The organism is Actinomyces qiguomingii, assembly GCF_004102025.1.
In the GTDB taxonomy this organism is placed as follows: domain Bacteria; phylum Actinomycetota; class Actinomycetes; order Actinomycetales; family Actinomycetaceae; genus Actinomyces; species Actinomyces qiguomingii.
In genome coordinates this window covers 3,112,624-3,170,294 of record NZ_CP025228.1, presented here as the reverse complement: position 1 = coordinate 3,170,294, position 57,671 = coordinate 3,112,624, and the positions used below count along the sequence as shown (strand labels likewise).

The following is a 57,671-nucleotide window of genomic DNA, read 5'->3' as shown; positions in this document are numbered from 1 at the left end:
GCAGGTAGGCATCTCCCTGCCGCGTACCTCCTACGCCCAGGGCGCCTCTGGGACGATCGTCTCGGCGGCCGACGCCCAGCCGGGTGACATCGTCTACTACGGCGGCCACGTCGGTATCTACGCCGGAGGCGGCATGATGGTGGATGCCGGTACCCCGAGCACCGGCGTGTCCTATCGCGCCGTCTACGGCTCCCCGCAGTACGTGCGCGTGAGCTGAGCAGGTTTCACCTCATCCGCTTTCCTGACGTGGGGGCGGCCGGCCCGGGTGCCGGCCGCCCCCACGTGCTATCTTCAAAACGTGTTTTGGAACACGCCCGTCCGCGGAGCACAATGATCCTGGCCGAGTTGCGGATGCTCGAAGAAAGGGGCATAACCCATGGCTGAAGACAAGGTCGTCCTCGTAGGAGTCGACGGCTCACCAGAGTCCTTAGAGGCGGTCGACTGGGCAGTCGACCGCGCCGCCTGCAACGGTTGGCGCGTTCACATCCTGTGCGCCTACTCCCTGCCCTCTTTCACCACTGCCTCGCTTGACGGCGGCTACGCGGCGTTGGACGACTCGGCCGTGCGCTCCGGGGCCGAGGCTGTTGTCAACGAGGCGGTCACTCGCGCCCAAGGACGGGGCGTGACGGTGACCAGCTCCCTGGAAACCGGCGACCCCGCTGGCGTGCTGGTGGACCTGTCTGCTGACTCCGTGCTCGCCGTGGTGGGTACGCGTGGCGGCGGCGGCTTCGCCGATCGGTTACTCGGCACCGTCTCCTCGGCGCTGCCGGCGCACAGTCACTGCCCGGCCGTTGTGGTGCCGCGTCATACGGAGGGCTCCGCCTTCACTCCCGTGCGACGCATCGTCGTCGGCGTAGACGGCTCGGATTCGGCTCGCAAGGCCCTGCGGTGGGCGGTGCGAGAGGCCGATGCCTGGGGGGCCGAGCTGACCGCCATCGCCGCCGTTCCTATGGCATCCGGTGCCGGCGCGCTCGCCTGGCTGCCCGCCGCCGTCGACCGTGAACAGGTCCTCACCGACGTCCGTTCGGGCCTGGATCGGGCCATCTCCGAGGCGACTGAGGGGTATCCCGATGTTGAAGTGCGACGTCATGCGCTGGACGGCAACGCGGCCGAACTCATGTCCGAGTTCTCCACCGCAGTGGACCTGGTGGTCGTGGGCTCACGCGGTCGTGGTGGGTTCTCCGGGCTGCTGCTCGGCTCCGTGAGTCAGGGAGTCCTGTCCCACGCTTCCTGCCCGGTCATGGTGGTACCTGCTCGCAGCCGAGATGAGGACGTGCGCGTGGGGCGTACGCAGACCACGCCCTGGTCTCGCGCCTGACCGGCGTCGGCGGCGGGGACGACAATCGGGTCACGGCTGCTGCCGACTGCCCGCTCGTCGCCGTACGAGGACCGCTCGGTATCGGGTAGTATCGCAGCCGTCCTCAGCTGGCCCTCGTAGCTCAGGGGATAGAGCACCGCTCTCCTAAAGCGGGTGTCGCGCGTTCGAATCGCGCCGGGGGCACCACCCGCCTTCCCGCACAACCACGCGGAAAGGCGGCTTTTGTTTGACCGGCTGCCCTCTTGGTGGCCGGCTGCCCTGTGTGTAGCAGGCACGTCCTTCTTACCAGCCTGCGTCGAGTTCGGTCGATATAACCATCGAGTTCGGTCGATATGACCATCGAGTTCGGCTGTTATGACCGCTGAATTCGGTCGGTGGCGCCGGCGGGCCGTGGGAGATGTCCAGAATCGGCATGAACGATGTTCCTCAGCCCGGAGCCGCCTACCAGGTCCGCATAGTTCCAACGAACCTTAGGGGTACTGCCGGCCCGGGCGGCGTGGTTGTGCCGAATCTGGACACGTTGGCCCTCAGGCCTGACTCGTGCCATTTTTGGTGACATCGTGTCGGGATCTGGGTTTTTCGTTGGTATGACGTTGTGGGGGTGGCGGGTTTGGCACACTAAACGGTGCACGTAGGCTTGAGGACGTGAGCCCGTATATCCGCAAGGTGCGCACCGCTTGTGGTGCTACGGCGGTGCAGATCGCCGTGAAGGAGGGCCGGCGGGAGGAGGTCATAGAGCACCTGGGGTCCGCTCACGACGAGGCGGGGCTGGCGGTGCTGGTGGAAGCTGCCCGGGCCCGCCTGCACCCCGGGCAGCTGGCCCTGGACCTTGATGAGCCAGCACCACGCACCGGCGCGGTGGTTGACTCCAAGCGGTCGGCTCTGCTGTGGGACGTGCTGACCGGCGCGTATGAGGCCCTGGGGCCCGATGAAGCGGTGGGTGGGGATGAGGGCTTTAAGCAGATGGTGCTGGCCCGGCTGATCGAGCCCACCAGCAAGGAGCAGGTACCCCAGGTGATCAGCGAGCTGGGTGTCCAGCCGGCCTCCAGGAGGACACTGTTCCGCTCGCTGGCCCGCTGCGCGGGCCGCCAGTGGCGAGAACGGATCGCGGACGCCTGCCTGCGGCACGTGAGTGCCGGCGGGGACCTGTCCCTGTGCCTGTAGACGTGACGACCCTGTACTTCGAGGTCGAGAAGGAAGACGACCTACGGCGGGTGGGCTACTCCAAGGAGCGCAGGGTCGACCCGCAGGTGATCGTGGGGCTGGTGGTGGACCGGGCCGGCTTCCCCCTACGCATAGGCTGCTGGGAGGGCAGCAAGGCCGAGACCAGCACGCTGATCCCCATGGTCGAGGGGTTCGGGGAGGCGTCGGGGATTGAGCACCTGGTCGTGGTCGCCGACGCCGGCATGCTCTCCGCGGCCAACCTCGAAGCACTCGATCAGGCCGGCTTGGGATTCATCGTGGGCTCGCCCATGACCAAGGCGCCGGCGGACCTGGCCGCCCACTTCGCCTGGCACGGGGATGCCTTGGCCGATGGGCAGGTGATCGACACGATCACCCCACGCCGCGGCACGCGCTGGACCGAGAGGAACGACAAGACGCGTGATGAGCCCGTCTGGAGTGCTCAGGCGTATCCGGGCTCGTGGCGCGCGGTCTGGGCGTATTCCGCCAGGCGGTTCGCCCGGCACCAGCAAGACCCTCACCGCGCAGGAAAACCGGGCCAGGGCGGTCGTTGCTGGGGACCGGCGCCCCAAGGCCACCAGATTCGTCACCGTCAGTAAGGGTGACCAGGTCCTGGACGAGAAGGCTCTGGCCCGAGCACGCCGCTTGGCGGGGCTCAAGGGCTACGTGAGCAACATCCCCGCCACCGTGATGCCCGCCAGCCAGGTGATCGCCTCGTACCACGAGTTGTGGCACGTGGAGCAGTCCCTTGCGCATGAGCAAGCATGACCTACGGGCCAGGCCCGTCTTCCACCACACCCACGACGCCATCCAGGCCCACCTCACCGTCGTCATGGCCGCCCTCGCGATAGCCCGCCACCTACAAGCCGCGACCGGCATCAGCATCAAACACCTCGTACGCGAACTCAGACCCCTCCAAGAAGTGACCATCACCATCAACGGTCATCAAATAACCGCACAACCTACCATAACCCAACAAGCACAACAGATCATCAACGACCTAAAACCGCTGGCACACTAAACTGGCACGACTCAGGTCAGGCGCCAACCAATGGCCGTTACGTGGAGAGCAAACTAGTGCATCTGGTCGCCGACCCACCCCCGGCCCGACCGGCGTGGACGTCTTCGCCGATGAACCGGGCCCGCATCCTAGCCGGGCCTGCATCCTAGCCGGGCCCGCATCCAAACCAGGATGGTATTCCAGCCAGGCGGGTCCCCGACCGCGGCAGCGCCCTCTACAGCACCTCAACCGTCGACCACAGGCGCACCTGCACCATCCGCCACCACCGACAACCACATCAAACCAGACAACCGCACCAACCCAAACAACACCCCACACCCCAAACCGGAAAAGGTCGGGAGGGCTCACAAACGCGACGATTTGGTAAAGCAGCGCGCATACTATGAAAGTCCGTGGTCGAGGGCGGGGTCATGGCTTCCACATTCAATGTGGAAGAACCTGGACTGTTCATCCGCCTCCACGCGAAATAGAATCATTGCACGAACAACTCGGTCGACACTGCGGTCGACGTTGCGGGAACACCATAACGCACGAGCAGACGGAGGCTAAGGAGGAGCGCCGTGTTCGAAAGGGAGCTCATCGTCTTCAGTGACGTTAAGTACGCTGCTAAGGACGCCGTTATCGAGGCCATGGCGGAACTCGTGGCCGACAAGGTCGAGAGCGTGGCGGGGTACGCCGAGGCGGTAAAGACGCGCGAGGCGGCGTTGTGCACGTATATCGACCATGGTGTGGCCATACCCCATGGCAAGACAGACATCGTCAGGACGCCGTTCGTAATCTACCAGCGCCTTGAAATGGGTGTCGTCTGGGGCGAGGAGGGCGAGATCGCCACCCACATCTTCATGATCGGCGTGCCGGAGGCAGCGGCAGAGAACCTGCATCTGAGGATACTTGCGGAACTGAGTAAGGGGCTGGTCCGCGAGTCGTTCCGCAACAGACTACTGGGAACCGAGTCAAAGGAAGAGGTCTTTGAGATCCTCAAAGGCGTGGAGAAGGAGATAGTCAAATGAGTTTGGCGCGAACAGGGAAGAAAACGAGCCTCGGTGCTCGACTCTTCAAATACTTCAATACGGGCATCTCGTACTTCTTGCCCGTCATCATCGCAGGCGGGATGCTCTTCTCACTGACCCTGATCACCGGGCGCATCGAGGACGGCGCTATTGTCCCCTCCAACCAGTTCTGGCAGAACATCTATGATCTCGGCCAAGCAGGCTTCTCCATGATGGTGCCCGTGCTGTGCGCATACATCGCCTATGGCGTTGGTAGCAAGCCCGCCCTCGCGCCCGGATTCATCCTGGGTTACGCGGCGAATAACCCCATCGGGGCAGGTCAAATCTCGACCGGCTTCCTTGGTGCACTCATCCTGGGGTTCATGGTGGGCTACTTCGTGAAGTGGACTAAGAGTTGGCGGGTTCCTGAGGTGCTCAAGCCGATGATGCCTACCTTCCTAATTCCGCTGATCACCACCTTCGTGTGTGGTGTCGTGTACATCTACTGCCTCACCTACCCGCTGAACGCCTTTGTGCAAGTCATTGTTGATATCATGTACAGCCTCAATGGTATGAGTGCGGTCGTCCTAGGGATCGCCATCGGACTGCTTGCTGCGGCAGACTTCGGAGGTCCCTGTTCCAAGGCGGCCACCGCCTTCACCATCGCGCTCATGGCCGAGGGATTCTATGTGCCCAACGGTGTTTTCCGAATGTGCTGCGCAATCCCTCCCTTGGGCATGGGGCTGGCTTCCCTGATCCTTCGCAACCGCTACGACAAGGCGGACCGCAACCTGGGTATCTCCGCGCTGTTTCTATCCTCTTCCGGGATAACCGAAGGGGCCATTCCATTTGCGGGCAAGGACTTCAAGCGCACCTGGATCGCCTGCGCCGTCGGAACCGCCGTGGCTGGCGGAATCGGCATGCTGCACAATATTTCGTCAGTGGTGGCCTTCGGCGGTATTGTTGCCATCGCGGGCGTGTATGAGGGGCAGGTCTGGTATGTGGTCGACATGCTTATAGGAGCTTTGGTCATAGTCGGCATCCTATTTCTGACGAAGCCTAAGCTGGATTCAGAGGCAAGCGGCAGGAGTTAGTTCATCCGGGCGCAATCCACGGCACGTGGCCTATTGTGGTTTGGGAGGTGGAATATACCGTGAAGCGCTATCTGGAGTTGCTAGGCCTCATTCGTGAGGACTCATATGTGACCACGTCACACCTCGCCCAGGCGCTGGGCGTGAGCTCGAGGACCGTGCGGTCCTACATAGCACAACTCAACCGCGAGCTCGGGGCCTGGGGTGCGGGCGTTATCGCGATGCCGAGAAAGGGCGTGAGGCTGGTCGTAAGCGATCGTGAGAGGTACTCCTCCTATCATCCCGCCCACGAGCAGTCGGACCTGACGCGGGATGAGCGTATACGCCAGATAGCCGAGTACCTCCTTACTGTCGATAAACCGGTATTGCTTGACGACCTCGCGGAGATGCTGCATTTTAGCCGCTCGACCCTCAAACGCGACATGCGGGAGGTCCGCCAGTTGCTTGCTAAATTCGAACTCAAGGTCGATAACCGTGCCCATCGGGGGATGCGGGTCGAGGGCAGCGAGGAGGGCATACGTAATGGTCTGGCACACCTGAAGAGGGCTGCGGGCGTGGCTGTCGGCACTGCGGAGGGCGATGAACTCGCTGCTCTGCGCGAGATTGTGACTAGACAGGTCGCCGACGGTCGGTTCCGCATCTCGGACCTCGCGGTAGAGAATCTTGCCGTCCACCTGTATATCGCGATTAAGCGTGTTCGCACCGGCAATCAAATTGAACTGGATCCCCGGGTGATCTCCGAACTCGCGGGTGAGGCCAAGGGAGTTAGCATGGACGTCGCGACGGGGATACTTGAAGAGGTTGAGCTCGCGTACGATGTCCGTTTCCCCCGCAGTGAGGCCTATAACTTCCTGGCCCGCCTGTCCGGGAAGCAAATTGTGAGCCTAGATGATGCGACCACGAACACGGTAGTCGCCGAGGAGAACACCCGTCTGGTCTTCGACATGCTTGAAAGAGTGCGTGAGAGCTACCAGATAGACCTGCGTTACGACATTGAGCTGGTTACGGCCCTCGCAATGCATTTGGCTCCCTTGAGAACACGTATGAAGTACGGTCTGCCGTCCGTGAATCCGCTGCTTGACGAGATTCGTCACGGGTATGTGCTGGCGTTCAGCATGGCGACCGTGGCATGCAGCGTGCTTACGGGAGAACTGGGCTATGACGTGCCGGCCGACGAAGTCGCCTACGTGGCCATGTACCTGTCGGTCGCCCTAGACCGTCATCGCGACAAGGCCGATGAGAAGGACAATGTCCTGATTGTGTGTGGCAGTGGCAGGGCCTTCTCCGAGATGCTCGCCCACAGGATTCGCGATATGTTCGGCAGATATCTCAACATTGTGGGGACGACGAGCGCCCATGATATCGGCCAGGTTGATTTCGCCGACATCGACTACGTTTTCAGCACGGTCGCCGTCAACTATCCGGTTCCTGTGCCGATCGTGGAAGTGACCACATTCCTAGCCGATCGGGACGTGAGCAATATCGCGCGGACGCTTTCCGAAAAAAGGATGAATCGGCTCGCCACGGAGCTTATTCATTCCGAGTTGGTCTTCTGGAAGGATCTCGCGGACCGTGAAGAGGTTATCGCGTTCCTATGTCATGAGATGGCTGCCCGCGCCGAGCTGCCCGACGACTTCGAAGTGCTGGTATTGGAGAGGGAGCAGGCCGGTGCGACGGCGTTCGGCAATCTGGTCGCCATAGCGCACCCGATTCGTGCGGTGGGAACCGAGGACGTACTCGCCCTGGCCATTCTCAAGCATCCGATCGACTGGGGTGGGGAAGAGGTTCAGTTGGTCTTCCTGCTGTCCATCGGACAGAAGAAGTCGCGCGGTCTGGCGAACTTCTATCGCATGATGAACGGTCTGGTCGGCAACAGGCGGTACGTCGAACGCCTCGTCGCGTCCACCAGTGTTGAGGAGGTGAAGCGGACGCTGCGCCTCGTGGCGGAGGCGAGCGCCCAGGAACGGCAGTAGGCAGTAGGAAGTAGGAAGGTTGCGCGCTTCGCATCCGACGAACGCGCAAGGAAGAGCAGTACGGAACCGGTGCGTGACAGAAAGGAAGTCCCTCATGAAGATTGTCGCAGTTTGCGCGTGCACCGCGGGCATCGCCCACACCTACATGGCACAGGAGGCCATCGAACAGGAGTGTGCCAGGCGGGGCATCGAATGCAAGGTCGAGACCCAGGGAGGCATGGGCATCGATAACGAGATTGAGCAGGAGGAGGTAGACGCGGCAGACGTTGCCATTCTGGCTGTCTCCGTGGGAATCGAGATGGAGGACCGCTTCGACGACAAGCGCGACGAGGGCAGACTCCTGGAGGTAGACCCGAGCGTGGCGATTAAGAACACGGCCGATCTCATCGGCGAGGCCGCCGCATTGGCCGAGTAGGCGGCAGGCGGCACGTAGCGAGCCTGATACACCCGGAGGGGAAGTAACCACCGAGCTCGGCTAACATGACGGGTTCCAGTGGTTTGAGTGTCCTGGGGACGGGTGCGGCGCGTGTCGATGGTCCACGGCCGTGGTCTGCGCTCGGGGGATGCCGCAGATACTCTCACCATCGGTGCGTCTGCGCCGCCCCGCGCGGCCGGGCGGATATCGTGAGGGAATATGACGCCTTCACTGTTCTCTCTGGGCCGCAACCGGCGCGACGCCGTTGCGCACCCGCGCGCCCCCGAGGACGCCGACCCGTCTGCGCAGCCGGCAGCCGAGGCCACGCCTGAGCCGGAGGAGCAGACCCCGACGCTGGACCCCGAGCGCCGGGCCCGGATTGACGCCGCACTCGAGGTCTGGCGCCAGGAACTGGCCGACCTGGGCGGGATCTCAAGCCTTGACGCCTTCTCTGACCGCGACGGCGTAGTGGACCTGACATCCGCTCACCCCTCCGGCCTGGCCCAGCTGTATGCCGGCCGCCCCACCCATTTGGGCAGCCTGGTACGCGAACGTGTTGCGCTCGGTATCGCCCGCCAGGGTCTGCGCGAGCTGGCCGGACGCACCGATCTGCTCTCCCGCCGCTTCGGAGTCGCTCCCGTGTACCTGGCCATCGGCGTGGCCGGATGGACTGAACCGGTACTCACTGCGGATAACGCCGACAACGACCGCAACACGGACTATGGGGCCACTGTTGCCGGCACAGCGGCGGCAGCCTCCGGGCGGTCGGCCGCCGTGCGCACCGTACGAGCCCCGGTGCTGCTGCGCCCGGTACGCCTGTCCAGCGCTGGCGCGGACGCCGCCTTGACTCTCGATAAGTCCATTGAGGTCAACCCGGTGCTGACCCGGGCGCTGCGCCGTCACGGCTGCTCGGTGGACGTCGACGTTGTCGCCCGCGCCACACTCTCCGACGACGGCTTCACGCCGCGCGACGCTCTGAGTGGAATTGGTTCGCTTGGGCGCGAGTTCCTTCCGGGCTTCGAGATCCATGAACGCCTGGTTGTGGGCGCCTTCGTGCATCCCGGGCAGGCCCTGGTGGAGGACTTCGACGCCACCATTGACCGCGCCCGCGCCTCGGCGCTCGTGGCCGCGCTCGCGGGTGATGGTGAGGCCCGCGTCGCTTTGGATGTGGCCCTGCCGGATGCAGACGCCACCGACCGTGTGCCAGAGCGCGAGCGCGGCGTGGGCGACCTCGACCCCGCACAGCTAGACGCCGTCGAAGCGGTCGGCTCCGGCGCCTCCCTGCTGCTGGACGCCCCACCGGGGTCCGATGTCGCGACCACGCTTGCCGCCGTCATCGCTGACGCCGCCGCTCTGGGACGCACCGTTTTGCACGTGCCGGCTACAAGCGCCGACGGGCACGCCGTAGCCGAGGCCCTGCGTGAGGTCGGCCTGGGCTCACTTGTGCTCGACCTGACTGAGGACCCCGCCTGGCGCCGCCATGCCGCCGCAGGCATCAAGGCCGCGATGGGTGTGAGCGTCCCTGATCTGGATGTGACTGCCATCGTGGGTATGCGCAAGCGGCTGACCTCCGTGCGTGAGAAGCTCTCCCGCTACGTCACCGCTCTGCACCGGCCACGTGAGCCGTGGGGCGCCTCCGCTTATGACGCGATTCAACACCTTGCCGAACTCACCTCTGGACGTGTTCGTGCCCGCACCACGGCCCGCGTGGCCCCAGGTCGCCTGGAGCATCTGGACGTCGATGGCCGTCGGCGCGGCAGCGAGCTGCTCCACCGTGCCCACGCACTCGGCCTGTTCACCAGCGCATTGGCGGATTCCGCCTGGAACGGCATGGCTGTTGCCGATGTTGATGAGGCCACCGATGCCTTGACCCGCCTGACACTGTTGGCCGATGAGCTGTTACCTGAGATCCGCGAGCATATCGTCGCGGCGGGCGCCTCCACCGGTATCCTCCGGGCCGATTCTCTTGCGCAGTGGTGCGAGCAGCTGGAGATGCTCGACGGCGTGCGCGACTCCCTGGACATCTTCCTGCCCGAGGTATTCGAGCGCTCCGCCGCCGACATGGTCATAGCCACGGCGTCCAAGCGTTGGCGTCAGGAGCACCGTGTGGAGATGAGCCGCGCCACCCGGCGCCGGCATGTCAAGCAGGCGCGGGATCTGGTGCGTCCCGGGCGCGAGGTCGCCGACCTGCACGAAGAGCTGACCAAGGTGCAGCGGCGCCGTGAGGTGTGGCGCCGTTACGACCCCGACGGCGGCTGGCCGCGTCTGCCGCAGGGACTGGACGACATGCAGCGCGTTGCCGCCCGTGCACGTGAGGCCGTCACCGCCTTGCAGCCGGTCATCGGTGCGGATCCGCCACTGATGGAGTTGCCGCTGGCCGAGCTGGAGGAGCGTGCCCGTGCCCTGGCTGCGGACGACGTCACCGTGCACAAGCTTCCTGAGATCAACCGGGTCGCCACGGCCCTGAATGACCTCGGGCTCACCCCGCTGCTGGACGATCTGGCGGCGCGCCAGGTTGAACCGGATCAGATAGACGATGAAGTCACCTATTGCTGGTGGTTCTCCCTACTCGGTCAGATCGTGCGCGACGATCCCGATCTGGGCGGACTAGACGCCTACGCCCTGAGTGACCTGGCGGTCTCTCTGAGGGAATTGGACGCCTCCCAGGCACAGTCTCTGGCCGGTCCGGTCGCCCAGGCCTGCGCCCGCCGTGTCCGGGAGGCCGTCGATGCCGACAAGGATGCCGCCCGCAGCCTGTACCGCGCCCTGTCCCTGGAAGAGGGGGTGCCGTTGCGCGACATCATCGCGACTCATCCCTTGGCCCTGGTGGCCAAGCCGGTTTGGATCGTTCCGCCTACACTCGTCCCACAGGTGTTCGCCGCGGACGCAGTGGTCGATCTGGCGATTCTTGACGCCTCCGCGCATGTGCCGGTCTCCCGGGTCATGCCGGCCTTCGTGCGCGCCGAGCAGGTACTCGTCGTCGGAGATCCTCGCTGCTCCACCTCCGGGCTGGCGGCCGAGCTCGGTCCGCTACTGCCGCGGGTGACCCTGCCGACGGGACGTAATGCGCTGGATGCGGAGATCGCCGCCTTCCTTGCTGCCAATGGCTACGACGGCGTTGTTCAGGCCATTCCGGCTCCTCCCGGCAGCTCTCGCCTATCGCTGGATGTCGTTGACGGCCGCGGCATGCCCGCCCCCGGGCACACCGCCGTAGAATCGGTCCCCGCCGAGGTCGGCCGGGTCGTCGATCTGATCATCGAGCACGCCCTGACTCGTCCCGAGCATTCTCTGGGGGTAATTGCCCTTAACGGGCGCCATGCGGAGGAGATTCGTCGCGCCACGACCGCCGCGGTCGCCGGTTCGCCGGCCCTGGCGGAATATTTCGAGGCGGGAGTGTCGGAACCCTTCGTGGTTGTGGACCTGGGAGAGGCCCGCTCCCTGCGCCGCGACCACATAATCATCTCTGTCGGCTACGCCAAAACGCCGCACGGACGCACGATCCACAGCTTCGGCAAGGTCAGCGATGTGGACGGCATGGTTGATCTGGTGGACGCGTTATGCGCCTCGCGGGGCGCCACACAGATTGTGTCCTGCCTGGGGCCGGCCGATATTGACGCCGAGCGCCTGCACGCCCCCGGTGCCCGGCTACTGCGTGAGGTGCTTGTGCACGCCGCCGACTCCGGCAGGCAGTACCCGCAGCAGGACGAGGTCGCACCCGAGCGGCTGTTGGTCGAGCTGGCAGAACACCTGTGGCGTAAGGGTCTGGTGGTGGTGCCCCGCTACGGAATCGAGGGCGGGGTGCGCATTCCGCTGGCTATCGGACATCCGGATCTTCCGGGAGAACTGCTTGTTGCGGTACTGACCGACGACGCCGAGTATGTGGACGAGCCGAGTCTGCGCCGCCGTGACCGGCACTGGGTGGAGCGGCTCGAGCAGCGCGGCTGGCGTGTGCACATGGCCTACTCCGCCGGCGTGTTCGTAGACGTTGAGGCGGAGGTGAAGAAGATCGAGGCGCAGGTATTGGCAGTGCTCGCCTCCCGCGCGGATACGGCCGTGGCAGCACCGATGCCGGCGCAAGTGGAGGAGGGCGTCGCCTCTCCTGATGAGTCGCCGGATGGTGCGCGTGCCGTTGCCGCCTTCGATGCGCCCGCGCGAGCTCAACGGCCCCCGATCGCCCAGGGTCTGCCATTGCAGGCATACTCTGACGACCAGCTCGATGAGCTCGTTGTCTGGCTTCGTTCCGACGGCGTGGAGCGTTCAGAGGCCGAGGAGGTTGAGGAACTCCGCGAGGCGCTGGCCTTGACCCGCCGCGGTTCCGGGATTGACGCTGTATTGACCAACGCGGTGCGGCGCACCCGGTGAGATTGGGAGGCTCGCCATGCATGATGCGGACCGGGCACGGACGTCCGGGGAGGACCGGCGGGGCAGACGCCGTGTAGTGGCGCTGTCCCGACAGGATGCTGCCCGCGTGTCCCGGGGGCAGGTGCCGCAGGCGCAGGCGGACGCCGAGCGGCGCCGCGGCCGGGACGCGCTGACAGACGCCCGCTCCCGCGAGGGCGGGGTGCTGGGGCGTGAGACGGCGGAACACGCCAATGACGCGCGTCTACTGCGTGAGGTACCGCCCCACTGGGGTTGAGCCGCGGCATTGGGCCGGCAGGAGGGGACCGTAGACAGACAAGTGGCGCCCGCCCATGGCGGACGCCACTTGGTGGCTGATTCCGGCCGGCGGCGTGTCCGCCGGCCGCGAGGAGCCGTCAGTCCGAGGATCAGTGCTGCTGCTTGAGCAGGTCGCGGATCTCGGTCAGCAGCTCGACGTCGGTCGGCTCGCCGGCCTCCTCTTCCTCCTTCTCCTTCTTCAGGCGGGCGGAGAGCCTGTTCATCGGTGCAACGATGCAGAAGTAGACGGCCGCAGCGACGAGCAGGAAGTTCACGGCGGCGGTGATGATGGTGCCCGGCTGGATCGGGTCGTGCCCGTTGATGGAGAACTGCAGCACAGAGTCGAAGTTGGGCTGTCCCGCCAGAGAACCGATGATGCCCATGATCACATCGGTGATGGCCTGTACGATGGGGGAGAAGGCGGCGCCGATGATAACGGCCACCGCCAGGTCCAGGACGTTGCCCTGTGAGATGAACTCCTTGAATCCCTTGATCAATGGGACCCCTTTCATAGTCGGGCGAGGGCATGGGAAAGCCGCTCGCTCAGCGTGTGAAAACGGGGCCGGCGCAGCCGAATGGACCGCAACGGCACCAAGCGGCACGGATCGAAATCAGGGACTCAGCACAACACCGAGCGCACCGTTCGTGGCCGCGCCGACAATTAGACTAGCGTCCACAGCGCGGACGGCAAGTGTCACAAGTGTGACCTTCGTCTGAGCGCTCCACTGACTGTCCGTGCCCTCCACCTGGGTGAGCACCACCCTGGCGCCGGAGCAGATCACCCTGGGGGAGTCCTCCTGGGGCATTGCCGCTGCGCTGCTGTGCTGGGCCACCACGTCGACCCGCGCTCCCGGCTCGGCCAGTTCGGCGCCCACATCAATGGGCACCTGCACCAGGCGCTCGGATGGGGTCAGGGTGGCGGCCAGCGCCGCGCTTGTCATGGACGTGGTCAGCACCGTGCCCTCCTCCAGAGTGATCGCGGCGCGGGTACCTACCACATCCGATCCGGCGAGTCCGGTCTGCGGCAGTGCGGACTGTGCCACCGCCCGCACCTCGATATCCGCCTCGGTCAGTATGGCTCCGGCGTTGACCGGGCGGGCGACCACGACTACCTCCTGCTGCCCCTCTGGGGCCGGTCGTAGTACGCCGAGCGCGGCCATTACAGCGGCGCCCAGACAGACGGCGACTACTAGATGACGGTGCCGCCACAGCAGCAGCGAGGGACGTGTGGGGCGGTGTGGACCCGAATGCGCAGCGCGGTCGGTACGGTTGTTGCGGCTGGAGCGACGTAGGAGGCTAGGCATGCACCCAGGCTGGCACAGCGCCCGGACGGGTGCGGGGCGCCTGTGGACGGGCCAGCTACGAGGGTGCCGCCGACCGTGCCTGTGGATTGCGGCACTCGGCCCGCTGTTTACTGTGCGCGCCCGGCCCTTGCCGCGGGACCACCGGCGAAGGCCGAGCCGTCCAGCAGGAACCATTGCTCGGGGGTGATTACGGCGTCGACCGGGGCATCGTGCGCCTGTACCGGTAACGGGCCGGCTACCAGCTCGTCGTCGTGCACGACTGCGAACACGGGCGCTCCGGTGCGACGCAGTGGCAGAACCCGGTCGTACCAGCCGCCGCCCTGGCCCAGGCGTCTGCCCGACCGGTCCACGACGAGGGCCGGGACGATGACGGCCTGCGCGTCGGCCACGGCGGTGGCGGGCAGTGCCTCGCCACTGGGCTCCGGAGGGCGTCCCGGGGACCGCTCTGCCAGATCGGCCACTGCGCGCAAGCGCCCCCAGGAGCGGGACAGGTGCGGGCCCAGCACCGGTAGTAGCACGTCCGTGCCCGACTCCTCCAGCTGTTTCAGCAGGAGCCTGGTGCAGGGCTCGTGCCCCACCGACACATAGGCGGCCACGGTGTCCATGCCGGCGATGGCCTGAAGTATGTGGGAGGTCAGCCGCTCGCAGGTGGCGTTGTGCCCCTGCTCGGGGTGGGGGTGGTGAACGGTGCGATGCTCTCGCAACACCCTGCGCAGCTGCTCCTTGGCGTCGCCGACGGCCAGGGAGCCGGTGTCTGGCAGGACGCGTGCCTGAGTGCTCATGCCTTCATTGTCGCAGGTCAGGACGCCCCCGCGATAGGCGCCTATGGGGTTGTTGTCCCCATGGACGTGCGCGCAATGCGGCAACGTAACGCGACAACATATGTGGGACCATCAACCGGCGGTCCGATTCACTTCCGGGCGGTCCGGCGCATCCGGGTAGCCTGGGTCAATACGCCCACGCCCGGACCAGGGCCCGGGCAGGAGGAGGAAGAAGCCCCATGCGCACCGTTGCCGAGCATCTGGCGGCCTGTTTAGACATTGCCCGGGCCGCGGCACCCCTGGAGGTGGTCCTCCTGGATGCGGTCGGTTGCGTCCTTGCCGAGAACGTCGTCGCCGAGATTGATCTGCCGGCAGTAGACCTTGCCGGGCTGGACGGCTACGCGGTCGCCTCCGTGGATGTCACCGGCGCCGCCGCGGGTTCTCCGATCACCCTGGAGGTCATGGACGCCGTGCGCGCCGGTGACATGCGCCCCACGCGTTTGGTGTCGGGTGCTGCCATACTCATCGACTCGGGCGCGCCCCTACCGCTGGGTGCCGATGCCGTGGTGCCTTGGACGGAAACGGATCGCGGGGTCTCGCGCGTGCAGGTGCGCAGCGCGGTGACCGCCGGAGACAATGTGCGCCGTCGAGCCGAAGACGTCGAAGCGGGCACCACGGTACTGCCGCGGGGCTCGCGCATCTCGGCACGTCAGATCGCCCTGCTGGCCGGGATCGGCCGCCACCGGGTCAAGGTGCATCCCGCACCGCGCGTGGTCATCGTCTCCATCGGTGACGAGTTGGTCGAGCCTGATCGTGCCCGTGAAGCGGGAGATGTCTTCGACGCCAACGGTCACGCCCTGGCATGCGCGGTCACCGATGCCGGCGGCCAGGCCTTCCGGGTCGCGGCGGTGCCTGACGAGCTCGGGGCTCTGGCCGAGACGATCGAGGATCAGCTCGTGCGCGCCGATGTACTCCTCACCACGGGTGGCCTGAGCGCCGGCCAAGGCGACACCGTCAAGGATGTGCTGTCACCGCTGGGCACGGTTCGCTTCGACGCCGTTGCCATGTCCCCGGGGCGGCAGCTGGGAGTCGGCACGATTGAGGACACCCCGATATTTTGCCTGCCCGGGGACCCGGTCAGTGCGCAGATCGCCTTCGAGACCTTCATCCGGCCGGTCCTGCGGCAGATCGCCGGCTGGCAGGATCTGCACCGCGCCTCCGTTCCCGCGACCATGTCATCCGGCTGGCACTCCCCGGCGCACAAGCGTCAGTTCGTTCCCGTGCACCTGAGCGGGGCGCCGGCACGCGGATACGTCGCGGAACCCACGGTGCGGCCGGGCACCACCGGACTGCTGGGTCTGGCAGGAGCCAACGCGATCGCGGTCGTCCCGGAGGACACCCGCACCGTGGTCGCCGGGGACGCGCTGCACTGTCTGCTGCTCGATGCCTGAAAGGCGCATCCTTGGGGTAATCGACCGTCTCAGCGGATTGGGCGGCAGGTTTGGCGTGGGCCCTCGCCGTTTCCCCTGGCCGGTGACCCTGACCGAATCTGCGGTGAGCGCGCGCGGCCTGGCGTGCGGGCCCCGCACCGTAACGTTGCGTGCGGTCCGCGCTGATGACGAGTCGGCCTGGCGGCGCCTGCGGCTGGACGACGACGCCCGGCTGACCCCCTGGGAGGCGACGCTCCCGCCGGGCAGCCCCGAAACGCTTGGCAGTTTCCGGGAGTATGCGCGTACCCAGAACCGGCTCGCCCGCCGCGGTGAGGCCATGCCCTTCGTGCTGGTGGTGGACGGCGCCTTCGCGGGGCAGGTAACGGTGTCCTCTATCCGCTGGGGTTCGCTCCAGTGCGCCAGTCTGGGGTATTGGATCGGTTCCCCGTGGGAGGGACGCGGGGTTATGACGCTTGCTGTGGCGATGGTTCTGGATCACCTTCTCGGCCCGCAGGTCGGCCTGCATCGCGTGGAGATCGATGTTCGGCCGAACAATGCGCGCAGCCTGGCGGTATGCCGGCGCCTGGGACTGCGTCGGGAGGGACTGCGGCGCGGCCTGATGCATATAAACGGCAGGTGGGCGGACCATGTCACTTTCGCTGTTGTCGCGGAGGAGGTGCAGGCCGACGATGAATTCGTGAGGCGGCTGGGGTGAATGTGAAAACTGATGTTTGAGTGGTGGAGGCGCTGCGCATCGTCTGGTTCTCCGTTGAGAAGAATGCGGGCGCATAACTCGCCAACACGCCGTGTCCGCGTCTGAATTCAACCGGCCGATCGCCTTACGGTTGAGTCGTGGGAATCGAAACGTGGGCGCTGATGGCACTCGTCGCGGTTCTCGCCGTGTACCTGTTGCCGTTCTTGGTTGGACGCCGTGAGACGATGCGTATGGCCAACGCGGATGACCGTTTCTCCGCGGGACTTAGGCTTCTTCCCACGGGGAGTGTGGCCGTCTCGGGGGAGGACTGCGGTGGTGGGCACGCCATGATCTTTCGACGCCGACCGGAGGTGACGGTGATGAACAGGCCCGAAGTCAGAAATGTGCGTGCGCTGCGCAAGGAGCGGGAGCTTGCACGCCTGCGTCAAGCGCATGAACGCGGCCGTGAACGGCGCCGCGTGGCCGCGTCCCACCGCGCGGCGGTGGCGCTGATTCTGCTGGGCGTCACACTCGGCACCCTAGCTGTTGCAGCCGTGACTGCCCTGCCGTTGTGGGCCGGTGCCTTCCCCGGCGCGCTGTTGGGCGCATCCGCGGTTGCCGGGCGGCGCGCGGCGCTGGCGTCGGCGGAGTCAGAGCGTCGCGAGCGCCGTCGTATAGCCGCGGTGGAGCGGGAGCTGATGGCGCTGACCGGCGGCTCGACGGTGAACCGGATGGTGGAAAGGACAACCACGCAGGACAGTGGCGACAGCGGGCCGCTGAACGAGGTCAAGGCGGCTGAGCCGGATGAGGAGGCGGAGGAATCGCTGACTCGCCGCGCCGTCATGGATGCGCTTAAGGAGGCCGGGAAGGCGCACGCGACGACGACGCAGCCGGTGGCGCAAGAATCCGCCGTGCAGGGGGAGACCGCTCATGAGGACGCCGTGGCCAGCCCTTCCGCCGCCGTCGACGATGCGACTGATGTGGCAGGAGCGCAGGCCCCCAGTCGGGAGGCCGAAGCGCTCCCGGCGACGCCCACCGAACTAACCGGTTCGGCCGCCGCAGCCGAACCGCAGGACCGGTCGCGCGATTCCCAGGAGGACGTCAAGGCCCCGGCCACACCGCCGCAGGGCTGGCACCCTGTCAGTGTTCCGGCTCCGACCTACACCCTGGCCGCGCGCGCCCCGCGTCGCAATTACGAGCCTCCTGCGGAGGAGCCCTTCGACTCTGCGCCCGTTCCAGAGCGGCCGCGCAGCGCACATGCCTTCCCCACTGCCGGCGTCGAAGTGGAGGTCGATGAGCCGGTCTTCCATCCCATCGATCTGGAGGCGGTGCTGGAACGGCGTCGGGCCGGCGCATGATCGCTCGTCGGTGGTGGGAGTCACTGTCTGTCAGCTTGCGGTCATCCGGCGCTGCGGTGCTACCATCGGCGGTGCTCAGGGGCTATGGCGCAGTTGGTAGCGCGTCTCGTTCGCAATGAGAAGGTCGGGGGTTCGAATCCCCCTAGCTCCACCACACGAATTGAAGACGAGTCGTCCCGCCCGGTGCTCGGGCGGGACGACTTTTATTGCCGAATACCTCGCGCATCATGACCGGGACTGTGGCTGTAGGTTTGGGGTTATCGGCGCAAACGTGGTGCTTTAGACCGGCGTGTCGTGGTGTTCTAGCTGGTTCGTCCGCCCCGGGTTATCGGCGCAGACCCCCGGCGGTGGAGGCCGGTTCGGCTTTGACGCAGGTGTTTGCTTGTCACGTACGCGCTCTGGGGGTTTCCCTGCGTTGGGACGTGGTGATGTTGCCGGACATCGAAGTGCTTCAAAACGTGTAGATGGGATGGGGGTCGGGCTTCTTTCGGTTTGCTGGCGCTTCAGGTATGGGGGCTTGGTTCGTGTGGGCGTGTGTTTGAGGGTCGGTTCCATCGTTCGGGTGGACCGGTTTGGTTCATGTGGGTGTTGGCGGTGGTGGGTATGGGGCCGGTCGGCTGCCGGCCTCGTACTTGGACCGCGCTTTTGCGGTTGGACCGCGTTCCTGCGGTTGGACCGGGTTCCTGCGGTTGGACCTGGTTCCTGCGGTTGGACCGTCTGAGAGCGCGTTTCAGGGGGTCCAACGGCAGCTAGACGGTCCAACGGCAGCCAGGCAGTCCAGAACTCGGTGCGCTGAGACAGTCAGCCTGCGCCACCAGGTGGCGCAGGCAGCTGTCACTGAACTTGGCGCGACACAGTCGGCCTGGACCGCCAGGTGTGGAGGCGGCGGCCGCAGTACGCTACGTTCCCCTTTTTTGGGTAAGCCAGTGTGGCCGGGTTGGCGCAGGCCGGTTCGAGGGCGCGGGCAAGCTCGCGAGGACGTGGCTCGGCCCGCGAGAACGCTGCCCGGCAGGACGTTCTCGACGGCTACCCCGCGTCCTGGGGGTCTAATCCCAAGAGCCGGTTACGTTTTCGGCTGTAAGCGCAGCTGGGGTGGTTTGTCCCGATCCCGGATATTCACCGGGATGCGGCGTGGCAGAGGCCGCGGCCGGGTGCCAGGGCTCGCCGTTGAGCGGTTCGCCTCCTTGGGCGGCGTTGCACGACGTCGAGGTGTTCGTGAAAGTAGCCCCGAGCCGCCGAGTTTCCGGGGCAGTTAGCCTGGCGTGGCTGGTGATCGGGCATGCGCCGGGCCACCGCCAACTGTCCGACCGTAGTCGCTCTGGCTCAAGCGGACGGACAAGCCGAAAGTCGGAGTCCGCGCCCCCGCACATACCGGCCATCCAGTGGTGGCGAGGCGATCGGTCCGCAGTGCGCCTCAAGCCCCTTGCGAACGTCGGTGATCCGTAGCTGGAGTCGCGCTCGCAAACGGAATAACACCGTGCAACCGGAGCAGCCAATACAAGTCGATGAGGGCGATCGTGGCATTCATGCCGACAGCCGGCCAGACGCCTAGAATCATGTTGTAGGCCGTGGCGACGAGCGATCCAGTGAGGTTGAGCCCGCGGAAGGTCCGTTGATTGGCAACCACCAGGGAGATGACGACGAGGCCCGACCCGATCCAGCCGACCATCTCAAGCAATGTACGAGTGTCCACGTATTCTCCTGGACATGCCCGGCTGGTCAATGCCCTTGGCACTGGTCGAGTCTGAACGCCTCGTTGCCGGGACATACGAGGATAGCCCGCAGCCGCGTGCCTGGCAACAAGCGCGCGTGTTATCGGCGACGAGGACGCTGCCAGCGGCATGAGCACAGAGTCCTACAGAGGTGCCTGTAAGCGCTTGCCTGTTCCTGCCGAATCGATGGTTTCATCGGAGTTGAGTTGATGCCACGACAGGCCGATACCCTCGGTGGCGGCAACGGCGTCAAAGAGGGCATCAGCGCCGGCCTGGATACCATCGGCAACGTCCTGGCCGCCGGAGACGATGTCGAGCGCGCATCGATTGCCATCGACCGGAACCACGGCCCAGCCGCCCGAACCCCGAATTCCGCTTGCGTCGGTCGGCAACCCCTCCAGGAACCGTTGCAAGGTGCGCGCAGCCACGTCGTAAGACGCGTGGGAAAGGACTACTCTCAATGTGGCCGGAGCAGTAGGTTCGTCCCGCCGCCACAACCAGTCGTAGTCCACCAGGTAGCGTTTGGGAGCCAGAGCGTGACAGCAAACCATGGGGTGAAACTACTCCACGGCCTGAACTGGGCGCGCCCCCGGAGCGCGCCTGGTGGCATCTGCAACGCCGCCGACCGGCAGGCGCAACCCAGGCGCGGTTATGACGCTCCCAGCCACGGCGCATGGTGGACGCCACGAGGAACAAGGAACGGCGTCCTGCCGTCCACCACCGGCGCCGACCGGGAAGGTAAACACACGTCTTCACCGCCGGAAGGTTACGGTGCCGGACGTCACAGCCCTGAGGTTTGACGGAGCCGGACGAAGTATGAGTAAAGTACTCCCCGCTGCCGCTAGCACCAGCGGGTGAGAGCGGCAGACCCGGATGGGTTCCGATCCAGTGGGTGCCTAGGGCATCTGCGGAGGACCTTCGCTGAGACTGGGATCACCGATTCCGAGCTTGACGGAGACTGAAGGATCTGGCTAACCTACTCCGGTGCCTTGAGGGAAGAGCCCGGACCGCCGGTTCGGTGCCGCTCTCACGGGTGTGTTGTTTGGGATCTCGATAGTGTGTCGTGTTTGTTTGTTTGGTTGGTGTTTTTTTGTTGGTTTCTTTGTTTGGTTTTTTGTTTTGTTTGGAGAGTTTGATCCTGGCTCAGGACGAACGCTGGCGGCGTGCTTAACACATGCAAGTCGAACGGGCCTGCTTGCTTTTTTGGTGGGTGGGTTAGTGGCGAACGGGTGAGTAACACGTGAGTAACCTGCCCTCTTCTCCTGGATAACTGCTTGAAAGGGCGGCTAATACGGGGTGGTCTGGCCTGCCTGCATGGGTGGGTTGGTATAGGTTCAACTGTTTGGTTGTTCTGGTGGGGGATGGGCTCGCGGCTTATCAGCTTGTTGGTGGGGTGATGGCTTACCAAGGCTTTGACGGGTAGCCGGCCTGAGAGGGTGGACGGTCACACTGGGACTGAGATACGGCCCAGACTCCTGCGGGAGGCAGCAGTGGGGAATATTGCACAATGGGCGGAAGCCTGATGCAGCGACGTCGCGTGAGGGATGGAGGCCTTCGGGTTGTGAACCTCTTTTTCCGGTGGTGAAGGCCTGCTCCTTGTTGTGGGTGGGTTGACGGTAGCCGGGTTAGGAAGCGCCGGCTAACTACGTGCCAGCAGCCGCGGTAATACGTAGGGCGCGAGCGTTGTCCGGAATTATTGGGCGTAAAGGGCTTGTAGGCGGCTGGTTGCGTCTGCCGTGAAATCCTCTGGCTTAACTGGGGGCTTGCGGTGGGTACGGGCTGGCTTGAGCGCAGTAGGGGAGGCTGGAACTCCTGGTGTAGCGGTGGAATGCGCAGATATCAGGAGGAACACCGGTGGCGAAGGCGGGTCTCTGGGCTGTTGCTGACGCTGAGGAGCGAAAGCGTGGGGAGCGAACAGGATTAGATACCCTGGTAGTCCATGCTGTAAACGGTGGGCACTGGGTGTGGGGGCCCTTTTCCGGGGTTTCTGCGCCGTAGCTAACGCGTTAAGTGCCCCGCCTGGGGAGTACGGTCGCAAGGCTAAAACTCAAAGGAATTGACGGGGGCCCGCACAAGCGGCGGAGCATGCGGATTAATTCGATGCAACGCGAAGAACCTTACCAAGGCTTGACATGGGCTGGTTGCTGCCGGAGACGGTGGTTCCCTTGCTGCTTTTTGTGGTTTGGGCTGGCCTGCAGGTGGTGCATGGTTGTCGTCAGCTCGTGTCGTGAGATGTTGGGTTAAGTCCCGCAACGAGCGCAACCCCTGTCTCGTGTTGCCAGCACTTCGGGTGGGGACTCGCGGGAGACTGCCGGGGTGAACTCGGAGGAGGGTGGGGATGACGTCAAATCATCATGCCCCTTATGTCTTGGGCTTCACGCATGCTACAATGGCCGGTACAGTGGGTTGCGATGCCGTGAGGCGGGGCGAATCCCTTAAAGCCGGTCTCAGTTCGGATCGGTGCCTGCAACTCGGCACCGTGAAGTTGGAGTCGCTAGTAATCGCGGATCAGCAACGCCGCGGTGAATACGTTCTCGGGCCTTGTACACACCGCCCGTCACGTCATGAAAGCCGGTGACGCCCGAAGCCCGTGGCCTTATGGGGAGCGGTCGAAGGCGGGGCTGGTGATTGGGACGAAGTCGTAACAAGGTAGCCGTACCGGAAGGTGCGGCTGGATCACCTCCTTTCTAGGGAGTTTTGTTTGGTGCTGGCTGGGCAGGCGGACACGTCGCTGGGTTTGGGCTGCTGCTTGTGTGGTGGTGGTTTGGGTCTGGTGGGGCTTTCTTCTTTCCTGCTGTTTTGGTGGTGGGGGTTGGGGGTGGCATGCTGTCGGGTTCCGGGGCTGCGCGCCCTGGTGGCTTGTTCCTTTCTGGTGCTGGTGTTTCCTGCTGTTTGGTGGGTGCTGGTGTTGGGGGGTTGTGGGCTGGTTGGTTGTGAACTGTATAGCGGATGCGAGCATTGTTTTTGTTTGTTTGTTTTGTTGTTGTTTGTGGTTGTCTGCTTGGTTTTGTTGTTGTTCGTGGTTTGCTTGTTTTGTTTGTTTTGCCTGTTGTTGTGTTTTGGTTTGGTTGGTTGTGTTGTTGTTTTGGGCGTTCGGTGGATGCCTTGGCACTGGGAGCCGATGAAGGACGTGGTGGCCTGCGATATGCCTCGGGGAGCCGGCTTGCGGGCTGTGATCCGAGGGTTTCCGAATGGGGGTACCCGGCACGAGTTGTGTCGTGTCACCTGCCCTTGAATTGATAGGGGGTGGGGGGTTACGCGGGGAAGTGAAACATCTTAGTACCCGTAGGAGAGGATATTCTGTGAGTAGTGGTGAGCGAAAGCGGATTAGGTTAAACCGTGGTCGTGTGATTACTCGGCAGGGGTTGCGGCTGCGGGGTTGTGGGGCGTGTCTGTTTGGTCTGCTGCCGTGGGCCGGTGCGTTGGTTGGTGGGTAGCCGGATTCTCTGGGATGGGGAGCCGTAGAGGGTGATAGCCCCGTAGGTTGAACCTGCTGGTCGCGTGCTTGGGCGTGTTTTTTCCCCTTTTTCGCGTGGGGTTCGTGGAGTCTTGCGTGAGTCTGCCAGGACCACCTGGCTGCCTAAATACTTCCTGGTGACCGATAGCGGATTAGTACCGTGAGGGAATGGTGAAAAGTACCCCGGGAGGGGAGTGAAAGAGTACCTGAAACCGGGCGCCTGCAAGCCGTCAGAGTCTGCTGGCCCTTTTTTTGGGTTGGTGGGTGGTGGCGTGCCTTTTGAAGAATGAGCCTGCGAGTCATGGCGTGTCGCGAGGTTAACCCGTGTGGGGTAGTCGTAGCGAAAGCGAGTCTGAAATGTTGTTGGGCGTTGTTAGTGGCGCGTTGTGGACCCGAAGCGGGGTGATCTACCCATGGCCAGGTTGAGGCGCGTGTAAGAGCGTGTGGAGGACCGAACCCGCCTCGGTTGAAAACGGGGGGGATGAGTTGTGGGTAGGGGTGAAAGGCCAATCAAACTCCGTGATAGCTGGTTCTCCCCGAAATGCATTTAGGTGCAGCGTTGCGTGTTGCCGTGCGGAGGTAGAGCACTGGTTGGTTGAGGGGCCTTACAGGGTTGCTGATGCCAGTCAAACTCCGAATGCCGTATTGGTTGAGCGTGGCAGTGAGACTGCGGGGGATAAGCTTCGTGGTCGAGAGGGAAACAGCCCGGATCGCCGGCTAAGGCCCCTAAGTGTGCGCTAAGTGGGAAAGGATGTGCGGTCGCGGTGACAGCCAGGAGGTTGGCTTAGAAGCAGCCATCCTTGAAAGAGTGCGTAATAGCTCACTGGTCGAGTGGTCGTGCGCCGATAATGTAGCGGGGCTTAAGCGTGCCGCCGAAGCCGCGGGCCTGTCTGCCCCTTGTTTTAGGGGTGGGCGGGTGGTAGGGGAGCGTCCTGCGTTGGGTGAAGCCCGGGGGTGACCGTGGGTGGACGGCGTGGGAGTGAGAATGCAGGCATGAGTAGCGAGACCGGGGTGGGATTCCCCGGCGCCGTATGACCAAGGGTTCCAGGGGCAGGTTCGTCCTCCCTGGGTGAGTCGGGGCCTAAGGCGAGGCCGACAGGCGTAGTCGATGGATGACGGGTTGATATTCCCGTACCGGTGGAGTACCGCCCATGCTGACGTGCGGGTGCTAACCCACGCCCGGCTGGTCTTTTTTGCTTCGCTCGTGTGCTTTCGGGCGTGCGGGTGGGGTTGGGCCGGTGGGTCTGGGGGTCCTCCGTGCTGGTAGGCAAGCGTGTTAACAGGGGTGACGCACTTTGGTAGCCCGGCGGGGCTTATGGCTTGTCCCGTTCAAGCGTGTGGCCCGGCGCCCAGGTAAATCCGGGTGCCATGCCTCCCTGTTTTTGGGGGGTTGGGTGAGGCGTGATGGTGACCCTGCTTGTTTGGTGGGGGATAGTGGGGTGATCCTGTGGTGCCTAGAAAAGCCTCGACGTTAGGTGCTTCACCGCCCGTACCCTAAACCGACACAGGTGGTCGGGCAGAGTATGCCCAGGCGGGCGAGTGAATCATGGTTAAGGAACTCGGCAAAATGCCCCCGTAACTTCGGGAGAAGGGGGGCCCGAGCCTTGAAGCCCTGTGCGGGCTAGGGGTGAGGGTCGCAGTGACCAGGGAGGAGCGACTGTTTACTAAAAACACAGGTCCGTGCGAAGCTGTAAGGCGATGTATACGGACTGACGCCTGCCCGGTGCTGGAAGGTTAAGAGGATCTGTTAGTCCCATTTTTGTGGGGTGAAGCGGTGAGTCTAAGCCCCAGTAAACGGCGGTGGTAACTATAACCATCCTAAGGTAGCGAAATTCCTTGTCGGGTAAGTTCCGACCTGCACGAATGGCGTAACGACTCCTCTGCTGTCTCGACCATGAGCTCGGCGAAATTGCATTACGAGTAAAGATGCTCGTTACGCGCAGAAGGACGGAAAGACCCCGGGACCTTTACTGCAGCTTGGTATTGACGTCCGCTATTGTTTGTGCAGGATAGGTGGGAGACTGTGAAGCGGTCGCGCTAGCGGTTGTGGAGTCGTTGTTGGGATACCACTCTGATGGTGGCGTGCGTCTGAACCTGGGCCCGTGATCCGGGTTAGGGACAGTGCCTGGTGGGTAGTTTAACTGGGGCGGTTGCCTCCTAAAAGGTAACGGAGGCGCTCAAAGGTTCTCTCATCCTGGTCGGTAACCAGGTGTTGAGTGCAAGCGCACAAGAGGGCTTGACTGTGAGACTGACGGGTCGAGCAGGCACGAAAGTGGGAGCTAGTGATCCGGCGATCCCGTGTGGGTGGGTCGTCGCTCAACGGATAAAAGGTACCCCGGGGATAACAGGCTGATCCTGCCCAAGAGTCCATATCGACGGCATGGTTTGGCACCTCGATGTCGGCTCGTCGCATCCTGGGGCTGGAGCAGGTCCCAAGGGTTGGGCTGTTCGCCCATTAAAGCGGTACGCGAGCTGGGTTTAGAACGTCGTGAGACAGTTCGGTCCCTATCCTCTGCGCGCGTTGGAGACTTGAGAAGGGCTGTCCCTAGTACGAGAGGACCGGGACGGACGAACCTCTGGTGTGCCAGTTGTACCGCCAGGTGCATGGCTGGTTGGCTACGTTCGGGTCGGGTAACCGCTGAAAGCATCTAAGCGGGAAACCGTCTTCAAGATGAGGTCTCCGCAAACCCCCCACATGGGGGGTTTGGTAGGCTCCCAGTTAGACTACTGGGTTGATAGGCCAGATGTGGAAGCAGGCAGCCCCTGTGGGGTGAATCCTGTTTGTGAGCTGACTGGTACTAACAACAGCCGATACAACACAAGCACCCACCACAACAAAGCAGGTGGGCAAGCACCCACCACAATCAAGCAGGTGGGCAAGCAAGCAGGTAGCGCCGTTGGGTAACCACACCCGAGCACGACACCACCAACAACAGATCAACAAACCGGGGAAGCATCCCCGGCAAACACGCACAATGACAAACCCCACACCACTAGGGGCCCGCACCACAATAGTGCCAACGCCCTGGTGGCAGGCAACCACCCCCCCGAAACAAAACAAGGCGGGGTGGTTGGGCGCATCCGCTGTACGGTTCACAACCCAGCCAGCACACCAGCCACCACCACACCCCACCCAAGGGTCAGGGGTTGTTGGCGGATGCGTGGTGCCGGTGGTCATAGCGGGGAAGCAACGCCCGGATCCCATACCGAACCCGGAAGCTAAGCCCCCCAGCGCTGATGGTACTGCCCCCCACAGGCGGGCGGGAGAGTAAGACACCGCCGGCACCACACACCCACCCACAACCCAACACCCAACCAACCAAGGACGGGCTCGCCCGAGATGGTGCGGTTGGCATGGGAGTGTCGAAGTAAGGGTTCTGCCCCGTGACCTAATAGGGTCGCGGGGCATTTGTGTGTCCGCGCATTTATGTCTCCGCCGGCTCGGCAGTCCAAGGTGCCCGCTCGGTTTCTCTAAGGCCATAGATTCCGGGTTATTGGGCTCTTCGTTTTGGAGGTCCATACGTAGCCAGGTGGTCCGCGGGCAGGCAGGCGGTCCAGGTGCGGGGTGCCGGTTCAGGCCGGTAAGGAGGGGCCAGTTCGGCAACCCCCTGGCCTGCCCACCACACCACGGCGGTAGGCTTGCGCCTGCTCGCCTAAGTGTCCAGAATCGGCACAAGCTCCCCGCCCCTCCCAGCGCACGCCCTCAGATTCGTTGGAACCATGCGGATCTAGTGGGCGGCTTCGGGGACGGCATCCTCGTTTGTGCCGCATTTGGACACTTCCCCCACCCCACCAGCCCCACCAACCGAACTCGATCGTCACGTCGACCGAACTCGATCGTCATATCAACCGAACTCGATGGTAATAACGACCGAACTCGGCGAGCACGGGGCAAACCGGAAGAACCGGTTTCCGCGGTAGGTGAGGATTCATTTCTGAGGATGCATTGGTGAGGGTTCATTGGCGTCGTCCCTGTCAGGCGAGCCCCGCAGGTGGGGCGCCCCAGTCGGGTAGCTCTCGGCATATATTCGGGCGGGCGATTCCCGCAGCGGCGGGCATCGTCCTACCTGGAACGCGTTACTCCAATCGGATCCCGATCTTCCCGTAGGCGGCGTGCTTTACCGGCGTCCCCGTTTTTGAGGCGTAGGCGCCACGGTACCAGCCGTGTCGCCGATCCGCGCACCTACAGGGTGAGCGCCCCCCGGGGCCTACGGTCGAAGCACGGATAGGGCTGCCCATGGACATGGCATAACCGGGCTCCTATGGTCGGCGTGTTCACCACCAAGAGGTATGGAGGCGTCGATGCCGAGTGGCTCGTACATCTACGACCAGACACCAGGAGCATTATCGCGTCGTCGTTTGCTGCTAGGGACGGCTGCAGCGGCCTTTGGCGCCGTTCCGGGTGGTTGCGAGGACGACGGAAGGGTGCCAGCACCAACTACCAGCGCGAGCGCTCACGCCGGTGTCGTACTTGAGGCCGAATATGCGGATGCCCGCATGTGGGTGCAGGTCGGGCCAGCCGCGGCACACGGCGGATTTACGGTGGTGCGGCTCCAGATCGCCACCGACTCTCCGGAGAATATCGATCTCGCCGGTGTCTTTGCATCATCCGGCGACTTGCTTACCATGACCCAGATCTACATGCTGTCGCTCGCTCAGGAGCAGGCTTATCTGGAATTGACTTTAAAGTCTGGCGTCGGCCGATACGGGGTCGTTCAGGGAAAACCGGTGGAGCTGTTCCCCATATTCGGTGCGGTGGGCCCTAACGTACGCGAGGTGGAGGTCTTCCTACCCAATCTAGGGATTGCCCTGGGAGTGCCGGTGGTACCCTCGGAGGAGGTCGACTTCCCTGTGACCGAGATAATCGACGACGCGGGGCTTGTACACCAATACCCCTTGCAAACCGCGCCTCTCCCCATCGGCTCCCTCGCCATTGCGGACGACGGATCTTCGGATACGGCGGTGCTCAACGACCAGACCACGGTCACCCTGCTAAGTGACCTGCTTTTCGCTGAAGACAGCGCCGAGGAGCCACAGCTGTCCGGGCAGGCGGACGACATGCTCGCCGCCGTCGTGAAGCAGGTGGCGTCCTTCCCCTCGGGCGGCACGGTATCGGTATGCGGATATTCGACGAAGAATTTCTACTACGGTGATGTTGACGGGGCCGCGGCGGAGGCTCAGGCGGTAGCGGAGAGATTGGCCGAACTGACTGACCTGAAACGCTGGGAGGTGTCGGCCGAAGGTGGCGATTACCGTACTCCGCGTATCAATGAGCGCAGCAGGCTGGGACTCTGGTTGGATGACGAGGCGCGAGCGCATATAAACCGGCGAGTCGAGGTCGTGCTGATCCCCAACGATCCAACCGAGGGCGAGACTTCGGACAGCGCCGCCGGCGATGCTGCGCCGCAGACGACCGGACCCGTAGCAACCGGGGCGCAGGGCGTCGCCGTTACTGTGGGCGAATGGGGGACACTGACCCTGTCCATGGAGCGAGTCATTCGAGTAGGCGGATTCCTAGTTGGCACGGTGAAACTGGGGGTGGAGCAGGCCCTTGGGGTAGACGTGTACCCCAGGGGGGCATTCCTGCTCCCGGATGTTGCCCAGGGCGCCCACTGGGGCGACTGCCTGGAGCATGCCTGCAACCTGACGTTGCTCAATGGCAGCGTTAGGCAGCTGCCGGCCGAATACTGGGAACCTGGCGGCGGTAACGACTACGTGCCCCTTACCAACTACATGAGCGACTACGTTCTCCCCGCCGACTCGGTTCAGATTCCCGTGATTTGGCCGGACGTGGGCGGGGATACGGTCACGCTCGACCTGCCGGGTGGTACGAACTGTGAGGGTGAGGCGATCGCCGCCCGTCTGACCGACATTCCCGTCGTCGACGGGTGAGGCGGGCGGTGGCCCGGGCGACCCCGGGCGCGGTATGGTCTACCTGAGTCGTTACCTGCGCGTGGTAGCGATTCCTGGGCCGCGGTCTGCGGCTCTGGACCACGGCTCTAAGTAAAAGCACCAGCGGTGATGAGAGGGGCGCCCATGCACGATCGACTCGGCTCCGGCGTCGACATCCGTCTGCCTCGCCGCGCGGTGCTGACGCTGCCCGCGCTCGCCGGCGTCGGCATTCTCAGCGCCTGCAGCGGCGATCAGCCCAAACCGGTGGTGCAGGCGACAACTACACCGACGGCGGGCTCCTCCACCTCTGCCGGTAAGACCAAGGCCGTCCAGATCCAGGCGAGCCTGAAGGGCCAGGAGCTGACGCTCGACGTCGGCCCCGTGGTGCGCGCGGAGCATGAGGGCGAGGAACTGGCCATTCTGCCCATTCATGCCGAGGCCGCGCGCAATAACACCGAGGCCGTGAACGTCGGTGACCGCCTGATCGGCGGGCTGCTGACTTCGGTTGCCGATTACAAGCTGCTGCGGCTAATCGACACCGTCGGCTCAAAGCTGTGGTCCACCACTAGCTGGCAAGTCTTTATCGAACCGCTTGAGCCCGGTAAGAGCCAGGACCTGCGCGCTACCTTCGGGCCCGTTGACGTGGACTCCGTGACCGTTTTCCTCTCCTGCGTCGGCTTCGTGGAGGTACCGGTTCTCGACGCCGACACCGACGGTGCCCCCAGGCTCGACGTGGAGGCTATTGTCAAGGCCGCCAACCCCTATGCGCGGCTGCGTACTCCGGCGCCATTGGAACGCTATGCTGAAGCACTTGACGGTTCCTCCTCCGGCCTGACTACCGATGAGGAAACCACCGTTGATGTCTCCAGCGACGTCACCTTCAGCTCTGACTCCGCCGAATTGTCCGACGACGCCGATTCCGTGCTTACAGGGGTGGCGGGCACCATCGCCGAGTATGACGGCGGCGACCTGGAGATCGTCGGTCACACCGACGACGTAGCCGACGACGCCCACAACCAGACTCTCTCCGAGCAGCGTGCACAGGCAGTTTCCACCCGCCTGGGGGAACTGACGGACCTCGGTGCCTGGGAGGTCACCGTCTCCGGGAAGGGGGAGAGCGAGCCGAAGGTGCCCAACGATTCGGACGACCACCGCCAGATCAACCGGCGAGTTGAAATCGTTATCACCCCTACCGGCGGCACCGACGGGAGCCTGTCCCGCTCCGATGTTGATGCTGCGCTGCCCGAGGCTGGCGGTCCGGAGGGGCACGGGCCCGACGGCGTGACCGTCGACGCCACCGATGCGTCGGGTGGACAGGTGATTATCACCCTGGAAGAGGTCACCCGCCGTGACGGGCTGCTTTTCGGGGAACTGAGGCTTAAGGGCGGCGCAGGCGGTTCCGGATCCGCCTTGAACCTCGGCTGGGTCAATGATCCCGGGGAAGTGCTCGCCAATGCGCGCGGTGAACTTGCCGGCCTGACCAGTGTGTTTTCCGCCGGCGGACTGACGCTGCTATCCGGCTCGGACCGCATCTACCCGGTGGACTACCTGCTGGAGGGCACCAGCGCCCACCGGGCCCTTACCGAACTGGAACTGACGGACAAACTTCGCGAGGGGGAGCAACTCACCCTGTGCGTCGTGTGGCCCGACACCGGTGAGGACACCGTGGTCGTGGACCACCCCGGCGCGCGCGACGGCGTGACCTCCTACGCCTGGCGGCTCACGCAGGTGCCCGTGGTTGCCGGGTGAGCAGATGGCGGGCGTGTGGGCCGCGCGCCTACCGGCTTGGTGAGCCACACGTGACGGAAAGCACCGCTGCTCGGCGTGCCTAGGCTTGCGCCGCCGGGGCGCGCGGCGTGTAAGGTGGCGCCTGCCAAAGACCGCAGGTCCCCCGCGCGAGCGGGGCCAAGTCCGCATCTGGCGGAGCCGGCGCAGGTGAGAACGAGCCCCCAGCGGCCCTCGGAGCCCTCCGAGCGCAGTAGCGAGCCCCGTGCCCACCGGCGCGGGGCTTTTCCAATGCCGGGACCTGCGGCAGACCACGGAAGGAGGGCCCATGGCAAGGCCTGAGAAGGACGCGGCTGTCGCACAGCTGGCGGACAAGTTCCGGGAGGCCAACGCCGTTCTGCTCACCGAGTACCGTGGGCTGAGCGTCGCCGACCTGAAGGAGCTGCGCCGCTCGCTCGCCGGCAACGCCGAGTACACCGTGGCGAAGAACACGCTGGCCTCCATCGCCGCCCGCCGCCTTGGACTCGATGCGCTCGTGGACGACCTTAAGGGCCCCACCGCCCTGACCTTCGTCACGGGTGAGCCGGTCGAGGCCGCTAAGGCCCTGCGCGACTTCGCCAAGGACAACAAGAACCTCATCATCAAGGGCGGCGTCATGGACGGCAACGCCCTGAGCGCCGACGAGGTCGACAAGCTCGCCTCGCTCGAATCCCGCGAGGTCCTGCTGGCCAAGGCCGCGGGCGCTATGAAGGCGTCCCTGTCCAAGGCTGTATACCTCTTCGCCGCGCCCGCCTCCCAGGCGGTTCGCACCGTTGACGCCCTGCGTGAGAAGCAGGAGACCGCGGCCTGAGCCGCCCCAACCACCAACCGACACCGCCCTGTGCTCAAGGACAGCGCAGGACCCCACTTCCAGGAAGGAACGCCCATTATGGCGAAGCTGACCACCGACGAGCTCATTGAGGCCTTCAAGGAGCTCTCCCTCATTGAGCTGTCCGAGTTCGTCAAGGCCTTCGAGGAGACCTTTGACGTGACCGCCGCCGCTCCGGCCGCCGCCGTCGCCGTGGCCGCCCCCGGCGCCGCCGCCCCGGCCGCCGAGGAGGAGAAGACCGAGTTCGACGTCGTCCTCGAGGCTGCCGGCGACAAGAAGATCCAGGTCATCAAGGAGGTGCGCGCCCTGACCTCCCTCGGTCTGAAGGAGGCCAAGGACCTCGTCGAGGCCGCCCCCAAGGCCATCCTTGAGGGCGTTGCCAAGGACGCCGCCGACAAGGCCAAGGCTCAGCTCGAGGGCGCCGGCGCCACCGTGACCCTCAAGTGAGTCCGTCCCCGGCACCGCCGGCCGCGAGCCGACGCCGGGGGACCGCATAAACGCGGCGCCGCCCCAACCGCCAGTGAGTGGTTGGGGCGGCGCCGCGTAACGCCTCCGACGGGTGATGACGGCGACGGAGAAGGATGCGGGGCAGTATGCGGGATTGTGGTGGGAATCGCAAGAAGGAACGCCGCCACGGCGTGGATCGGGGCGGAATGAACGTGTAGGCTAGCTCTTCGCGTACCTTGTGTGTACTAGCTTCAGCGGCATCGCCCAGCGGCCGGCCCGACCAGCCGGCAAACCCGCCAGGGCATGGGGGATGGCCGCCGGGACTGCGCCGCAGCGTACGCAGAGTGATCCCCGAGATGAGGGAAGGATCCCCTTTGGCTGCCTCGCGCACCTCTGCACCAACCGCCGCTGAAATCGCCGCGCGCACCGCGTCGCGTCGAATCAATTTCGCCAAGATCGCCGAGCCGATGCAGGCTCCGAACCTACTCGGCCTGCAGACCGAGAGTTTCGACTGGCTCGTGGGCAACGAGAAGTGGCGCGCCCGGGTGGACGCCGCCAACACCGCCCAGCCGGGTTCGTTGCCGGAGACCTCCGGGCTGGAAGAGATCTTCGACGAGATCTCGCCGATTGAGGACTTCGGCGAGACCATGGCCCTGTCCTTTCACGACCACCGCTTCGAGGAGCCGAAGTACACGGCCGAGGAGTGCCAGGAGAAGGACCTGACCTACTCCGCGCCGCTATACGTGGTGGCGGACTTCGAGAACTTCACCACCGGTGAGATCAAGTCCCAGACGGTCTTCATGGGTGACTTCCCGCTCATGACCGACAAGGGCACCTTTATCGTCAACGGCTCTGAGCGCGTAGTCGTCTCCCAGCTGGTTCGCTCCCCGGGGGTGTACTTCGAGCGCACCACCGAGAAGGCCACCGACAAGTACGTCTACAACGTCCGGTTCATTCCCTCGCGCGGCGCCTGGCTGGAGTTCGAGGTGGACAAGAACGACCGCGTGGCCGTGCGCATCGACCGCAAGCGCAAGCAGGACATTGCGGTATTCCTGCTGGCCCTGGGCCTGGACGAGGCCGAGATCCGTGAGGAGTTCAAGGACTACCCGGCGCTGACCACCGCCCTGGACGAGGACCGTAAGGTCACTACCCAGGACGAGGCGCTGCTGGACATCTACAAGAAGATCCGCCCCGGGGAGCCGCCCAGCGTCGAGGCCGGCCGAACCCTGCTGGAGAACTTCTACTTCAACGCCAAGCGCTACGACCTGGCCAAGGTCGGCCGCTACAAGATCAACAAGAAGCTCGGGCTCGCCGCCGATCTGAGCGAGTCGGTGCTGCGTATCGAGGATATCGTCGCCGCCATCAAGTACCTGCTCGCCCTGCACGCCGGCGCTGAGACCGTTGAGGGCGTACGCGACGGCGAGATCGTGGACATCGCCGTCGAGTATGACGATATCGATCACCTGGGCAACCGGCGCATTCGTGCCGTGGGCGAACTCATCCAGTCGCAGGTGCGCACCGGCATGAGCCGCATGGAGCGGCAGGTGCGCGAGCGCATGACCACCCAGGACGTTGAGGCCATCACCCCCAACACCCTGATCAACATCCGGCCCGTGACGGCCGCGATCAAGGAGTTCTTCGGCACCAGCCAGCTGTCCCAGTTCATGGATCAGAACAACCCGTTGGCTGGCCTGACCCACAAGCGGCGCCTGTCAGCGCTCGGCCCCGGTGGTCTGTCGCGCGAGCGCGCCTCCATGGAGGTGCGTGACGTGCACACCTCCCACTACGGGCGCATGTGCCCCATCGAGTCCCCCGAAGGGCCGAACATCGGCCTGATCGGTTCGTTGGCCACCTTCGGACGCATCAACCCCTTCGGTTTCATCGAGACCCCCTACCGGGTGGTGCGCGACGGTCAGGTCACCGATGAGACCCACTACCTGACGGCCGATGACGAGGACCGCCACATCATTGCCCAGGCGAATGTGGAGCTCACCGCTGACGGGCACTTCGCCGAGGACCACGTCCTATGCCGCGTCACGGGCGGTGAGCCTGCCTTGGTGCCGGCCTCCCAGGTGGACCTGATGGACGTGTCTCCGCGGCAGATGGTCTCCGTGGGTACGTCGCTGATCCCCTTCCTTGAGCACGACGACGCCAACCGCGCCCTTATGGGCGCCAACATGCAGCGCCAGGCCGTGCCGCTGATCCGCCCCGACGCCCCGCTGGTGGGCACCGGCATGGAGCGGCGCACCGCGGTGGACGCCGGAGACGTGCTGGTAGCCGCCAAGGGCGGCGTGGTCACTGAGGTGTGCGCCGACTTCGTGCGCGTGGCCAACGACGACGGCACGGAGACCGTCTACAAGGTCGCCAAGTTCCGTCGCTCCAACCAGGGCAACTGCTACAACCAGCGCGTGCTCGCCTCGGAGGGTGAGCGCGTGGAGGTGGGCAGTGTCCTGGCCGACGGGCCCGCCACCGATGACGGCGACCTCGCCCTGGGGCAGAACCTCCTGGTCGCCTTCATGACCTGGGAGGGACTGAACTATGAGGACGCCATCATCGTCTCCCAGCGCGTGGTCGCCGAGGACATCCTGACCTCGATCCACATTGAGGAGCACGAGGTCGACGCCCGCGACACCAAGCTGGGCGCCGAGGAGATCACTCGCGACATCCCCAACGTCTCCGAGGAGGCGCTGGCCAACCTTGACGAGCGCGGCATCATCCGCATCGGCGCCGAGGTGCGCAGCGGTGACATCCTGGTGGGCAAGGTCACCCCCAAGGGTGAGACGGAACTCACCAGCGAGGAGCGACTGCTGCGCGCGATCTTCGGGGAGAAGGCTCGCGAGGTACGTGACACCTCCCTGCGGGTGCCCCACGGCGAATACGGCATCGTCACCGGCGTACGCGAGTTCGACGCGGCCTCTGAGGACGCCGAGCTGCCGGCGGGCGTGAACCGGATGGTGCGCGTGTATATCGCCCAGCGTCGCAAGATCACGGTGGGTGACAAGCTCTCCGGTCGCCACGGCAACAAGGGGGTCATCTCTAAGATCCTGCCGGTGGAGGACATGCCCTTCCTCGCCGACGGCACCCCGGTGGATGTGATCCTCAACCCGTTGGGTGTGCCCAGCCGTATGAACGTCGGTCAGGTGCTCGAACTGCACCTGGGTTGGGTGGCCTCCCGCGGCTGGGACGCCGCCGCCGCCCGGCAGGACGGTCAGGCCTGGGCGCAGCGTCTGCCGGAGAACGGTGTGGCCGCCGAGCCCGGAACGCCTGTGGCCACTCCGGTGTTCGACGGTGTGCGCGATGACGAGATCATGGGGCTGCTCGACTCGACCCTGCCCAGCCGGGACGGCGTGCAGCTGGTTCAGCCCGATGGCAAGGCGCGGCTGTTCGACGGCCGTTCGGGTGAGCCCTTCCCGTATCCGATCTCGGTGGGCTACATGTACATTCTCAAGCTCCACCACCTGGTTGATGACAAGATCCACGCCCGCTCCACCGGCCCGTACTCGATGATCACCCAGCAGCCGCTGGGTGGTAAGGCGCAGTTCGGCGGTCAGCGCTTCGGCGAGATGGAGGTATGGGCCATGGAGGCCTACGGCGCCGCCCACGCCCTCCAGGAGCTGCTCACCGTCAAGTCTGACGACGTGGCGGGTCGCGTCAAGGTCTATGAGGCCATCGTCAAGGGCGAGGACATCCCCGAACCCGGCATCCCCGAGTCCTTCAAGGTGCTTATGAAGGAGATGCAGTCGCTGTGCCTGAACGTGGAGGCCTTGGACGCCGTCGGAAATGTCATTGGCCTGGATGACACCGACGACGACGGCCGCCGCGCCTCCGAGGAGCTCGGCTTCGACCTGGGGCGCCGTCCCGGCGGGGGCGCCGTGGCGGTGGATGAGATCTGACTCCCAATGCCCCGCCAGGACGCCGCTGCGCGCCCTGGCGGGGACAAACGGGCCCGGTGCCGCCGTGGAACCACGGCACTGGCAGCCCCACACCTTTTGAGCTGACCACTCTGATTCGGAAGTAGGAACTGTGCTCGACGCCAACGTGTTCGACAGGATCCAGCTCGGCCTTGCCACCGCCGAGGACATCAAGTCCTGGTCGCATGGCGAGGTCAAGAAGCCCGAGACCATCAACTACCGCACCCTCAAGCCGGAGAAGGACGGGCTCTTCTGTGAGAAGATCTTCGGCCCCACCCGCGACTGGGAGTGCGCCTGCGGCAAGTACAAGCGGGTGCGCTACAAGGGCATTGTCTGCGAGCGTTGCGGGGTTGAGGTGACTCGCTCCAGGGTGCGCCGTGAGCGTATGGCCCACATCAAGCTGGCCGCGCCCGTGACCCACATCTGGTACTTCAAGGGAGTGCCCTCCCGCCTGGGGTACCTGCTCAACCTTGCGCCCAAGGACCTGGAGAAGGTCATCTACTTCGCCGCCCACATGGTGACCGAGGTGGACGAGGAGGCCCGCCACGACGACCTGCCCTCGCTGCGCAACGAGTTCGAGGTCAAGAAGAAGCACGTCGAGGAGGCCGGTCAGGCCGATATCGAGGCCCGCCAGCGCCGGCTGGAGGAGGACCTGGCCCAGCTCGAGGCCGAGGGTGCCGAGCAGGCCCAGCGGGACAAGGCCCGCAAGACCGCCGAACGTGAGATGGCCTCCCTGCGCCGCAAGAACACCCGCACCCTGGAGCACATGGACAAGGTGTGGGACCGCTTCGTGTCCCTCAAGGTCGGAGACCTCGAGGGCGATGAGGTCCTGTACCGGGACATGGCCGCCGACTACGGCATCTACTTCAAGGGCGCCATGGGCGCCGAGGCCATTCAGGACCGCCTGCGCACCTTCGACCTGGAGGCAGAGGCGGCCGCCCTTACCGAGATCGTCGAGGGTGGCACCGGCCAGCGCAAGACCCGCGCCATCAAGCGGCTGAAGGTCATCAACGCCTTCCGCATGACCGACACGGCCCCCGAGGCGATGGTGCTGGACAACATCCCGGTCATCCCCCCGGACCTGCGCCCCATGGTGCAGCTGGACGGCGGCCGCTTCGCCACCTCCGACCTCAATGACCTGTACCGCCGGGTCATCAACCGCAACAACCGTCTCAAGCGGCTGATGGACCTGGGCGCCCCGACGATCATCGTCAACAACGAGAAGCGCATGCTGCAGGACGCCGTCGACGCCCTGTTCGACAACGGCCGCCGCGGCCGCCCGGTCACGGGCGTGGGCAACCGCCCGCTGAAGTCCCTGTCCGACATGCTCAAGGGCAAGCAGGGCCGGTTCCGTCAGAACCTGCTGGGTAAGCGCGTGGACTACTCGGGACGTTCCGTCATCGTGGTCGGCCCGCAGCTGAAGCTGCACCAGTGCGGCCTGCCCAGCCAGATGGCTCTGGAGCTGTTCAAGCCCTTCGTCATGAAGCGGCTGGTGGAGCTCAAGGAGGCGCAGAACGTCAAGGCCGCCAAGCGCATGGTCGAGCGGGCCAACCCGAAGGTCTGGGACGTGCTGGCCGAGGTAATCCGTGAGCACCCGGTGCTGCTCAACCGCGCCCCCACGCTGCACCGCCTGGGTATCCAGGCCTTCGAACCGCAGCTGATCGAGGGTAAGGCCATCCAGCTGCACCCGCTGGTGTGCGGTGCCTTCAACGCCGACTTCGACGGCGACCAGATGGCCGTGCACCTGCCGCTGGGCGCCGAGGCGCAGGCGGAGGCCCGCATCCTGATGCTGTCGAGCAACAACATCCTCAAGCCTTCTGACGGGCGTCCCGTGACCATGCCCTCCCAGGACATGATCATCGGCACCTACTACCTCACCCAGGAGCCCGACCCGGATATCGAAGTGGCCAAGGATGAGCACGGAGAACCGATCGTGCCGTCGTTCTCCTCCTACGCGGAGGCCCTGATGGCCTATGACTTCGGCAGGCTGGACGTAAATGCCACCTGCGACATCCGCTTCGAGGAGGGCATCGCCGCCCCGGAGGGCTGGCAGGCCCCGGAGGGCTGGAGCGAGGGCGATCCGATCACCTTGCGCACCTCTTTCGGACGCGCCCTGTTCAACACGGCGCTGCCCGAGTCCTTCCCCTACGTCAACTACACCGTTGACAAGAAGAAGCTGGGCAACATCATCAACACGCTGGCGGAGTCCTACCCGCGCGTGGAGGTGGCGGCCTGCTTGGATGAGTTGAAGGCCAATGGCTTCCACTGGTCCACCTGGTCCGGCATCACCGTTGCCTTCTCCGATGTGGTCTCTCCGCCGTCCAAGCCGGAGATCCTCGCGCACTACGAGGCCCAGGCCGCGGAGATCGAGGAGCAGTTCGCGCTGGGTGCCCTCACCGAGGACGACCGCTACAAGTCGCTGATCGACATCTGGACCAAGGCCACTGATGAGGTCGCCGAGGCTATGCGCGCCAACTTCCCCGAGCGCAACACCGTCTACCAGATGGTCGCCTCCGGCGGCCGCGGCAACTGGGACCAGATCCGCCAGCTGGCCGGTATGCGTGGCCTGGTGGCCGACCCCAAGCAGCGCCTGATCGAGCGGCCCATCGAGTCCAACTATCGGGAGGGCCTGTCCGTCCTGGAGTACTTCATCGCCACCCACGGCGCTCGTAAGGGCCTGGCCGACACGGCCCTGCGCACCGCCGACTCCGGCTACCTGACTCGGCGCCTGGTCGACGTCTCCCAGGACGTGATCGTTCGTGAGGACGACTGTGGCACTCGCAAGGGTCTGACCAAGCGGCTGTTCTGGTGGATGGAGATCGGCGGGGAGCGGACTAAGGAGGTATCCGACATTCTGGACACCACCGTGCTCGGCACCACGCTGGCCCGCGACGCCGTGGACGCCGATGGGAACGTGGTCATCAAGGCCGGCACGGACCTGAGCGGAGCCAACATCCGCGCCGCCATCGACGCCGGGATCGAGGAGGTCGTGTGCCGCTCCGTGCTGACCTGCGACTCCGCCGTCGGCACCTGCGCCGCCTGCTACGGCCGCTCGCTGGCCACCGGTAAGCGGGTGGACATCGGTGAGGCCGTCGGCATCATCGCCGCCCAGTCCATCGGCGAGCCCGGCACGCAGCTGACCATGCGTACCTTCCACACCGGTGGTGCGGCCGGCGCCGCCGACATCACCCAGGGTCTGCCCCGCGTGCAGGAGCTGTTCGAGGCCCGCACGCCGAAGGGTGAGGCCGCCGTGGCGGAGGCTGCCGGAAAACTCAAGATTGAGGACGATGCCGACGGCAAGCGCCTGGTCATCTCCCGGGAGGACGGCGAGGAGGACCTGGTGGTTCCGGTATCCCGCCGCCAGCGGCTGCTGGTTACCGACGGCGATCACGTCGAACCGGGCGATGCTCTCACCGAGGGGCCGGTAGACCCCAAGAAGATCCTGCGTCTTCGCAGTGTCGGTGCCACGCAGCGCCACCTGGTGGATGAGGTGCAGGAGGTCTACCGCTCACAGGGCGTGGACATCCACTCCAAGCACATTGAGGTCATCGTCCGCCAGATGCTGCGGCGGGTGACCGTGCTGGACACCGGCGACACCAACCTCCTTCAGGGCGACCTGGTGGACGTTTCCCGCTACCGCGAGGAGAACCGTCGGGTGATGGCGGAGGGCGGTAAGACCGCGTCCGCGCGTACCGAGCTGATGGGCATCACCAAGGCCTCGCTGGCGACCGACTCGTGGCTGAGCGCCGCGTCCTTCCAGGAGACCACGCGCGTGCTCACCGAGGCCGCCATGAACGGCAAGTCGGATCCGCTGCTGGGCCTGAAGGAGAATGTGATCCTGGGCAAGCTGATCCCGGCTGGCACGGGCCTGTCCCGGTACGCGGATATAGAGGTCGAGCCCACCGAGGAGGTTAAGGCGGAGGTCTTCTCCCGGGCCGGTTACGCCGGTGGCGACACCTTCAGCGTTGGCGACTCGGTGGCCTTGGACGACTTCTCCTTCGGCGGTGACTTCCGCGCGGACTTCTCTGACGACTTCCGCACCGGTTTCAACGCCTCCTCAGAAGACTTCCAGTTCTGACACCCCGAAGCTGACGGGCGGCGGGCAGCCTCCGCGGCTAGTGAGCCGGCCCCGGCGAGCACACTGCTCGCCGGGGCCGTTGTCTTGCTGACGAAGCCGCTGTCATCTCACGCGTCTCACGGTGCGCGCGCCGATTGCGCGGAACAGGAGCATATGTAACGATGTAGCTTCGTCAACCTTTTTCCTACAGACACAGGTTTCTAATGACCAACGTCCCACTTCCTCCCGATTCCGAACCTTCGGCTGACGGCGTCCCGGCCGCCCCCGAAACCGAAGCGGCGCCTGTATCCGATCCACCCGCGCCTCCGGCGCCTCCGGCGCCTCCCGCGGCGTACTCGGCCTACGCCGCCGCGCCCGGGCCGGCAGGTGCTCAACCGTCGGGCACCGCCGTGCCCCCGCCTTTGCCGCCTACGCCTAACCCGGCTCCGCCGGCCCAACCGGCCTCAGCCGGCGTCTTGGGCGCTGCGTTGGCCCCATTGGCCAGCGGCGCGGCGCTGGCAACCCTTGGACTGACAATTGCGGTGGTGCTCGGAGCAGCGCTTCTCTCGGCCTTGCTTATGCTGGCCGGAATCGGTTCGCTGGGGGGCCGAGAGCTGCCGGCATCGGGCAATATGCTGCCCGTTTTGATGGGGTTCGGCCTCAGCGGCAGGATCAACGTCAGCGCCACGAGCATGCTCGGCGTCTCGGCCGACGGGGCGTTCACGCTGTTACCGCTGGGCACCATTGTGGCAGTCGCCGTCGGCGTCTTTGTACTGGCTCGGCGTCGGGCGACTAGTGATTTCTCGCAAGGACCCCTGGGGGTGGTGGCCTTGCGCGCCGTGGTGGAGGCGACGGCGGTTGCCATCGTGTCCTGCCTGTTCTGCGGGCTGCCCACATATAACCCGGGAGGCCGGGGCGAGATGACAGTCACGGCGTCTGCGGGATGGATCGCAATGACGGTGTGGGTGATTGTCTTCGGAGCTCTCTTCATGGCCCGTGCCGGCTTGTTGCTAATGGTGCGCGTGCCCGTGGGCGCGCGGCAGGTGCTGCGAGAGTTCGGTGCGCTGACGCTGGTGAGCGGCATTGTGCTGGGGACGGTTGGCGTCGTTGGCGCCGCGTTTGCCGCGCTCGCCAACGACGTCAGTGGGGTGATTCCACTGATCCCAGTGCTTGCGGGAAATCTGCTCCTCTACGCGCTGACCCTGGGCACCTTCGGTGCGATCGCCGGCGACGCAGGTCGCGGGATCGGTTTGGGAGCGCAGGACATCCCCCTGCGAGAAACGTTTTTCGCATGGGACTTGTTGGGGTTCTGGTCGGTTCTTCTGTTCGCCGCGGTGGCGCTGCTTGCGATTGTGGCGGCAGCTCGCATCGGGGTGCGCAGACCTCGGTTGGCAGCGGCAAATATGGGTAGGGCCTGGCCGCTGCCCTCCATGGCGTTCGTGATCGGATTGATCGTGTTGCATGTGCTGGCGCCGGCGCGGGCTTCGGTGGATTTCCTCGGGCCGCAGACCTCCGGACATGTCAGTCCGGCCTGGTGGTCAAGCCTGACCCTGACCGTATTCGTGCTGGCCGTCTCCGTGCTGGCGGAAGTCGTGCCCACGTGGCTTTACGCCAATGCCAACTCCTTCCTGCGACTGTGCGCAGGAAGCCGTGCAGTCGATGAATGGATCACAGGTCTTCCCCACTACGACGCAACCGCGGCGCAAATGCCGGCTCCCGCGGCGCCGACACCGGCCTCGAGCTCTGCTCCGGTAGGCTACGACGGCGCCCCCGATGCGGCTGCGCCGACGTCGGTAATCTCGCAGGATCCCGTTGCGGCGCCGGCGCCCACAGCGGCACCGACTCAGGCGGGTCCGGCTCCTGCTCCGACGTCGAACTTCGCCCCCTCAGCGCCCACCGTGCCGGCTCCACCGGTGACTGTGCCCACGAGTGCGGCTTCTGCGGGTGCCGCTGCGCCCCCGCTGCCCGAGCCGAAGCCTATGAGTCAGGCCTCCCGACGACGGGTGAAACTGGTCGTCGGGGTGCTGCTGGCATGCCTCGTTGTTGTGGGTATTGGCGCCGTCGCCGTGCACGTGCTCAACTCCCGGCGCGGACCGGAGCAGGTGGTTGAGTCGTATCTGAGCCTTATCGCAGATGGTCGCGCCTCCGAGGCGAACGCCATGGTCGATCCCGGCGTCCCCAATGCTCAACGTCTGCTGCTCACGGACGAGGTGCTCGGGGCCGCGACTTCCCGTATCGAGGTTGTGGAGGTGACGCAGGACGCGCAGAATACCTCGCCGAATGGCGCGGATATTGTCTCTGGACGGGAGGGCATGGATGGAGGCGAGCGGCTGACCGTGACCGCCACGCTGTCCCTGGACGGCCAGCGTTTCCCGATTTCAGTCCCGGTCAAGGCCGGCGGTAAGGAGTTCGGTCTGCTGAATACCTGGGAACTCGATGTCCCGTTGGTCCGGGAGGTCACGCTGCGCTCAGACTCCCTTGATGCCATAACCGTCGGCGGCACCGAGGTGCCTCTGGAGGATTCCGAGTACGGCGGGGCGTCGACCACCCAGTACGTGTACTTCGGCATCTATGAGTTGGGCGTCGGCGCTGGCGTGTCCGACTATCTTGAGCCGGACCAGAACTCATTGACCGTAGACGCCTCCTTCACCGGCGGGGTGGAGGTCAACGGCGAGCCGACCCAGACACTGGAGGACCTGGTGCTGGAGGCGGTCAACGCCCAGGCCACACAGTGTGTCACCCCGCCCGGAAACATGGATGACGTGTGCCCCTACCCGTTGCGGTCAACCAAATTGGACTCTCTGAAAGTGACTGCCCCGGCCACTGAGGTGAGGGTCAGGGGTGACTCGTTTGAGAGCGGTGCCATCACCTTCACCTTCCGCGAGAACCCGAGCAACTGGAACAAGAATCCCGAGGACAGGACGAACGACTACGCGTTCTCAGGAAAGATCGAGTGGCCCGAGGGCGGTGGTGAGCCGACAATCACCGTGAAGGACTCCCAGGTGTTCTACGGTTTTTGACATCTCCGGCGCACCTGCCTGAAGTGGCCGGCCGAACTCCATTCCGGAGTTCGGCCGGCCACTTGCATCAATCAGGGGTCTTGAGGATCGGGGATGAGATGGTGTAAGTGGTGGTGCCGGATACGCGGCTGCGCCATGTCCAGGCGCGTGCACCCGGGCGCGATGTCTCGGTATGGTGTAGGCGTAAATGTCCGCATGTATCGATGAGGAGGCTAGGCCATGTCCACCCCGTCAGAGCCCGAATATCCGATCGGTTCGCACTCGGAGGGCGGGGCGACCAGGCGCGTCAGCGTATTTGGCCGCAACAGCCGGGATGGAAGCCAAGATCCAGTCACAGCTGAGGCCGAGTGGCAGGACTCCCAGCCGACCCGGGCGGTGGGACCGGAGGAGGAGTTCGGGGACGACACGCCCACCGCGGCGTTGCCAACCTCATACGTCCCCGCCGATGTGGGCCCGGCCCCCACTGCCGCCCTGCCGGTCAGTGCCAACGGTGGCCGCCGTGCGGCGTCGTCGAGCAGACCCGAGCCCCTGCCCGAATCCGGGTATGGACAGCCGGTAGCCCCGCCGATGCCCGTGCGCCTGCCGTCGTCGCCGGTACGACGCCGCACCGCCGCCACGCCCCTAGGAACCGTAATGGTGCTGCTCGCCTCCGCGCTGCTCGGTTGGGGCATGTACACGGTGCTGATCTCCCTCAATGTCTTCAACCTGATTCGGGGGGAGCATTCGCTGATCAATACGACGGCGGCCGCAGCATTTGGGATTGGTGGAGTGCTCGCCTTCATAGCCTTCATCGTCGCGATCGTGGCGGTGGCCCGGGCCCGTCCGAAGAAGGCTGCGGTGCTGCTGCTGTTGGCATCATTGGTGCTGCCCACAGCCGCCACGGTGGGAGGCGCCTACTACGGCGCGATTGCCTTGAAGGACCAGACCATCGCGCAGGCCTATGCATACGCCGATGCGGTCGACGTCGAACAGATCGACGCGGCCATCAACCGGGTCGAGTCGCTGGGCGTGAACGTGCCGGGAAAGGACCGTGTTTTGGACATTCTTCGCGCCGCCAAGGGTGAGGGATGACGCAGGAGATGTCACCATTGGCCCATGGCTACCATCACTCTTGAAGGCAATCCGATCAATACGGTTGGTGACCTGCCCGCCGTCGGCTCCAAGGCGCCGTACTTCGAACTGGCCGGCGCGGATCTGGCCCCGGTCACCTCGGCGGCGCTGGCGGGACGCCGCGTAGTGCTGAATATCTTCCCGTCGGTCGACACCGGTATTTGCGCCACCTCCGTACGCCAGTTCAACCAGCTCGTCGCCGATCTGGACAACACCGCCGTCGTGTGTGTCTCGGCCGACCTGCCTTTCGCCGCCGCCCGCTTCTGCGGTGCCGAGGGCTTGGATAACGTCATCACCGGCTCCACCTTCCGCTCAAGCTTCGGTGACGACTACGGCGTCACGTTGGCACAAGGCCCCATGGCTGGGCTCATGTCGCGAGCTGTGGTGGTGATCGACGTCGATGGCACCGTCCTGCACGCCGAGCAGGTACCGGAGATCAGGCAGGAGCCCGACTACGACGCCGCCGTGGCGGCTCTCGCATAGTCCCGGCCACTTCGACCGACCTCGGTGGTTATTTCGACCGACCTCGGTGGGGTGGTACGTGGCCGGGACCACCTCGCTGCACCCTGGTACTGCGCCACGCGGCCCGGTAGGCTTGCTTTTCGGTGCCCGCGCGCGGGTCACCGTTCTCCATTTCCGTTCCCAGTCCGTCGGCGCCCGTGCCGATGGGTGACGCGGGTCTGCCGCGGCGGGAACCGACGGGCCCCGCCACGGGGCTCCGGACGCTGCGCCGTCGGCCCTGCCGACGCCGGGCGGGCCGGCCCTCACCGTGGTGGCGTGTGCCGTTGTGGGGGAGCGGGGCGGCACGTGGGCAACGACAGCCCGAAAGCACTTCAAGATGGAGAATCAGTAGTGCCCACGATTCAGCAGTTGGTCCGCAAGGGCCGCTCGACCAAGCGCGCGGCGTCCAAGACGCCGGCGCTCAAGTCCAGTCCGCAGCGCCGTGGCGTATGCACCCGTGTGTACACCACGACCCCGAAGAAGCCGAACTCCGCCCTTCGTAAGGTCGCCCGTGTGCGCCTGTCGACCGGCATCGAGGTCACGGCCTACATCCCCGGCGAGGGCCACAACCTTCAGGAGCACTCGATCGTGCTCGTGCGCGGTGGTCGTGTAAAGGACCTTCCCGGTGTCCGCTACCACATCGTGCGCGGCGCCCTCGACACCCAGGGTGTCAAGGGCCGCCAGCAGGCACGTTCCAAGTACGGCGCCAAGAAGGAGAAGAACTAATGCCCCGTAAGGGTCCCGCTCCCCGGCGCCCGCTGGCTGTAGACCCCGTCTACGGCTCGCCCGTCGTCACCCAGCTGGTCAACCGCGTTCTGCTCGACGGTAAGAAGGCGACGGCCGAGCGCATCGTCTACGGCGCCCTGGAAGGCGTGCGCTCCAAGACCGAACAGGATCCGGTCTCGGTGCTCAAGCGCGCCCTGGACAACATCCGCCCCTCGCTGGAGGTCCGCTCCCGCCGCGTCGGCGGTGCGACCTACCAGGTCCCGGTGGAGGTTCGTCCCAACCGCGCCACCACCCTCGCCCTGCGCTGGCTCGTGGACTTCTCCCGTCAAAGGCGCGAGAACACCATGACCGAGCGCCTCATGAACGAGATCCTGGATGCCTCCAACGGTCTTGGCGCCGCCGTCAAGCGGCGCGAGGACATGCACCGAATGGCCGAGTCCAACAAGGCCTTCGCTCACTACCGCTGGTAATCATCCGCAAGTCGGCCGGGCCCACCGGATCCGGGCGGCGCCAACTCCCTCACGATACGAACGAAGGACATCACTAGTGGCACTAGACGTGCTGACTGACCTCACCAAGGTCCGCAACATCGGCATCATGGCTCACATCGATGCCGGCAAGACCACCGTGACCGAGCGCATCCTGTTCTACACGGGAATCAACTACAAGATCGGCGAGACGCACGATGGCGCCTCGACGATGGACTGGATGGAGCAGGAGCAGGAGCGCGGCATTACCATCACCTCCGCGGCCACCACCTGCTTCTGGAAAGACAACCAGATCAACATCATCGACACCCCCGGCCACGTTGACTTCACGGTCGAGGTCGAGCGCTCACTGCGCGTGCTCGACGGCGCGGTCGCCGTCTTCGACGGCAAAGAGGGCGTTGAGCCCCAGTCCGAAACGGTGTGGCGCCAGGCGGACAAGTACAACGTGCCCCGCATCTGCTACATCAACAAGATGGACAAGCTGGGTGCGGATTTCGACTTCTCCGTGCAGACGATCCGTGACCGGCTCCACGCCACTCCGATCGTCGTGAACTTCCCCATCGGTGCCGAGAACGAGTTCTCCGGCGTCGTCGACGTTATCGAGATGCGGGCCATCCGCTTCCCGGAGAAGGACGCCGACGGCAAGGACACTCGCGGCTCGGTGGTGGAGTACGAGGAGATTCCGGCCGAGCTGGTCTCTCGCGCCGAGGCGCTGCGAGGCGAACTTGTCGAAACGGTTGCCGAGGCCGACGACGAGCTCATGGAGAAGTACTTGGAGGGGGAGGAGCTCACGGTCGCCGAGATCAAGCGCGGCATCCGCAAGCTCACCATCGCCGGCCAGGCCTTCCCGGTCTTCGCCGGATCCGCCTTCAAGAACAAGGGCATCCAGCCCGTGCTCGACGGCGTGCTCGACTACCTGCCCTCGCCGCTGGACGTGCCGGCTGTCGAAGGTCATGCCCCGGGCGACGAGTCCAAGGTCCTGACCCGCAAGTCGGATGAGAACGAGCCCTTCTCTGCGCTGGCCTTCAAGGTCGCCACGCACCCCTTCTACGGCAAGCTGGTGTACGTGCGCGTCTACTCCGGCAAGGTCTCGCAGGGCGACACGGTCCTCAATGCCACCAAGGGTCGTAAGGAGCGTGTCGGCAAGCTCTTCCAGATGCACTCCAACAAGGAGAACCCGGTGGAGGAGGCCCACGCCGGCCACATCTACGCCTTCATCGGCCTGAAGGACGTCACCACCGGTGACACCCTGTGTGCCCAGGGCGACCCGGTCATCCTGGAGTCCATGACCTTCCCGGACCCGGTCATCCACGTGGCCATTGAGCCCAAGACCAAGGGCGACCAGGAGAAGCTCGGGGTGGCCATCCAGAAGCTCTCCGAGGAGGACCCGACCTTCACGGTTGAACTCGACGAGGAGACCGGCCAGACCGTCATCGGCGGTATGGGCGAGCTGCACCTGGACGTGTTCGTTGACCGTATGCGCCGGGAATTCAAGGTGGAGGCGAATGTCGGCAACCCGATGGTCGCCTACCGCGAGACCATCCGCAAGAAGGTCGACAAGGTCGAATACACCCACAAGAAGCAGACCGGTGGCTCCGGTCAGTTCGCGAAGGTGCTCATGACCTTCGAGCCGCTTGTGAATGACAACGCCGATGAGGAGGAGGCGAACAAGCACTACGAGTTCGCCAATGCCGTCACCGGCGGTCGCGTGCCGCGCGAGTTCATTCCCAGCGTGGACGCCGGCGTGCAGGAGGCCATGACCACCGGCGTGCTGGCCGGCTACCCCATGGTGGACGTCAAGGCCACCCTGGTCGACGGCAGCTACCACGAGGTCGACTCCTCCGAGATGGCCTTCAAGATTGCCGGCTCCATGGCATTTAAGGAGGGCGCCAAGCGCGCCAAGCCGGTTCTGCTCGAGCCGGTCATGGCCGTGGAGGTGCGCACCCCCGAGGAGTACATGGGCGACGTGATCGGCGATCTGAACTCCCGGCGCGGCATGGTCCAGTCCATGGAGGACGCGCAGGGCGTGAAGGTCATTAAGGCCAATGTCCCGCTTTCGGAGATGTTCGGATACGTCGGCGACCTGCGCTCCAAGACGCAGGGGCGTGCCGTGTACTCCATGGAGTTCGACTCCTACGCCGAGGTTCCCAAGAACGTCGCCGACGAGGTCATCGCCAAGGCCAGGGGCGAGTAACCCGCAGCCAACGTCCGGGGGCGGGGGAGCGGCGAGAGCCGTTTCACCCGCCCCGGATGCCCCGGAATTGCGCCCGGGGCGACCCGTACAAGTAAGATTTCCAACAATTCACCGTAGACACTCTCGCAGCCGGTGCGGCTAACATGTGTTAGTCGACTCCCGACGAAGAGAACTACCCGAGTCCCAGGAGGACACCAGTGGCCAAGGCCAAGTTCGAGCGGACCAAGCCGCACGTCAACATCGGAACGATCGGTCACGTCGACCACGGCAAGACGACGCTGACCGCCGCGATCTCCAAGGTCCTGCACGACGAGTACCCGGACCTCAACCCCTTCACCCCCTTCGACGAGATCGACAAGGCTCCCGAGGAGCGCCAGCGCGGTATCACCATCAACATCGCGCACGTCGAGTACGAGACCGAGAACCGTCACTACGCGCACGTGGACGCCCCCGGTCACGCCGACTACATCAAGAACATGATCACCGGTGCCGCGCAGATGGACGGCGCCATCCTGGTGGTCGCCGCCACCGACGGCCCCATGGCCCAGACCCGCGAGCACGTGCTGCTCGCCCGTCAGGTCGGTGTTCCCGCCCTGCTGGTCGCGCTGAACAAGTCCGACATGGTTGAGGATGAGGAGCTGCTCGAGCTGGTGGAGATGGAGGTCCGCGAGCTGCTGTCCTCCCAGGACTACGACGGCGACGAGGCGCCGGTCATCCGCGTCTCCGCGCTGAAGGCCCTGGAGGGCGACGCCGAGTGGGCCGGCAAGATCAAGGAGCTCATGGACGCGGTCGACGAGTACATCCCGACCCCCGAGCGTGACATGGACAAGCCCTTCCTCATGCCGATCGAGGACGTCTTCACCATCACCGGTCGCGGCACCGTCGTCACCGGCCGTGTTGAGCGCGGCAAGCTGCCGATCAACTCCGAGGTTGAGATCCTGGGTATCCGCGAGGCGCAGAAGACCACCGTCACCGGCATCGAGATGTTCCACAAGCAGATGGATGAGGCCTGGGCCGGTGAGAACTGCGGTCTGCTGCTGCGTGGAACCCGCCGCGAGGACGTCGAGCGCGGACAGGTCGTCTGCAAGCCCGGCTCCATCACCCCCCACACCGAGTTCGAGGGTCACGTCTACATCCTGACCAAGGATGAGGGCGGTCGCCACAACCCCTTCTACTCCAACTACCGTCCGCAGTTCTACTTCCGCACCACGGACGTCACCGGCGTCATCACCCTCCCCGAGGGCACCGAGATGGTCATGCCCGGCGACACCACCGAGATGTCGGTCGAGCTGATCCAGCCCATCGCCATGGAGGAGGGCCTCGGCTTCGCCATCCGTGAGGGTGGCCGTACCGTCGGCTCCGGCCGCGTCACCAAGATCATCAAGTGACGACCGCTCCGCGTTGAGGCGCTCCGGGCGCCGCATTTCAGGGAGGTCCCCCTGCCGCCGTCAGGTGGCAGGGGGACCTCCCTGTATTCACGCCCCATTTAATTCGTGAGACTCCGATGATGTTATTCGACGGTGCTTGATAGGAGGTCAATCGAGGCCTTAAGGAGTCCTCGCCGTGCAAGAGCCGGGGAAAGAATGCCGTACTCTCTCAGGTGTTCGAAAGGCGCTTCCAAGCGTCCTCGAATCTGCGTTCCGTCGTTCCCAATCCGGAGTGTCATGACCGTGCATAAAATTCGCCGTGTCTTTCGCTGCGCGGCGATGTCGGCCGTTGTGGCCGGAATATGTGCCGTGCTGTTGCCCGGCGCCCTTCCCCCGTTGGTATCCGCATATGCGGATACGGCGGATGACGCGCTGCCGGCCCTGTTTGCGACCGGGGGCTCAGGGCGCTATGTGGAGGCGATCCAGTGGCTGCAGTGGGGGGACTATGATAAGCAGTTCAAAGGTATTTCCAGGCCCAATGTCCCGGTGCTGAATGAGGGCGAGGACAGGGAGTACATCAACAAGCGGGACCTCGGCGAGGCCGGGGAGCTGGTCACCACCTGCAAGCTTTCGAACCTGCGGCATCTGGGACACGCCACCGATGTGACCGACCAGCAGGCCAATGGCCCGCTGGTGGCAACGGTTCCGGGCGCCTGGGCGGGCGATGCACTGGACAATCTCTACAATGTGGGAGGCCCCGGGCGATGGAGCGATGGTGGCGAGGTGTGGCATGACGGGTTGACCTATCCCGACGACTACGTCAACGACAACCGCATGGTCATTGGCCTTGCCAACGGCTACGCCTATAACGGCGATCTGACCTGGGACGGTCAGAAATGGGGGACCGCGGGTGCCAGCACCGAGCCGACCGGCTACTCCTCCCGCGTCAGCGTGGACTACTCCTGCGAAGCCGAGTTGCGGGCCCCAGACGGAACAGCCATTCCCGTGCCCGTCGCGGGCCTGGTCTTCGCCGACGCCGAGGCCTCCTCGCGCCGTTACGGCATCAAGCAATGGGCGCAGGATGAGTGGGCTGATGAGTGGGTGCAGGCAAGCACCGATCAGGCCGTCACCTGGCGGGTGCTGGACACTCTTCGTTCGGCCGAGTGCATCTCCAAGGACACCGGCAAGCAGGTCACTACCGATGCCCAGATATATGATTCGGGGCATACCCTGCGGTTGATGCCCTCGGATCTGGAGTGCGTTTACCAGAGCGGTGGAAGCTACGCCAAGCCCAATGGTCTGGGTGGGCCCGACGCGGTGATATTCATGGAGGGCGCCACCAGGGCCACGGTCACCATGCAGGGATCCGGATACTCCGCCGTCGCCCTGGGCTTGATCATAGGAACCGACTTCGGTGATGCGCCGCAGAGCTACGGCCATGCCGGCTCGCTGTTTCAACCCAAGTGGGAGGGTGGGGAGATCTCGCGGACCACAGACGTGTTCGGGGTCCTGCCTCAGGCTTCCATGTACCTGGATCGCAGCTCCCCGCGTCTAGGAGAGCGCATCGACGCCGAGGGTTACCAGCCCTTCAGCGCCGACGCCCTGGGAGACGATCACAACGGCATCTTCGACGACGAGGATTCACTCGACATCGCCGACGGGATCCGGACCGCCCCCGGTCAACAGCACAGCGAGACCGTCAGCTGTGAAGGAACCGGCAAGGCGGCCGGATGGGTGGACTGGAACGGCAACGGCGTATTCGATGAGACCGAGAAGAGCGATGAGGTGCCGTGCACCGGCGGCGAGGCGACGCTGAATTGGACGGTTCCCGCCGATGTGGTCCGCGCCGTCGATGGCGAACCCGGATCGGCTCCCGACAGCTACCTGCGCGTGCGCATCACCAACGACAACGGCGGCAACGGCATGAAGCCCACCGGCATGACCGCCACCGGGGAGGTCGAGGACTACAAGGTCTCCATTCGCGTCCCTACGCTGCAACTCCGCAAGACGGTTGACAATGACTACGTCTCCGAACCGGCGGCCGGAGGGTCTGCGCAGCAGTGGACCGTTGGCGCGAACGGAACAATCAGCCTGTCCGGGCGAGCAAACACCGGTCAGCCGCGGGCCGTAGGGCAGGAGACGGTGACCCTGTACGAGAGCTCGGATGATCCGCGTTCAGCCGGGTACAGGGCGGGTCAGTGGGAATGCGCCGAGACCGCGGGAACCGATTCGGAGGCGTACTCCTCCTTTGTCGGACAGTCCACCGACGGTCGGGCGGCCCTGACGATCAGGAATCAGGATCGGGTGACTTGCACGATCACCAACACCGCCATGCCCGGCTCCCTGACGTGGAGGAAGCTAGAAGCCGATGGCACCGCCATCGGCGGGGCGCAGTGGACCTTGAGCGGGCCCGGCGTGCCGGATGGCACCCGCGTCACCGACTGCATCGGCACCTGCGAATCCGGCCCCTACGCCGACCAGGATCCGCAGGCCGGCTCCTTCAGACTCACCGGACTGCACTGGGGCGAGTACACCATTGCGGAGGCGGTCGCGCCCGCGGGCTACCGGCCCGTCACCGGCTCCTTCTCCTTCACCTCAATATCCGGCGCGGCCCTGGAGGGGACCTTGGAGGACGCGGATGGAGTTCGCGACGGCGGCGTCGTCAATGAGCGGCTGACCGGCTCGGTGACTTGGATGAAGACCGATGCCGACACCGGTGGACCCCTGGCGGGATCGACCTGGCACTTGAGCGGCCCGGAGGTGCCGGACGGCACGGTCGTCGACGACTGCGCGACCGAGCCCTGCGCGCCCGGCGCCTACAGCGATCAGGATCCGACTCCCGGATCCTTCAAGGTCTCCGGCCTGGTGTGGAACGAGGTGAGCTACACCTTAAGAGAAGCCGCCGCCCCGGCCGGATACAAGGTGGACTCCGGCTCTCACGAGTTCGTGATCACCGCTGAGGAACTCGACTACGTATTCGACACGCCCTTCGAGAACTCGAAAACCGATGTGCCCTCCCTGCCGCTTACCGGCGGTGTGGGTGCGGATGCCTTTTTGATCGGTGGGGGAGTCCTGGCGGTTCTCGCCGCTGGCGTCGCAGGGTTCAGGAGGCGCCGCGAGATCCGTCAATAGCAAGTCCGCCGTACGGCGGCCCGGGCTCGCGCCTCCGGTCCGGCCCGGCCCACCCTCGTCTCACAGGGGCCGATCGCGACGGCGATTCGTATCGCCCCATAAATGCCCTAATGCTGAAAGGAAACTCAACTTCATGCGAAATCCTCTTCGCGGCCATTTGCGCCGCTTCGCCACCGCCCTCGGGGCGGTCGCCCTGGCCGTGACCGGCCTTGGTGCGGCGGTCACGGCTCAGGCGGCCGATCTGGCCAACATTGATACCTCCGCGACCGGATCGATTCTGATCCACAAGCGTGAGGCCGGCTCCCAGGGCGCCCAGGGCACTCCTGACGGCAGTGCCCTGACCGGTGGAGTGCCGGTGGCCGACGTCGTGTTCACCGCTTACCGGATCACCGACCTGGACCTAACCACTCAGGCCGCATGGAACGGATTGGCAGATCTTGTGGTCCCGGCCGACGCCTGTGGGGCGGATGACCGCACACCGAGTCTGTCCGGGCACGATGTTGCCCCCGACGGCAGGGCCAGCGCTCCTACCGACAATGCGGGTGAGACGAGTATCGACGGCTTGAATGTGGCCGCCTACCTGGTGTGTGAAACCAGCGCGCCCGCCACGGTCAAGACCAAGGCGGCACCCTTCCTGGTGACCATCCCCTTCCCGAACAACGCCGCCAACACCGCCGCCCCCGATGGCGAGTGGCTGTACGACGTGAACGTCTACCCGAAGAACGTGGTCGTCGAGGCGCCCTTCAAGGGCGTTGCGGTGACCGCCAACGGCCTGAGGACCGGCGCCCAGATCTCCTTCCCGGTCACGGCGAAGATCCCCTCCATCGCCTCCACCGACTCATTCAAGTACTTCGTGGTCAGCGACCCGCTGGACTCCAATCTGGCCGACGGCGCTGTGACTTCGGTGAAGATCGACGGCAACGACGTTGAGTCCTCCTATTACACGGTCACCTCCGGACAGACCGTGTCGGTCGGCTTCAACGCGGCCGGCCTGGCCTTCCTGAAGACCCGGCCGAATGCACAGATCGAAGTAGTGTTCACCGCCAGGGCCGTGAGTGTGCCCGCTTCCGGCGTAATCGAGAACACCGCATATCTCTACGTCGACACCACGCCGGGCGATACCCCGGAGGAGCCGCCTGTAACCCCTCCGGATGAGCCGGGCACGCCCACCAACAAGGTGGTCACCTCCTGGGGTGACGCACGCGTAGCCAAGGTCGACGCCGATAACAGCAGGGCCCTGCAGGGCGCCACCTTCCAGGTCTACAACGCCGAGGAACCCTACGCCTCCTCATGCGAGAACGCGGTGAAGGTCGGCGAGCCCATCGCGGTCGACGGCGTCACCGACTTCACCTCCGATGCGGACGGGCTGGTATATATCCCGGGTCTGTTCGTGGATCAGAAGGCCGGCGTGGCCACGGATGACTCGGTTGTGCCCGAGCACACCCGGCGCTGCTATGTCCTGGTCGAGACTGCCGCCCCGGCCGGATATGTGCTGCCGGCCAACGCCGAGACCCCGATGGCGATCACGGCCGGAGTCACCGCCGGCGCCGACTACGACCTGTCGGTTCCCAACACCAAACAGAATGTGCCGCAGCTGCCCCTCACGGGCGCCAATGGTGCGCTGCTGATGATGCTTCTCGGCGCAGCCTTCGTGCTGGTCGGGGTAGGCAGGGCCTTCGCAACCCGTTCCAAGCGACGCATCTCGCGGGACTGAGTCCAGTGGCGGCGGCATTGTCCGCTCCACCGGTAAGGTCGATGCGCTGAAACCGGGCGCGGTGGCGGGCAGGACCCGGGTCCTGCCCGCCACCGCGCGCACTCGTAGACGTCATGACAGGAGGGGGTCGTTGATTCCATCCAGGTCCCGGCGCGCCCCCGCCGGGGGCGGTGATGCCGCAGGTCGGCGCCTGTCGCGCTCGGCGCTGGTCTCGGCACTTTTGGCTCTGGCGGGCATGCTGGTATTCGCCTACCCCAGCGCCGCGAGCTGGGTGTCGCAGTACAACCAGTCCAAGGTGATTGAGGACTATGCCCGGGCGGTGGACGATGCACATCCCGACGCCGCCACCCAGCTCGCCCTGGCCCACGAGTACAACGCGGCCCTGAGCTCCGGTGCCGTGCTGGAGGCCAATGGAAATGTGCCGGTCGGCGTGGGCGGTTCCGGAGCCGAACTCGACTACAACTCCATTCTCGACGCCAACGGTGACGGTCTGATGGCGCGATTGCGCATCGCCGCAATCGACCTGGACCTGCCGGTCTACCACGGCACCTCGGAGGAAACCCTGCTGGAGGGCCTGGGGCATCTGGAAGGGACCTCGCTGCCCGTGGGTGGAACGGGTACCAGGGCGGTTATCACCGGACACCGCGGCCTGGCGACCGCAACCATGTTCACGAATCTCAACAAAGTTGCGGTCGGAGACGTACTCACCATTGAGGTATTCGGACAGGTTCTGACCTACCGCGTCACGCAGACCAAGGTGGTTGAGCCGGAACGAACCGAGGAGCTACGGGCCGAACCCGGGCGGGACCTGGTGACCCTGGTGACATGCACCCCGCTGGGTGTGAACACTCACCGCATTCTTGTTACCGGAGAACGGATACCAACACCCCCACGGCAGGCGGCAGCCGGCCAGCGCCCCAATGTGCCCCGCTTCCCCTGGTGGGCCGTGGCGCTGGCTGCCGGAGTCATGCTCGATGGGGTGTATCTGTGGCGATCGGGCAGGCCCCGAGAGCCGCGCGCGGTCACGACACGACGATGAGCCGAGCCCTGCGGGACACGCCCGAGCGCGTGGACCCGTGCGCGGTGTCACAGGCCCATTGGGGCAACTCGGCTTTCACATGCGGGCCGGGCGCTGATAACGTAGGCCAGCCGGCGGGCACCCAGCCCGCACAGGCCGCACCGGGGGCCCACCCCGGAATCCAGTCTGACGGACCCGATCACCATCGGGATTCCGTGTGTCCAGACGGGTTCACCAGCCCTTGACCGGGCCGAGGCGCGCGTCGCCAAGCGACACGCCCGAGCGCGTGGACCAGTCACCGAAAGCAAGAGAGGTTAGGCGCCATGGCGGGACAGAAGATCCGCATCCGGCTCAAGTCCTACGACCACGAGGTCATCGACTCCTCGGCGCGCAAGATCGTCGACGTCGTGACCCGCGCGGGCGCGACGGTCGTGGGCCCGGTGCCGTTGCCGACCGAGAAGAACGTGTTCTGCGTCATCCGGTCGCCCCACAAGTACAAGGACAGCCGTGAGCACTTCGAGATGCGCACCCACAAGCGGCTGATCGACATCGTCGACCCGACGCCCAAGGCCGTCGACTCGCTGATGCGGCTCGATCTGCCGGCCGACGTCAATATCGAGATCAAGCTCTGAGGACGAAAGCCATGACAAGCAATCAGCGGTCCGCGGCGCCCACGAAGGCGCTGCTCGGCACCAAGCTCGGCATGACCCAGGTGTGGGACGACAGCGGTGCCCTGCGTCCGGTGACGGTTGTGCGCGTAGACACCAATGTCGTCACCCAGATCCGCACCATCGAGAACGACGGTTACGAGGCCGTGCAACTCGCCTTCGGCGACATTGACGAGCGCAAGGTAACCAAGCCTCTGGCTGGTCACTTCGCCAAGGCCGGGGTGGCCCCGCGCCGGCACGTGGCCGAGGTGCGCACCTCACTGGCCGGCGAATTCACTCCGGGCCAGGAGTTGACCGCCGACACCTTCGAGGTTGGCCAGCTCGTGGACGTCACCGGCACCTCCAAGGGCAAGGGCTTCGCCGGCACCATGAAGCGTCACGGCTTCGCCGGCGTCGGCGCCTCCCACGGTGCCCACCGCAACCACCGCAAGCCCGGCTCCGTCGGCGCCTGCGCCACTCCGGGCCGCATCTTCAAGGGCCTGCGTATGGCCGGACGCATGGGGCACGCCACCACGACCGTCCAGAACCTCAAGGTCCGCGGCGTCGACACCGACAAGGGCGTGCTGCTCATGGGCGGTGCCATCCCCGGCCCCAAGGGCTCGGTGGTCGTCATCCGCACCGCCGCGAAGGGAGCCTGACACCATGGCAGATACCATCACCGTCGACATCGTCGACTCCACGGGCGCCAAAACCGGCACCGCGCAGCTGCCCGGCGAGATTTTCGACGTCGAGCTCAACATCCCTCTGATGCACCAGGTCGTCGTCGCCCAGCTGGCCGCGGCCCGCCAGGGCACTCACGCCACCAAGACCCGCGGCATGGTTCGCGGCGGTGGCCGCAAGCCCTACCGGCAAAAGGGCACCGGCCGTGCCCGCCAGGGCTCGATCCGCGCCCCCCAGTTCACCGGCGGTGGCACCGTTCACGGCCCGCAGCCGCGCGACTACTCCCAGCGGACCCCCAAGAAGATGAAGGCCGCTGCCCTGCGCTCGGCGCTGTCCGACCGTGCCCGCAACGGCCGCATCCACGTCATCACCGAGTTCGTCACCTCTGAGCGGCCGTCCACCAAGTCGGCTCTGGCCGCCCTGCGTAACCTCACGGACCGCCCCAAGTCCCTGGTGGTCGCCACCGGCTCTGACGATCTCACTCGCCTGAGTCTGCGCAATGCGCCCGAGGCGCATGTGCTCCGGGCCGATCAGCTGAACACCTACGACGTCCTCAACTCCGACGACGTCGTCTTCACCGCCGCCGCCCTGGACGCCTTCCTCGGCAAGGGTGAGGAGGAGTCCAAGTGAGTTTCGTCAAGACCAAGAATCCCCGCGACGTCATCATCGCGCCGGTCGTCTCCGAGAAGTCGTACACCTGCATGGATCGCGGGCAGTACACCTTCCTGGTGGCCCCGGACGCCAACAAGACCGAGATCAAGATCGCTATCGAATCCATCTTCGATGTCAAGGTCGCCTCGGTCAATACCCTC

General features: G+C 65.1%; 36 protein-coding genes, 2 tRNA genes, 3 rRNA genes and 1 pseudogene (2 of these 42 only partly in view). 37 read left to right on the top strand and 5 right to left on the bottom strand.

Annotated elements, in window-relative coordinates; all coding sequences use genetic code 11:
* The 10 genes and pseudogenes from CWT10_RS13355 to CWT10_RS13310 all read left to right on the top strand — a co-directional run.
* On the top strand, positions 1-217 hold the 3' portion of the coding sequence (locus tag CWT10_RS13355) for a C40 family peptidase (protein ID WP_103063094.1). 584 nt of this gene lie to the left of the window's left edge; the window shows 217 of its 801 coding nt (coding positions 585-801); its start codon lies off the left edge, out of view; it ends in the stop codon at positions 215-217.
* A 159-nt stretch (positions 218-376) separates the two neighbouring features.
* Positions 377-1,318, top strand: a complete 942-nt coding sequence (locus tag CWT10_RS13350) for a universal stress protein (RefSeq protein WP_103063095.1) — start codon at positions 377-379, stop codon at positions 1,316-1,318.
* A gap of 110 nt (positions 1,319-1,428) precedes the next feature.
* Positions 1,429-1,504 (top strand) — tRNA-Arg (locus CWT10_RS13345).
* Between the two features lie 459 nt (positions 1,505-1,963).
* A pseudogene (locus tag CWT10_RS18040) lies at positions 1,964-3,521 on the top strand (IS1634 family transposase).
* 560 nt (positions 3,522-4,081) lie between these two features.
* Positions 4,082-4,531: a PTS sugar transporter subunit IIA gene (locus CWT10_RS13335; RefSeq protein WP_103062619.1), complete on the top strand. Its 450-nt coding sequence runs from the start codon at positions 4,082-4,084 to the stop codon at positions 4,529-4,531.
* Positions 4,528-5,604, top strand: coding sequence for a PTS fructose transporter subunit IIC (locus tag CWT10_RS13330; RefSeq protein WP_103062620.1), 1,077 nt, complete (start codon positions 4,528-4,530; stop codon positions 5,602-5,604). Before CWT10_RS13335 ends, CWT10_RS13330 begins: the two co-directional genes overlap by 4 nt.
* A gap of 59 nt (positions 5,605-5,663) precedes the next feature.
* On the top strand, positions 5,664-7,574 hold the full coding sequence (locus tag CWT10_RS13325) for a BglG family transcription antiterminator (protein ID WP_128683492.1): 1,911 nt from the start codon (positions 5,664-5,666) through the stop codon (positions 7,572-7,574).
* 94 nt (positions 7,575-7,668) lie between these two features.
* Positions 7,669-7,989 (top strand): PTS fructose transporter subunit IIB, encoded by a 321-nt coding sequence (locus tag CWT10_RS13320; RefSeq protein WP_103062622.1) that lies wholly within the window; start codon positions 7,669-7,671, stop codon positions 7,987-7,989.
* Positions 7,990-8,208: 219 nt separating this feature from the next.
* Entirely contained in the window at positions 8,209-12,351 is a 4,143-nt protein-coding gene (locus CWT10_RS13315; RefSeq protein ID WP_103062623.1) for a DNA helicase, read from the top strand.
* A 16-nt stretch (positions 12,352-12,367) separates the two neighbouring features.
* Entirely contained in the window at positions 12,368-12,625 is a 258-nt protein-coding gene (locus CWT10_RS13310) for a transcriptional regulator (RefSeq protein WP_233188083.1), read from the top strand.
* Between the two features lie 130 nt (positions 12,626-12,755).
* Here CWT10_RS13310 and mscL read toward each other — a convergent pair whose 3' ends face one another.
* The 3 genes from mscL to CWT10_RS13295 form a co-directional block, all read right to left on the bottom strand.
* Positions 12,756-13,142, bottom strand: coding sequence for a large conductance mechanosensitive channel protein MscL (mscL, locus tag CWT10_RS13305; protein WP_103062624.1), 387 nt, complete (start codon positions 13,140-13,142; stop codon positions 12,756-12,758).
* Between the two features lie 114 nt (positions 13,143-13,256).
* Complete coding sequence (locus CWT10_RS13300; RefSeq protein ID WP_103062625.1) at positions 13,257-13,949, bottom strand: RcpC/CpaB family pilus assembly protein; 693 nt, start codon at positions 13,947-13,949, stop codon at positions 13,257-13,259.
* A 107-nt stretch (positions 13,950-14,056) separates the two neighbouring features.
* Complete coding sequence (locus tag CWT10_RS13295; RefSeq protein ID WP_103062626.1) at positions 14,057-14,731, bottom strand: 5-formyltetrahydrofolate cyclo-ligase; 675 nt, start codon at positions 14,729-14,731, stop codon at positions 14,057-14,059.
* A 218-nt stretch (positions 14,732-14,949) separates the two neighbouring features.
* On the opposite strand from CWT10_RS13295, the gene CWT10_RS13290 reads away from it, so the two are divergent.
* The 4 genes from CWT10_RS13290 to CWT10_RS13275 all read left to right on the top strand — a co-directional run bounded on the left by CWT10_RS13290 (position 14,950) and on the right by CWT10_RS13275 (position 18,346).
* Positions 14,950-16,161 carry a molybdopterin molybdotransferase MoeA gene (locus CWT10_RS13290; protein WP_103062627.1) on the top strand — a complete coding sequence of 404 codons (1,212 nt, stop codon included), beginning with the start codon at positions 14,950-14,952 and terminating at the stop codon, positions 16,159-16,161.
* 55 nt (positions 16,162-16,216) lie between these two features.
* Complete coding sequence (locus tag CWT10_RS13285; RefSeq protein WP_233188084.1) at positions 16,217-16,855, top strand: GNAT family N-acetyltransferase; 639 nt, start codon at positions 16,217-16,219, stop codon at positions 16,853-16,855.
* Positions 16,856-16,992: 137 nt separating this feature from the next.
* Entirely contained in the window at positions 16,993-18,192 is a 1,200-nt protein-coding gene (locus tag CWT10_RS13280; protein ID WP_103062629.1) for a hypothetical protein, read from the top strand.
* Positions 18,193-18,270: 78 nt separating this feature from the next.
* Positions 18,271-18,346 (top strand) — tRNA-Ala (locus CWT10_RS13275).
* 1,260 nt (positions 18,347-19,606) lie between these two features.
* Here the strand turns inward: CWT10_RS13275 and CWT10_RS13270 are convergent.
* Both CWT10_RS13270 and CWT10_RS13265 read right to left on the bottom strand, forming a co-directional pair.
* Complete coding sequence (locus CWT10_RS13270; RefSeq protein ID WP_103062630.1) at positions 19,607-19,885, bottom strand: YgjV family protein; 279 nt, start codon at positions 19,883-19,885, stop codon at positions 19,607-19,609.
* Positions 19,886-20,047: 162 nt separating this feature from the next.
* A complete protein-coding gene (locus CWT10_RS13265) occupies positions 20,048-20,332 on the bottom strand; it encodes a hypothetical protein (protein ID WP_103062631.1) in 285 nt (94 codons plus the stop codon).
* A 692-nt stretch (positions 20,333-21,024) separates the two neighbouring features.
* Here CWT10_RS13265 and CWT10_RS13260 point away from each other — a divergent pair.
* From CWT10_RS13260 to rplW, 23 genes are all read left to right on the top strand, one after another.
* A 16S ribosomal RNA gene (locus CWT10_RS13260) occupies positions 21,025-22,591 on the top strand.
* Between the two features lie 386 nt (positions 22,592-22,977).
* Positions 22,978-26,184: ribosomal RNA gene (locus CWT10_RS13255) — 23S ribosomal RNA — on the top strand.
* Positions 26,185-26,527: 343 nt separating this feature from the next.
* Positions 26,528-26,646 (top strand): 5S ribosomal RNA (rrf, locus tag CWT10_RS13250).
* The 16S, 23S and 5S rRNA genes sit together here, the layout of an rRNA operon.
* A gap of 1,017 nt (positions 26,647-27,663) precedes the next feature.
* Positions 27,664-29,253 (top strand): hypothetical protein, encoded by a 1,590-nt coding sequence (locus tag CWT10_RS13245; RefSeq protein WP_128683490.1) that lies wholly within the window; start codon positions 27,664-27,666, stop codon positions 29,251-29,253.
* A 144-nt stretch (positions 29,254-29,397) separates the two neighbouring features.
* Positions 29,398-31,002, top strand: a complete 1,605-nt coding sequence (locus CWT10_RS13240; RefSeq protein ID WP_103063294.1) for an OmpA family protein — start codon at positions 29,398-29,400, stop codon at positions 31,000-31,002.
* A gap of 304 nt (positions 31,003-31,306) precedes the next feature.
* Positions 31,307-31,828: a 50S ribosomal protein L10 gene (gene rplJ / locus CWT10_RS13235; RefSeq protein WP_103063293.1), complete on the top strand. Its 522-nt coding sequence runs from the start codon at positions 31,307-31,309 to the stop codon at positions 31,826-31,828.
* A gap of 78 nt (positions 31,829-31,906) precedes the next feature.
* The gene (rplL, locus tag CWT10_RS13230; RefSeq protein WP_103063292.1) at positions 31,907-32,293 is read left to right on the top strand and encodes a 50S ribosomal protein L7/L12; all 387 of its coding nucleotides are present in this window, start codon (positions 31,907-31,909) and stop codon (positions 32,291-32,293) included.
* Between the two features lie 374 nt (positions 32,294-32,667).
* The gene (gene rpoB / locus CWT10_RS13225; protein ID WP_103063291.1) at positions 32,668-36,186 is read left to right on the top strand and encodes a DNA-directed RNA polymerase subunit beta; all 3,519 of its coding nucleotides are present in this window, start codon (positions 32,668-32,670) and stop codon (positions 36,184-36,186) included.
* A gap of 130 nt (positions 36,187-36,316) precedes the next feature.
* Positions 36,317-40,282, top strand: a complete 3,966-nt coding sequence (locus tag CWT10_RS13220; protein ID WP_103063290.1) for a DNA-directed RNA polymerase subunit beta' — start codon at positions 36,317-36,319, stop codon at positions 40,280-40,282.
* A 524-nt stretch (positions 40,283-40,806) separates the two neighbouring features.
* Positions 40,807-43,281: a hypothetical protein gene (locus CWT10_RS13215; RefSeq protein WP_128683488.1), complete on the top strand. Its 2,475-nt coding sequence runs from the start codon at positions 40,807-40,809 to the stop codon at positions 43,279-43,281.
* A gap of 219 nt (positions 43,282-43,500) precedes the next feature.
* Positions 43,501-44,352: a hypothetical protein gene (locus CWT10_RS13210; protein WP_128683486.1), complete on the top strand. Its 852-nt coding sequence runs from the start codon at positions 43,501-43,503 to the stop codon at positions 44,350-44,352.
* 24 nt (positions 44,353-44,376) lie between these two features.
* Positions 44,377-44,874, top strand: coding sequence for a thiol peroxidase (tpx, locus tag CWT10_RS13205; RefSeq protein ID WP_103063287.1), 498 nt, complete (start codon positions 44,377-44,379; stop codon positions 44,872-44,874).
* A gap of 369 nt (positions 44,875-45,243) precedes the next feature.
* Positions 45,244-45,618, top strand: coding sequence for a 30S ribosomal protein S12 (rpsL, locus tag CWT10_RS13200; protein WP_103063286.1), 375 nt, complete (start codon positions 45,244-45,246; stop codon positions 45,616-45,618).
* On the top strand, positions 45,618-46,088 hold the full coding sequence (gene rpsG, locus CWT10_RS13195; RefSeq protein ID WP_103063285.1) for a 30S ribosomal protein S7: 471 nt from the start codon (positions 45,618-45,620) through the stop codon (positions 46,086-46,088). The genes rpsL and rpsG overlap by 1 nt, the downstream gene beginning before the upstream one ends.
* A gap of 76 nt (positions 46,089-46,164) precedes the next feature.
* Positions 46,165-48,300 carry an elongation factor G gene (fusA, locus tag CWT10_RS13190; RefSeq protein WP_103063284.1) on the top strand — a complete coding sequence of 712 codons (2,136 nt, stop codon included), beginning with the start codon at positions 46,165-46,167 and terminating at the stop codon, positions 48,298-48,300.
* A gap of 197 nt (positions 48,301-48,497) precedes the next feature.
* On the top strand, positions 48,498-49,688 hold the full coding sequence (gene tuf / locus CWT10_RS13185) for an elongation factor Tu (protein WP_128683484.1): 1,191 nt from the start codon (positions 48,498-48,500) through the stop codon (positions 49,686-49,688).
* A 276-nt stretch (positions 49,689-49,964) separates the two neighbouring features.
* Positions 49,965-52,799: a CshA/CshB family fibrillar adhesin-related protein gene (locus tag CWT10_RS13180; RefSeq protein WP_103063282.1), complete on the top strand. Its 2,835-nt coding sequence runs from the start codon at positions 49,965-49,967 to the stop codon at positions 52,797-52,799.
* Positions 52,800-52,932: 133 nt separating this feature from the next.
* On the top strand, positions 52,933-54,513 hold the full coding sequence (locus CWT10_RS13175; protein ID WP_103063281.1) for a SpaH/EbpB family LPXTG-anchored major pilin: 1,581 nt from the start codon (positions 52,933-52,935) through the stop codon (positions 54,511-54,513).
* A gap of 130 nt (positions 54,514-54,643) precedes the next feature.
* Entirely contained in the window at positions 54,644-55,552 is a 909-nt protein-coding gene (locus CWT10_RS13170; RefSeq protein ID WP_233188171.1) for a class C sortase, read from the top strand.
* A gap of 302 nt (positions 55,553-55,854) precedes the next feature.
* Positions 55,855-56,163 (top strand): 30S ribosomal protein S10, encoded by a 309-nt coding sequence (gene rpsJ / locus CWT10_RS13165; RefSeq protein WP_003786051.1) that lies wholly within the window; start codon positions 55,855-55,857, stop codon positions 56,161-56,163.
* A gap of 11 nt (positions 56,164-56,174) precedes the next feature.
* The gene (gene rplC / locus CWT10_RS13160; protein ID WP_103063280.1) at positions 56,175-56,837 is read left to right on the top strand and encodes a 50S ribosomal protein L3; all 663 of its coding nucleotides are present in this window, start codon (positions 56,175-56,177) and stop codon (positions 56,835-56,837) included.
* A 4-nt stretch (positions 56,838-56,841) separates the two neighbouring features.
* A complete protein-coding gene (gene rplD / locus CWT10_RS13155) occupies positions 56,842-57,489 on the top strand; it encodes a 50S ribosomal protein L4 (RefSeq protein WP_103063279.1) in 648 nt (215 codons plus the stop codon).
* A protein-coding gene (gene rplW / locus CWT10_RS13150; protein WP_103063278.1) for a 50S ribosomal protein L23 crosses the window boundary here: on the top strand, positions 57,486-57,671 show its 5' portion. 120 nt of this gene lie beyond the right edge of the window; only the first 186 of its 306 coding nucleotides appear in the window; it begins with the start codon at positions 57,486-57,488; its stop codon lies beyond the right edge, outside the window. Before rplD ends, rplW begins: the two co-directional genes overlap by 4 nt.

Coding starts and splice junctions, on each gene's coding strand:
- CWT10_RS13295 (WP_103062626.1), bottom strand. CDS start 14,731: ATGAGCACTCAGGCACGCGTCCTGCCAGACACCGGCTCCCTGGCCGTC.
- CWT10_RS13330 (WP_103062620.1), top strand. CDS start 4,528: ATGAGTTTGGCGCGAACAGGGAAGAAAACGAGCCTCGGTGCTCGACTC.
- rplD (WP_103063279.1), top strand. CDS start 56,842: ATGGCAGATACCATCACCGTCGACATCGTCGACTCCACGGGCGCCAAA.
- rpsJ (WP_003786051.1), top strand. CDS start 55,855: ATGGCGGGACAGAAGATCCGCATCCGGCTCAAGTCCTACGACCACGAG.
- CWT10_RS13240 (WP_103063294.1), top strand. CDS start 29,398: ATGCACGATCGACTCGGCTCCGGCGTCGACATCCGTCTGCCTCGCCGC.
- CWT10_RS13210 (WP_128683486.1), top strand. CDS start 43,501: ATGTCCACCCCGTCAGAGCCCGAATATCCGATCGGTTCGCACTCGGAG.
- CWT10_RS13290 (WP_103062627.1), top strand. CDS start 14,950: ATGCGCACCGTTGCCGAGCATCTGGCGGCCTGTTTAGACATTGCCCGG.
- rplC (WP_103063280.1), top strand. CDS start 56,175: ATGACAAGCAATCAGCGGTCCGCGGCGCCCACGAAGGCGCTGCTCGGC.
- tpx (WP_103063287.1), top strand. CDS start 44,377: ATGGCTACCATCACTCTTGAAGGCAATCCGATCAATACGGTTGGTGAC.
- rplL (WP_103063292.1), top strand. CDS start 31,907: ATGGCGAAGCTGACCACCGACGAGCTCATTGAGGCCTTCAAGGAGCTC.
- rpsG (WP_103063285.1), top strand. CDS start 45,618: ATGCCCCGTAAGGGTCCCGCTCCCCGGCGCCCGCTGGCTGTAGACCCC.
- CWT10_RS13245 (WP_128683490.1), top strand. CDS start 27,664: ATGCCGAGTGGCTCGTACATCTACGACCAGACACCAGGAGCATTATCG.
- CWT10_RS13350 (WP_103063095.1), top strand. CDS start 377: ATGGCTGAAGACAAGGTCGTCCTCGTAGGAGTCGACGGCTCACCAGAG.
- CWT10_RS13300 (WP_103062625.1), bottom strand. CDS start 13,949: ATGCCTAGCCTCCTACGTCGCTCCAGCCGCAACAACCGTACCGACCGC.
- CWT10_RS13180 (WP_103063282.1), top strand. CDS start 49,965: ATGACCGTGCATAAAATTCGCCGTGTCTTTCGCTGCGCGGCGATGTCG.
- CWT10_RS13175 (WP_103063281.1), top strand. CDS start 52,933: ATGCGAAATCCTCTTCGCGGCCATTTGCGCCGCTTCGCCACCGCCCTC.
- CWT10_RS13315 (WP_103062623.1), top strand. CDS start 8,209: ATGACGCCTTCACTGTTCTCTCTGGGCCGCAACCGGCGCGACGCCGTT.
- CWT10_RS13310 (WP_233188083.1), top strand. CDS start 12,368: ATGCATGATGCGGACCGGGCACGGACGTCCGGGGAGGACCGGCGGGGC.
- CWT10_RS13320 (WP_103062622.1), top strand. CDS start 7,669: ATGAAGATTGTCGCAGTTTGCGCGTGCACCGCGGGCATCGCCCACACC.
- rplJ (WP_103063293.1), top strand. CDS start 31,307: ATGGCAAGGCCTGAGAAGGACGCGGCTGTCGCACAGCTGGCGGACAAG.